The 57,671-nt window shown below is 61.9% G+C and carries 36 protein-coding genes and 1 tRNA gene (2 of these 37 running past the window's edge); 20 read left to right on the forward strand and 17 right to left on the reverse strand.

What is annotated here, in order from left to right:
- The 5 genes from EMO90_RS04995 to EMO90_RS05015 form a co-directional block, all read left to right on the forward strand.
- Positions 1-148, forward strand: partial view of a YhgE/Pip domain-containing protein gene (locus tag EMO90_RS04995; protein WP_150353784.1) — the end only. It extends 2,093 nt beyond the left edge of the window; 148 of the gene's 2,241 nt are visible here — the last part of the coding sequence; its start codon lies beyond the left edge, outside the window; the stop codon is at positions 146-148.
- A 461-nt stretch (positions 149-609) separates the two neighbouring features.
- Positions 610-1,851, forward strand: a complete 1,242-nt coding sequence (locus EMO90_RS05000) for an ATP-binding protein (protein WP_223849716.1) — start codon at positions 610-612, stop codon at positions 1,849-1,851.
- A 479-nt stretch (positions 1,852-2,330) separates the two neighbouring features.
- Positions 2,331-2,786: a hypothetical protein gene (locus EMO90_RS05005; RefSeq protein WP_150353782.1), complete on the forward strand. Its 456-nt coding sequence runs from the start codon at positions 2,331-2,333 to the stop codon at positions 2,784-2,786.
- Positions 2,787-2,788: 2 nt separating this feature from the next.
- The gene (locus EMO90_RS05010; protein ID WP_150353781.1) at positions 2,789-3,238 is read left to right on the forward strand and encodes a MarR family winged helix-turn-helix transcriptional regulator; all 450 of its coding nucleotides are present in this window, start codon (positions 2,789-2,791) and stop codon (positions 3,236-3,238) included.
- Between the two features lie 8 nt (positions 3,239-3,246).
- On the forward strand, positions 3,247-3,921 hold the full coding sequence (locus EMO90_RS05015; protein ID WP_150353780.1) for a hypothetical protein: 675 nt from the start codon (positions 3,247-3,249) through the stop codon (positions 3,919-3,921).
- Between the two features lie 46 nt (positions 3,922-3,967).
- Here the strand turns inward: EMO90_RS05015 and EMO90_RS05020 are convergent, their stop codons facing one another.
- Entirely contained in the window at positions 3,968-4,420 is a 453-nt protein-coding gene (locus tag EMO90_RS05020) for an RrF2 family transcriptional regulator (RefSeq protein ID WP_150353779.1), read from the reverse strand.
- Positions 4,421-4,586: 166 nt separating this feature from the next.
- On the opposite strand from EMO90_RS05020, the gene EMO90_RS05025 reads away from it, so the two are divergent.
- From EMO90_RS05025 to EMO90_RS05055, 8 genes are all read left to right on the forward strand, one after another.
- Positions 4,587-5,609: an NADP-dependent oxidoreductase gene (locus EMO90_RS05025; RefSeq protein WP_150353778.1), complete on the forward strand. Its 1,023-nt coding sequence runs from the start codon at positions 4,587-4,589 to the stop codon at positions 5,607-5,609.
- Positions 5,610-5,654: 45 nt separating this feature from the next.
- Entirely contained in the window at positions 5,655-6,434 is a 780-nt protein-coding gene (locus EMO90_RS05030) for an SDR family NAD(P)-dependent oxidoreductase (protein ID WP_190971975.1), read from the forward strand.
- Between the two features lie 154 nt (positions 6,435-6,588).
- Complete coding sequence (locus EMO90_RS12110) at positions 6,589-6,762, forward strand: hypothetical protein (protein ID WP_190971974.1); 174 nt, start codon at positions 6,589-6,591, stop codon at positions 6,760-6,762.
- 243 nt (positions 6,763-7,005) lie between these two features.
- Positions 7,006-8,235 carry an Abi family protein gene (locus tag EMO90_RS05035; RefSeq protein WP_190971973.1) on the forward strand — a complete coding sequence of 410 codons (1,230 nt, stop codon included), beginning with the start codon at positions 7,006-7,008 and terminating at the stop codon, positions 8,233-8,235.
- Between the two features lie 326 nt (positions 8,236-8,561).
- Positions 8,562-16,103: a Spy0128 family protein gene (locus tag EMO90_RS05040; RefSeq protein WP_150353775.1), complete on the forward strand. Its 7,542-nt coding sequence runs from the start codon at positions 8,562-8,564 to the stop codon at positions 16,101-16,103.
- A 62-nt stretch (positions 16,104-16,165) separates the two neighbouring features.
- A complete protein-coding gene (locus tag EMO90_RS05045) occupies positions 16,166-17,806 on the forward strand; it encodes a SpaH/EbpB family LPXTG-anchored major pilin (RefSeq protein WP_150353774.1) in 1,641 nt (546 codons plus the stop codon).
- Positions 17,807-17,944: 138 nt separating this feature from the next.
- Positions 17,945-19,096 carry a Cna B-type domain-containing protein gene (locus EMO90_RS05050; RefSeq protein ID WP_150353773.1) on the forward strand — a complete coding sequence of 384 codons (1,152 nt, stop codon included), beginning with the start codon at positions 17,945-17,947 and terminating at the stop codon, positions 19,094-19,096.
- A 133-nt stretch (positions 19,097-19,229) separates the two neighbouring features.
- The gene (locus tag EMO90_RS05055; RefSeq protein ID WP_223849715.1) at positions 19,230-20,123 is read left to right on the forward strand and encodes a class C sortase; all 894 of its coding nucleotides are present in this window, start codon (positions 19,230-19,232) and stop codon (positions 20,121-20,123) included.
- Positions 20,124-20,373: 250 nt separating this feature from the next.
- Here the strand turns inward: EMO90_RS05055 and EMO90_RS05060 are convergent, their stop codons facing one another.
- From EMO90_RS05060 to EMO90_RS05100, 9 genes are all read right to left on the reverse strand, one after another.
- A complete protein-coding gene (locus EMO90_RS05060) occupies positions 20,374-20,709 on the reverse strand; it encodes a hypothetical protein (protein WP_150353771.1) in 336 nt (111 codons plus the stop codon).
- On the reverse strand, positions 20,706-22,247 hold the full coding sequence (locus EMO90_RS05065) for a DUF3631 domain-containing protein (protein ID WP_150353770.1): 1,542 nt from the start codon (positions 22,245-22,247) through the stop codon (positions 20,706-20,708). Before EMO90_RS05065 ends, EMO90_RS05060 begins: the two co-directional genes overlap by 4 nt.
- The gene (locus EMO90_RS05070) at positions 22,244-22,876 is read right to left on the reverse strand and encodes a hypothetical protein (protein ID WP_150394986.1); all 633 of its coding nucleotides are present in this window, start codon (positions 22,874-22,876) and stop codon (positions 22,244-22,246) included. Before EMO90_RS05070 ends, EMO90_RS05065 begins: the two co-directional genes overlap by 4 nt.
- A gap of 2 nt (positions 22,877-22,878) precedes the next feature.
- Positions 22,879-23,058, reverse strand: coding sequence for a helix-turn-helix domain-containing protein (locus EMO90_RS05075; protein ID WP_094667866.1), 180 nt, complete (start codon positions 23,056-23,058; stop codon positions 22,879-22,881).
- A 323-nt stretch (positions 23,059-23,381) separates the two neighbouring features.
- Positions 23,382-24,209, reverse strand: a complete 828-nt coding sequence (locus tag EMO90_RS05080) for a hypothetical protein (RefSeq protein ID WP_150353768.1) — start codon at positions 24,207-24,209, stop codon at positions 23,382-23,384.
- Positions 24,209-25,816 (reverse strand): tyrosine-type recombinase/integrase, encoded by a 1,608-nt coding sequence (locus EMO90_RS05085; RefSeq protein ID WP_150353767.1) that lies wholly within the window; start codon positions 25,814-25,816, stop codon positions 24,209-24,211. Before EMO90_RS05085 ends, EMO90_RS05080 begins: the two co-directional genes overlap by 1 nt.
- Before the next feature lie 232 nt (positions 25,817-26,048).
- Positions 26,049-26,136, reverse strand: a tRNA-Ser gene (locus tag EMO90_RS05090).
- Positions 26,137-26,446: 310 nt separating this feature from the next.
- Complete coding sequence (locus EMO90_RS05095; RefSeq protein ID WP_150353766.1) at positions 26,447-28,573, reverse strand: DUF6020 family protein; 2,127 nt, start codon at positions 28,571-28,573, stop codon at positions 26,447-26,449.
- A 457-nt stretch (positions 28,574-29,030) separates the two neighbouring features.
- A complete protein-coding gene (locus EMO90_RS05100) occupies positions 29,031-30,440 on the reverse strand; it encodes an ABC transporter ATP-binding protein (protein ID WP_150353765.1) in 1,410 nt (469 codons plus the stop codon).
- A gap of 1,129 nt (positions 30,441-31,569) precedes the next feature.
- Here EMO90_RS05100 and EMO90_RS05105 point away from each other — a divergent pair.
- From EMO90_RS05105 to EMO90_RS05115, 3 genes are all read left to right on the forward strand, one after another.
- Entirely contained in the window at positions 31,570-33,636 is a 2,067-nt protein-coding gene (locus EMO90_RS05105) for a GH25 family lysozyme (RefSeq protein WP_150353764.1), read from the forward strand.
- A gap of 386 nt (positions 33,637-34,022) precedes the next feature.
- Positions 34,023-35,621: an NAD(P)/FAD-dependent oxidoreductase gene (locus EMO90_RS05110; protein WP_150353763.1), complete on the forward strand. Its 1,599-nt coding sequence runs from the start codon at positions 34,023-34,025 to the stop codon at positions 35,619-35,621.
- A 626-nt stretch (positions 35,622-36,247) separates the two neighbouring features.
- Positions 36,248-38,176, forward strand: coding sequence for a DUF6020 family protein (locus EMO90_RS05115; protein ID WP_150394987.1), 1,929 nt, complete (start codon positions 36,248-36,250; stop codon positions 38,174-38,176).
- A gap of 396 nt (positions 38,177-38,572) precedes the next feature.
- Here EMO90_RS05115 and EMO90_RS05120 read toward each other — a convergent pair whose 3' ends face one another.
- Both EMO90_RS05120 and EMO90_RS05125 read right to left on the reverse strand, forming a co-directional pair.
- Positions 38,573-39,544, reverse strand: a complete 972-nt coding sequence (locus EMO90_RS05120; RefSeq protein ID WP_150354963.1) for a glycosyltransferase family 2 protein — start codon at positions 39,542-39,544, stop codon at positions 38,573-38,575.
- Between the two features lie 8 nt (positions 39,545-39,552).
- Positions 39,553-41,592: a DUF6020 family protein gene (locus tag EMO90_RS05125; RefSeq protein ID WP_150354962.1), complete on the reverse strand. Its 2,040-nt coding sequence runs from the start codon at positions 41,590-41,592 to the stop codon at positions 39,553-39,555.
- A gap of 386 nt (positions 41,593-41,978) precedes the next feature.
- Between EMO90_RS05125 and EMO90_RS05130 the strand changes: the two genes are divergently transcribed.
- Positions 41,979-43,046 (forward strand): Fic family protein, encoded by a 1,068-nt coding sequence (locus EMO90_RS05130; RefSeq protein WP_150354961.1) that lies wholly within the window; start codon positions 41,979-41,981, stop codon positions 43,044-43,046.
- A gap of 516 nt (positions 43,047-43,562) precedes the next feature.
- Here the strand turns inward: EMO90_RS05130 and EMO90_RS05135 are convergent.
- The 3 genes from EMO90_RS05135 to EMO90_RS05145 form a co-directional block, all read right to left on the reverse strand.
- Positions 43,563-46,733, reverse strand: coding sequence for a DUF4422 domain-containing protein (locus EMO90_RS05135; RefSeq protein WP_150354960.1), 3,171 nt, complete (start codon positions 46,731-46,733; stop codon positions 43,563-43,565).
- 842 nt (positions 46,734-47,575) lie between these two features.
- Entirely contained in the window at positions 47,576-47,782 is a 207-nt protein-coding gene (locus EMO90_RS05140; RefSeq protein ID WP_223849851.1) for an antitoxin, read from the reverse strand.
- Positions 47,783-47,824: 42 nt separating this feature from the next.
- Positions 47,825-48,889, reverse strand: coding sequence for a KilA-N domain-containing protein (locus EMO90_RS05145; RefSeq protein WP_190972109.1), 1,065 nt, complete (start codon positions 48,887-48,889; stop codon positions 47,825-47,827).
- A 431-nt stretch (positions 48,890-49,320) separates the two neighbouring features.
- On the opposite strand from EMO90_RS05145, the gene EMO90_RS05150 reads away from it, so the two are divergent.
- Together EMO90_RS05150 and EMO90_RS12115 are read left to right on the forward strand one after the other, a co-directional pair.
- Positions 49,321-49,737, forward strand: a complete 417-nt coding sequence (locus tag EMO90_RS05150) for a helix-turn-helix domain-containing protein (RefSeq protein WP_150354958.1) — start codon at positions 49,321-49,323, stop codon at positions 49,735-49,737.
- 922 nt (positions 49,738-50,659) lie between these two features.
- Positions 50,660-53,281 carry an InlB B-repeat-containing protein gene (locus EMO90_RS12115; protein ID WP_190972108.1) on the forward strand — a complete coding sequence of 874 codons (2,622 nt, stop codon included), beginning with the start codon at positions 50,660-50,662 and terminating at the stop codon, positions 53,279-53,281.
- 130 nt (positions 53,282-53,411) lie between these two features.
- Here the strand turns inward: EMO90_RS12115 and EMO90_RS05160 are convergent, their stop codons facing one another.
- Positions 53,412-55,850, reverse strand: coding sequence for an InlB B-repeat-containing protein (locus EMO90_RS05160; protein WP_150354957.1), 2,439 nt, complete (start codon positions 55,848-55,850; stop codon positions 53,412-53,414).
- 365 nt (positions 55,851-56,215) lie between these two features.
- Positions 56,216-57,229 carry an Abi family protein gene (locus EMO90_RS05165; protein ID WP_150354956.1) on the reverse strand — a complete coding sequence of 338 codons (1,014 nt, stop codon included), beginning with the start codon at positions 57,227-57,229 and terminating at the stop codon, positions 56,216-56,218.
- Between the two features lie 198 nt (positions 57,230-57,427).
- Here EMO90_RS05165 and EMO90_RS12385 point away from each other — a divergent pair, with 198 nt between their 5' ends.
- On the forward strand, positions 57,428-57,671 hold the beginning of the coding sequence (locus EMO90_RS12385; protein ID WP_223849859.1) for an InlB B-repeat-containing protein. The gene runs 2,108 nt beyond the window's last position; 244 of the gene's 2,352 nt are visible here — the first part of the coding sequence; the start codon lies at positions 57,428-57,430; its stop codon lies off the right edge, out of view.

The raw sequence follows: 57,671 nt of genomic DNA on the forward strand, positions 1-57,671 counted from the left end.
CTACGGCAACGTCTACTGGGAGCAGATGGGTCGCATGGGCATCTATCTCGTGGTCGCCTTGCTCATCGGCTTCGTGCTCTACACGCCGGTGACCCGCGCCATGGCGAAGACCAACAAGCTGGTCTCCAGCACGATGGCGATGAATTGAGTCGGATTGAAAGAAGATCTGCTGAGCAGTCAGCTGATGTGTCGTTTGGGCAATGAAAAAAGCCCTTTTCCTTTGGGGAAAGGGCGATGGCGGAGGATGCGAGACCCTAACTTTCATCGGGGCTTAGCTTTACTGCCGCTTGGCGTTGGCGGTAATAGCATGTGTGACGACCGAGCCCGCGCCGATCACTGTGCCGTCGCCAATCGGGAGTTGGGTGTTCGCGATGCTGGACGGTGATTGCGTGGTGATTCGTGACGGAGCGCATTCCTCGTCTGGCATCCGGTGCCTTTGTTCGTGTGCATCCTCCATTGAAATCCGTGTCCGCCTTTCGTCGCTCTCTATTGCGTGAAACTGACATAAATGTCATAATCACTCAGTGAAAAGCGCGAGAGCACGAGTGGCGATTGGGGGATTTGATGCTCATATCACGGGACAAATACCTGAACGATCTCATTGTGCGCATGGGCAACGGCATGGTCAAGGTCGTCACCGGCGCGAGACGCTGTGGCAAGACCTTCCTGCTGTTCGAACTGTTCGAGAAACATCTGCGCGCACAGGGTGTGGATGATGACCACATCATCGAAATCGCGCTGGATGACCTGATGTATGCACGTTACCGCGACCCGCTCTCGCTATACGATTATGTGAAGTCCCGCATCGTGAATCGCAGCGAACCATACTATGTGCTGCTAGATGAGGTGCAGTACGCGATTTCGGACAAAGAACTACGGAGCGACGAGCCGCCACAGCTGTACGGGGTGCTCAACGGCCTGCTACGCATGCGTAATGTGGACGTGTATGTGACGGGCAGCAACTCGAAGATGCTGTCCACTGATGTGATGACCCAGTTTCGTGGTCGTGGCGACGAAATCCGCGTCCGCCCATTGTCATTCGCCGAATTCATGCAGGCGTATGAAGGCGATGTTCAGCATGGCTGGGCCGAATACGTGATGTTTGGTGGCATGCCGCTCACCCTGTCCATGAAGACCGACGAACAGAAGTCGCTGTACCTGAAGAACCTGTTCGCGGAGACCTATCTCAAGGACATCGTCGCCCGCAACGGGCTGCGCAGATCGCAGGAGCTTGACGACTTGGTGGACGTGCTGGCATCCTCCATCGGGGCCCTGACCAATCCTCCCAAAATCAAGGCCACATTCGACAGCATGTTGCACTCCCGCATCAGCGCAAACACCATCATGCAATATATCGAGTATCTTGAGGAGGCGTTCGTCATCGAGGAGGCGAGGCGCTTCGATGTCAAGGGCCGCAAGTACATCGGCAGTCCGAAGAAGTATTACTTCGAAGACATGGGATTGCGCAATGCGCGGCTGGGATTTCGCCAGATCGAGCAGACTCACATCATGGAGAACATCGTGTACAACGAACTGCGCATGCGCGGTTTCAATGTCGACGTGGGCGTGGTCGAGCAGCGTGGAACCAACGAGGGCAAGCCATACCGCAAGCAGCTGGAGGTCGATTTCGTGGCGAATCTCGGCAACTGGCGCTATTACATCCAATCCGCGTATCAGTTGCCGACGCCGGAGAAGGTCGCGCAGGAGAAAGCGTCGCTGCTCCGCATCGATGACAGCTTCCAGAAGATTATCCTCGTGCGAGACGTGGTCAAGCCGGTCCGTGATGAGCACGGCATCCTCACGATGAGCGTCTACGATTTCCTGCTCGACCCGGATGGTCTGGCGGCGTGAGCGATGAACGACATGATGATGGGCGCGGATGGGCTGGGGCGCCCAAACTAGCCAACGACACGCCAGCAGCGCACTTGGGTGAGACAGCAAGCGGACGGCATGCGGGTGGGGCGGATAGGGCCCACAGTTTGAACACGGTTTGGCCTTGAGCCCTTTAACCCCTTGTTGCGGAGCCTGTTTTGCGGCCTATTTTGCAGTTGTGTGTAGTCTGCCGTAGCGTACGGCGGGAATGCTGGTATCGGCATGGTGCGAAATGGCCATTTTTACCGGTTCTGGGGCCTGGGGTGTCTGCGGTGTGCCCGTGTTGCTACACACAACTGCGAGATAGGCCGCGAGAAGACGAAGAAGACGAAGACTCGCGGTCGAAACGCTTGTGGCCAACCACGCTAATCGGCGGTACGCCGATAAGGCCCGCAAACAAAACCCGCGAACAAGACCCACGGTTTGTCCCCTAGCCCTCCAATATCCCCGAACTGGACGTGCGCCAGAAGCCTTGCTACATCCGCAAGGACGGCAGGCCCAAGGGTTCGTATCTGCGCACCGGCGACGGCGACTACAAGATGACGATGTACGAGATCGATCGGTTCATGGAGAACCAGTACCGGATGGCCCGCAACGATGTCGCCATTGTCGACGAAGCCACAGTGGATGATTTGGACCAGACCCTGTTGAACGGATGGTTGAATATCCAGCGAGGGGGGTCGTTTGGCGGCACTGCATCCATGAGCGATGAGCAATTGATGGTCAATCGCCGTGTGCTGGCCTACGATGCGCAGGATGTGCTGCGTCCCACGGTCGGCGGGTTGCCTTCTCGCCCCCGTCGTGCAGTGCTCCTGTGCTGGCAATGGTCTTGGGACGTGAATATTGACATGGGTATGAAATCATACTACTCTACGAGTATGATTTCATACTCGAAATGTGGGCGGAAGGCGTGATCATGGAATTCAGGCAGAACGAGACCTTGCGGGAGTTCGATCGGCTGAACCGGCAGATCGATGGGCTCTACCATGAGATAGCCGTCGCGCGCGGGCTGTCCGACAGCGCGTACGGCATCCTGCAGGCGATGCTGGTCCTGGGGGAGGGATGCACCCAGACCGCCGTGTGCCGGTACGCGTGCCTGAACAAGCAGACGGTGAACTCGTCCGTCAGAAGGATGGTGCAGGACGGGCTGATCGAACTACGCCAAGGCGAAGGTCGGGAGATGCGCATGCATCTGACTGCGCAGGGGGAGCGCGTGATGCGCGAGCGGGTGCTGCCGGTCGAACGCGCCGAAAGTGAGGTGTTCGACGAGATGTCGGTCGAGGACCGGCAGGCGATATTGCGGCTGGTGAACCGATACCTTGACTCCTTCCGCCGCAAGATCGACGAGCTGGAGGCTGCGCGTTGATTCACCGGATGCTGAATACGGTCGGGCTGGGAGTGCTCGGCATCGATCCCATCACCGCGGTGTACATGATGTCGATGAGGCTGCGAGGGGAGAAGAAATCCCGAATCACATGGTTCTTCCTGTCGTTCGCAATCTTCACAATTCTTGTCGGCACGGTGCTCGCGGCGTCGATGGGGGCTGCTGCAGCCGATTTTCTGCAAAGCGTCCTGCCTGATGACAACAGTCAGTTCTGGGCGCTCGCAGAATTCGCCGTATCCATCGTCATCCTGATATGGGTGGCGAAACGGGTCTTCGCCGGTTCCGGTCGCGAGAAGAAAGAACCGCGTGAAAACGCCCGCGGCGGTGCGTTGGGGCATGTCGCCATGGGCTTCGTGTTCGCGGTCACCTCGTTCACCGATCCCACGTTCTATGCGGTGATGCTCATCGGAGGGGAATCGCGTAGCGTCGTCACGGCCGCGCTGTTGCTGGCCCTGTGGTTCGTGGTCAGTCAATGCCTGGCGATGGTCGTGTATGCCGCCATCCAATGCAATCGTCTTGACTCGCTCGCCGCCAGACTGGACGAGTGGGAGGAACGGAACCTGACGATGTTCAACCGCGTGCTGCATGGCGTGCTGATCGTTGTCGCCATCCTGCTGGCTGCAGACGCGACAGTCTATTTGCTCACTGGCGATTATCTCCTGTAGCTGACGCCGTTCGTCTCCCACATTTGGCCTGTAGTCCTCCGCCGTGTCATTGAAGCCGCGTTGGTTTGTCGCCCAGCCGGGCGTGGTAGTCGTCGATGATGTCCGCCAGCGTGATGGAGCGCATGGCCTCGGCTGTGGCGTGTTCGATCTTCTCGTAGGAGGGGCCGAGCGTGGCGTGGATGTTCCGCGCCACGGGGCATGACTGTCCCTTGTATTGGTGGACGCCGATCATGGTGGCCAGTCCATCGGGTTCGACGGCGTTCTGGATGTCGAGCAACGTCACATCCTTGGGGTCTTGGATCAGGTGTGCACCGACGTTGCCGCGTTGGACGTCGATGATGCCGGCTTTTTTGAGCGCGGCGAAGAGCGCCCGGATGCTTGCCGGGTTGCAACCAGTGCTTTCGGCCAGCAGCGTGCTGGTGACGCGGTCGTCGCTGCCGGCCTCGTTCATGAAGATGAGGCAGTGCACCGCCACTGAGCATTTCATGCTGATGTGCATGTGTTCTCCCGTCCTTCGTGCCGTCGTCCCATATGTTCACGCGTTGCGACGCTGCTGTGTTGACGATATCCCGGCGTCACGATATGGTTTAATGTAATTCTAAATATTACATTACTGGGTCGTCGGAAATCCAACACCTGCGGAATCGAAGAAAGGACGCGCCACCATGCGAGCAGCGCAGATCAACCGTTACGAGAAGGACGTCGCCAAGGCTATTGCGGGGGTTGAGGTCAACGAGATCCCCGAACCGTCCATCGGCGACCGCGACATACTGATTCGCGTCAAGGCGGCGGCCGTCAATCCGCTGGAATTGCTGGTCATCACCGGCGGAGTCAAGCTGATCCAGGATTATCCGATGCCGGTCACGCTCGGCAATGAGGTCGCCGGCGTCGTGGAACGCGTGGGCGATGCGGTGCGCGGATTCCAGCCGGGTGATCGCGTGTATGCCCGAACGCCGATCGACCACCCCGGCGCGCTCGCTGAATTCGTCGCATTGCCCGCCGACGCTGTGGCACCGATGCCCGGGGGCTATGATTTCGACGAGGCCGCGACCATCCCGCTCACCGGTCTGACCGCGTGGCAGGCGTTCACGGAGGTTCTGGACGCCAAGCCGGGGCAGAGCGTTCTCATTCCCGGAGGCTCGGGCAGCTTCGGACGCATGGCGGTGCCGATCGCCAAATCACTGGGGTTGGACGTCGTCGTCACCGGCAACAAGCGCTCGCGCGACGAGATTCTCGCCCTTGGCGCCGACAGGTATCTCGACTACCGCGCGGAGGATTACTGGCAGGCCGGCATCAGCGTCGACTACGTGATCGACGCGCTTGGACCGGCCGAGTTCGACCGTGAGCTGTCTGTGCTGAAACCCGGTGGTACGTTGCTCAGCTTGCGTGGCGTGCCCAACAAGGCGTTCGCCGAACGCATGCGGATGCCGTTCCTCAAGCGCACGCTGTTCTCGCTCGCCGGATCGAAGCTCGACAAGAAGGCCCGGGTGCAGGGCAAGCGGTACGAATTCATCTTCGTGCGGGAGGATGGCGAACAGCTGCGTCATGTCACCGACATCGTGAAGGAGCGTGATGTGCGCCCCTCCATCGACCCGCACATGTTCCGTCTTGACGACATTCAAGCGGCGCTCAAGCTTGTCGCCGGCATGGGAGGGCGTGCGTCGGGCAAGGTCGTGGTTCGGTTCTGATCGTCGGACAATTGACGAACGCGAATGAAAGGGAGGGGATCGGCAATGCCTATCGCCATTATCACCGGCGCAAGCTCCGGCCTTGGCCGGGCATATATCGATGCGATCATCCAGGAGTGCCCGGAGATTCAGGAGATCTGGGTAATCGCTCGCAGCAAAGGCAAACTCGAACGAATCGCCTCTGGATATCAGAGCGTTCGCATCGTGCCGGTTCCGCTCGATCTGACCGATTCGCGCAGCTTTGACGAACTGCGTGACAGGCTTGACGCCGCCAAGCCGTTTATCCGTATGCTTGTCAGCAACGCGGGCATGGGGGCGAGCCGGCCGTTCGCCGATGAGGATCCGCAGCGCCTACTGCAGTTGGTGCAGCTCAACGTCATGGCGACCACGATGGTCACGCGCCTATGCCTGCCGTACATGCAACGCGGATCCATGATCTTGGAGACCGGCTCCATTCTCGGCGTCTCACCGGTGGGCAATCTGGCGGCGTACAGTGCCAGCAAGTCCTATGTGCGCACCTTGTCCGTCGTGCTGCGGCAGGAACTCAAGCCGCGCGGCATTCATGTCACTGTGGTACAGCCAGGACTGATGGATACGCCGATGCTGTCGCATGGCTCGGAACCGTCCGCCGGCGCGGTCTCGGACGCGGGGCCGGGGAAGCGGACGCCGCTGCCGGTACTGGATCCGCGTGACGTGGCGGCCGGTTCGATCCGCGCGGCCAGGCGGAACAAGGCCGTCTACCTGCCGCATCCGTTCAACAAGTTGCTCGCGTTTCTGGCCAAGATCCTGCCGATCACGTTTGGCGTATCGGTCGCGAACATGTGACCATACGCTAATTGCCGCGGTTCGACGGCGTCGGTGAAAAGTGCTCTATGCGGCGTGGTGACGGTTTGGGTGAGATCTACTGAGCTGCCAGCTGATGCTTCCGGACCTTTTTGAGGTAATTCTTCCGGAAGAGCCAGTAATAACACTGTGCCCCGTGAAGAAGCCAATAAAAAAGCCGGAAGCCTTTGAAATCAAGGCTTCCGGCGATGGCGGAGGATACGAGATTCACAACTTCATGCCGAAGAACTGGTGGTATTCCAACGAAAAACGTCGTACCGACCAACTGTCTTACCGCTCAAATTGCCGCTCTCTTCGGCGTGTCGCATGAAAGATTGTGGGCTGGTACTGCCGGTTTCCGGCTCATGTACCCCACAACCCACAGTCGCATTGATACATGGGTGTGGGTTGTGCCTAGGGGTTATGCGGGAACGGGGGTGTCCGCTCTCTCCGTAATCCACCCTGGTTCCTGAAAGCACTCGGCCCGCCTCCAATGCAGGACGCGGGCCGGTGAAAGCAACCGATAGGTCAAGCCTATCGAACAGCTCACAGTATATCATTGATTGACATGGGTATGAAGTCGACCGAGGACGAACAGGATCGGCAAGAGGTGGCCGAACGCTTTCTGGGACAAGCTCGACTGGATCGCTACCGTCGTGAACTGCCGGACTTAGAGAAGGCTTTGGCGCTGCACTCTTGGAATCAGGAGTATGCAGGGGCCCTGCACGTTATTCTCAGTTACGCGGAAATTGCGTTACGCAACAGCATCGACCGTGCCCTGTCCCGGCTCAGTGCATCCGAGCTCGGTACGGAGCATTGGACGGGCGTGGATTCTTACCGTTACAACGGGGAGAAGAAGCCCTCCGAGCGCATGCAAATCCCCTCGGCGATAAGCCCGCTGATTCGCACCGACATCTTCAAAGCGCACCAGCATGCTCAAGAAGCCTCGCTGGAACGTGTCACCAGACGAAAAAGCCCAAGGACGGATCGTGGATACGGACATCAGGACGTTCTTGCCCAGTTGATGTTCGGCACTTGGTGCCGTCTGGTAGGCGAGCCATACACCTCGCATAAAACCGAAAGAACGCAACGCCTGTGGGCGAGTACCTTGCATGAGGCGTTCCCGCAGGTCTCCGCCGATGAAAACGGTCGGATTCAAATCGCAAAGAAACTCATGCGGCTGCGTGAAATCAGGAATCGTGAGGCGCATCATGAAAATCTGTTATATGTGGATCCGGAGAATGTCATTGATGCAGTGATGTCGTTACTTGCCTCCATCGACCCACGGTACACGCATGGTTGGGTGAATCCTGATGCCGTTCGTCAGGTCGCGTACCGGGATCCCCGTCGTAACGAGCCTATTCGCGCGGCAGCGTTCAAGTTGACGAGCTTGGACATTCATGGCGGGCGTCTTACCTCCCGTGAGGTATTGGAAGAACTGGTTCGGTATTCGGATGCACACAACGGGAAAGTACTGTTCTGCAATTCCGTGCGCGTGAGGAATCAGTATTTCGGCAAGCTTCGTGAAATCGTACTGTATGCCGACAATGAGCATATCGCAGTTGGCGTGATAGCCGCGCAGGGACTAATCAAAGAAAACGCCGATCCTGACAGTGAATTGCCCGGGTATTGCCGACCCACTGAATTCACACAATCCGGTTCATCAGCCGGTACAAGATGGTATGCCATTAATAACTTGAGCATGACCACTCGAACTGGTGAGGGCTTCCAAATGCTGGAACGCGATAAGACTCTTCGCGAAGCCTTCGAATCAACAAGAGCAAACTTCATCTACCTTAAATAAGGCGAGAGGTGTCGGGGGATTGCCCCGGCTTTCGGAATGTCACGTTGCGAATGTCACATTACTGCGGGCCCGTGTACGGCACAGGTCCGCAGAAGACGTCGTGGTTTTGCAAGCGACGGCCGGCAGGCTTATCACGGCGTGGCGCGTTCTCCGGATTGGGTATGAGACGCGTGTTGCATACCCTCGTGTAGCACCCCGTTTTGACAAATCGAGCGGGGGGGGGGTAGCTTTTACTGCCAGTGGATGTAGCGATGACAGGCATCGTGTCTGAGGTTGTCGAATCCGCCATGAGTGTAGTTTGTCGTGGAAGAAGAGACGGGATGCGCATGCTCCGCAAACCTATGTGCCGGTTGATAGTCGTATTCCTGACAGTGGTGGCGATGCTGGCCACCGGCGTCAATATCGTTCCCGAAGCGTTCGGCGAGACGACGGACGATGCCGCATCGTCCGAGACCGTCCAATCTCCCCGTTCCCCCGAGTCCACGGATGCCGGCATACCCTCCACGTCCAATTCCTCCAATTCGAACGACGTCAGTCAGGGTGGACAGGAGGTCACCGGCAATTCGAAGTCCGAGATTCGGGTGAACCTGTTCAAGGATGCGAACCATCAACAACCGTTGGAAAATACCGACAAGGTGCAGGTCGGCGACACAATATACGGCCATATCGTCTGGGATTGGGACGAGAGCGAGAAACCGACGATCGGCGACAACATCCGCTACTACACGTTCCCGAAGAACATCACCGTCAAGGACGTGGGATCGGCGAAGAACCCCAAGAACCTGTACGATGCTCGCGGTAACTTAGCCGGCGGCTGGTGGATCACGGATGGCGTCGTCTACGGCAAGTGGAACGAGGACTGGCTGAAGGCCAATCCCACGGATGTCGAGTCGTTCGTGAACTTCGACTTCACCCTGAACGATGATGGCAGCAACAGCGGTGACAAGGTGGTCATCGATTTCGGCACCAAGGACGAGGACATCACCGTCAACATCGACAAGTCCAAGATCGAGGGCTCCAAGACCTACACGATCAATGCCGACGGCACTGTGACGTTCACCGTCAACGTGAAACCCAAGTTCGATGTCAAGAACATGGTCGTCACCGACACGTTGGGCACGAATTTCAACTTCGTGAAGGGCAGCTTCAAGCTGGATGGCAAAAGCCTTGATGACGTCACCATCAATGGCCAGAACGCCACAGTCAATCTCGGCGATCTCAAGGCCAACGCCAAGAACGGCTATAAGCTCACCTACACCGCTACGCTTACTGACGAGGCAAAGAAACTCCTCGCCGAAGGCAAGCTCTCCCAGAACGACTCGAAGAACACCGCCGAATGGAGCTGGACCGGCTCCGAGACGCCCGGCAAAGCCGAGACCACGCCGTACCTGAACTACCAGATGATCGACAAGAGCAACGGCTCGCTCGACGGCGACAAGGGCATCAAGTGGATCGTGAACCTCAACAACGGTAACTACAAAGCCGACATGGGCGGTTACACGTTCACCGATACGCTCAAGGACGGCCACCACTACACCGGTACATATCAGGTATACAAGGGCAACGATTGGAACAATCCGGTCACCTCCGGCACTCTTGACGGCACCGCCAAGAGCTTCACCTACACGTTCCCCAATGACGCCGGTCATGAGCAGTATCACATCGTCTACTACACCGCGCTCGACGATCCGTCCTCGCAGGGGACGGTGAGCAATGGCGCCACCATCACACCTCCCGGCAACGATCCAACGAAGCCCGACGGCAGTGACGACGGCACATACACGCCTCAGGACACGAACACCTACATCACCAAGACGCTCGATTCCAACACCGCCGCGTCGAACGGCCTGGCGACATGGTCATCGGTCATCGCGACGTCGAAGATGAGCGGCTTCACCGATCCGAAGAAGATCACGTTCACCGATAAGCTCTCCGAGCCGAGCGGCACCAAGGCCACGTTCACGTTCTACGGCGAGCCGATACTTGCGCTCGCCGACGGGACCAAGCTCGTCAAGGACACCGACTACACGCTCAAGTTCAACAGCGCCAACGACACGATGACCATCACCTTCAAAGGTGACAAGGTCGGGAGTGCGATCGGCCAACAGGACATCAAGGTCACGTACACGACGGTCTGTGATAGGACGCCCGGCACGTACGACAACAAGGCGAGCGTGAAGTTCAACGGCGTGACCAAGTCCGCCGAGGCCGACTACACAATCGACGATGACAACCTCGTGTCCAAGACCGGCTCGATGAAGTGGGACAAGGACTTCGATTGGTCGAAGGTCGATTCGTCGGACAAGACCAAGGGCGCGTGGATCGCCACGTGGAAGGTCACGGTGAATGAGGACAACGACCCGTACAACGGTGCCGGCAAGGTGGATCTCAAAGGCCAGCCGATCGTCGTGACCGATACACTGCCCCAAGGCATGCGCTACATTCCTGCCGGTGCGGGCTACGACGGCAAGTACACGGTGCAGGCCGGCTGGTGGCCGGGAGCGTTGCAGAACCAGAGCCTTGACGCCGTGAAGTCGGAATCGGACGGCCGGATCACCTTCACCATTCCCACGGAGGCCGTCGTACAGAACGCAGACGGTTCCGACAAGGCATACGTCGTCCTCACCTATTCGACCGCCGCCAAAGGCACCGGTGAAGGCGTCAACTTCACCAACAGCGTCGACGCGCAATCCGGTTCCACACATCTTGGCACTGACTCGTCCACGGTCAAGGGCAAGAACACGGTGATCGACAAGGCGGCCCAGCAGATCAAGGATCTGAACCATGTGCGCTACACGATCTCGGTGAACCCGGAAAGCGCGGATCTGATCAAAGACTCGGACACCATCACCCTGTCCGATGTGATGGATGCCAAGGGCACGTTCATGCCAAGCTCGCTCAAGATCACGAACGTGGGCACCGGTGAGGTCGTCGTTGTGCCGGTCACTCTGGAGGATGTGACCGACAAGGATGGCAATCCCACGCAGAAACTGACCATCACGTTGCCGGATTCCACAGCACTCAAAGTGGTGTACGACGTCAAGCCGACCGGCAAACCCGGTGACAAGGTGACGCTCAGCAATACGGCGTCGCTCAAGGGCGTGGCCGGCGGCAGCTCCACCAACGAGAAGAAATGGACGATCACCAACGCGAGCGCCGGCACCGAAGGCGCGAGCGGCACGGTCACCGTCACCAAGGTGGATGCAGACGACTTGAACCGGTATTTGCAAGGCGCTGAGTTCGCGCTGTATCAGGTCGATATGGACAAGCTCAGCGGGACCAAGGTGACCTTCGAACAGGTAAAGAATGCCTCGAGCAAGGTCCAGGCAGAAACCACGAACGCCAATGGCATGCTGACCTTCGGCAGCGCGGATAATCCACTGGCCAATAACACGCTCTACTATTTCACGGAGACGAAGGCACCGAACGGCTACGAACTCGATTCGGCCCCGCACTATTTCATGATTCCGAGCGGCAATGCCAGCGACGCCGAAGCGGCGCTCGCACGCGCCAAAGGCTTCGGGCTCGCCGTCTCGTCCAACACATCCTTCACTGCGACCGACGTGCGCATTCCCAATCCGGCGACGGCCTCCGTTACGCTCGGCAAGCAGCTGTCGGGGCGTGCATGGGCCGACGACGATCAGTTCAATTTCCAGCTGTCTCCTGATGCGGCAGACAGCAAGGACGTGACCGAGGACGAGGTCAAGGCCGCGATGCCGAAGTCCACGACCGCCATCGTCAGGAAGACCGGAACCGGCGCGGACGGCAGCAGCACCGCGTTCTCGTTCGGCGATTTCACATTCTCCAAGACGGGCACCTACGCCTACACGGTCAAGGAGACTGGCAATGGCGGCAATGGTCTGACGCTCGACACCCGCACCGCGAAGGTCGTGTTCACGGTCACGAAGAACGCCGTCGGCGATCTTGTCGCCACGCCGAAGATCACAGGCCTGGACGATGTGCGCGGCACGCAGACGTTCAAAAACACGTATACGCCGACGTCGGCGAAGGTGAGCAACAACATCAAGGTGCAGAAGGATCTGTGGGGCACATGGAAGGACGGGTATTCCTTCGAATTCCGTCTGGAGCCCTCCTCGGATACCCCGGATGCGCCATTGGCCACCGAAGCCGACGAAAGGCAAGGGTATACGAGCCTTACTGTGACCGACGGCGAAGTGCATGCCTTCCCTGACATCACCTATACCAAGGCCGGCGTCTACCACTACAACATCTACGAGCACACGCCGCCGGACGCCGAGAGGATTCCCGGCATCGACTACTCCAACGCGCTCTACCATGTGGCGGTGACCGTCTCCGATGACGGTGCAGGCAAGTTGTCCATCGACCCGAACAAGGGCGTCGTGATGACCAAGGTATCCAACGACGACGGTTCTGACTACAAGAATCCTGACAAGCCCATCGCTTACAACAAGGCATGGTTCCAGAACGTCTTCGACGCGGAAAGCATCAACCTCAGCCTGCTCGCCATCAAGAAGTATGTGGATAAGACCGGCTCCAAGCCGTTGACCGACGGCATGTTCTCGTTCACTCTGACCGGCAACGACAAAGCGCCCATGCCCAACGGTGTGAGGCCCGGAGGGTCAGTCACCGCAACCGTCACCTCGGACGGCGCCGTGTCGTTCCCCTCGATCAAGTACACGACCTTCGATGACGGCGACAAAACCTACACGTACACCCTCAAGGAGAACGCGCCGGCCGGTGCCGTGACGAGTGACGACGGCAAAACCGCCACGCTCAACGGTATGACCTACGACTTGACCGTCTACACGATCAAGGTGGAACTGAGCAACGAGGTCATCGATGGGCAGGCGACACTCGTCTCTAAGACGACCACCCTCGACGCGCAAGGCAATCCGATTGATGCATCGAAGCTTGACCAAGGTCGCCCGGTATTCTCCAACACGTATGATCTGACGCCCGCCACTGCAAGCGTCGCCGGACAGAAGACCCTGACCGGGCGTGATATGGATGCGAACGAGCAGTTCACGTTCCAACTGGCCGCCGCGACCGACGACACCGCCGAGGCCAAGGCGGCACGCAACGGTCTCGCGGACGATTCCATCGTCTTCGGCGACGACAAGGCATCCGAAACGATGACGGCCACCGTGACCGGCGCGCAGGACGGCGTGGCATCAGGCTTCACGTTCGATGGCATCCACTTCACCAAGCCGGGAGTCTTCAAGTTCCGCATCTCCGAAACCGGTGACGTGAAGGCCGGCACGACCAAGGATACGCACGTGTCCTACGCGACCGTCACCGTCAAGGACAACGGTACCGGTGGGCTCGTGACCGATATCGCCTACGACAACACCGACGCGACAACCGAATCGGACCGGAACGTGAACGACAAGACCGCCTTCACCAACACGTACGGTGCGAGCGGCCGTGTGTTCTTCCAGCTGCACAAGAAGCTCACCGCCGCAAGCGGCGCCATCGCGCCGACACTCAAGGCGGGAATGTTCACCTTCGGCTTGTATCAGGGCGACGGTGCGGAGAACAAAACGCCGATCCAGACCAAGTCGAACATCGTGCCAGACGGAGGCGAGGCATCCGGCCACATCGTCTTCGACGGTATCATCTATACGCCGGAGGTTCTGAGCCGGGCAGTGGCCGACGGATACGCCACGTACGACGCCACGGCGAAGAACTGGACGCTCACCTACACGGTCGCTGAGCTCGACGGCAGCGGCCAGCCTGTCACGCAGGGCTACTCGAAGGACGGCATCGTCTACGACGCCACCACCCGCAAGGTCATCGTCACGGTCAGGGACATGGGTAACGGCACGCTTGGCGTCGGCTATCGTGTGAGCGACGGTGACGTGAGCACGGACGACGATCCCGATTCCGAAGAGGCCGCGTTCAACAACGTGTACACGCCTTCGCCCGCCACGGCACAGCTGTATGCGCAAAAGACGCTCTCCGGCCGTGACTGGCAGGACGGCGACTCGTTCACGTTCCGCATGCAGGCCATCTCCGGCACGCTGGTCGACGGTTCGGCCGTTGCGAAAGGTTCGATGCCGATGCCGGACGGAGCCTCGGATGGCGTTCTTACGCGCGAGGCCACCAATGGCAACGCGTTCTCCTTCGGCGAGATGACCTTCGCCAAACCCGGCACGTACCTATACAACATCGACGAGATGCAGCCGGAGAATCCGTTGCCGGGCGTGAGCTACTCCACCGACCTGTACCGGGCCACCGTCACCGTGACCGATGGCGGCAAGGGCACTCTGTCTTCTTCCGTGAACTTGGAACGGGTCGAGAAGGGCTCCGACGTCGAGACGCAGAAGACGTCGTCCGTGAAGCGGGTCGCGGTGACCACCATGCGCACGGTCAAGATCAAGGCGACGGACAATAACGAACCAGTCGCGCAGATCACCAACGTGTACGACGCGCTGTTGCATAACTGGTCCCCGAAGGTCAGGAAGCAATACGTCGACAACAGCGGCGGCAACCCGTTGACCGCCGGAAAGTTCACGTTCAAGCTCGTCCCAATCGACGGCGCTCCGCTGCACGTGATCGGCGACGATGGCAGCATCGCCGATGTGGACGAACTCACCACCAAGAACACGGCGAACGGTGAAGCGTCCTTCAAGGACATACGATTCACCGACAAGGACCTCGGTGCGAACGGTTCAGCCAAAACGTACGCCTATCGTGTTTCCGAGATCGCAGGCGACGAGCATGGCATGTCCTATGACAAGGCCGTGTACACGTTCGAAGTCACGGTCGGTCGTGATACGGGCGGACTGCTGGCCGTCACGCAGGTCGTCAAGGATGCGGACGGCAATGTGGTGACGGACGCCGATGGCACCGATGTGGCCATGCCGACATTCTCGAACACGTACACGCCTCAGCCGGTCAAAGTGCAGCTCAAGGCGCGTAAGACCCTGAAGGGAGGCACGCTCAAAGCCGGCCAGTTCTCGTTCAAGCTGTACCACGGATTCCAGTTCGGCGATCCCAAGGGCCAATCCTTCACAGCCGAGGCGTTCCAGACCAAGACGAACGACGCGGACGGCGACGTCTCCTTCGACGAGCTCACCTTCTACCAAGTCGGCTCGACCTACTACTCGCTGATCGAGGACGTGCCAGACGGGGCGGTGAACAATGTCAAGGACGGAGTCACCTACAAGGACACATGGAACTACGTGAAGGTGACGGTCACGCTCGACAAGCAGACCGGCGAACTCAAGGCGACGGTCACCGATATGGATACCGGCAGCGATACCACGCAGTTCACCAACACATACGACGCGGCCGGTTCGGTGACGTTCTACACGCGCAAGATCTTCGAGAATATCGACGGCACCGCCCACGAGATTCCCGAGGACGCGTTCGATTTCACGCTCTACGAGGGCAATGTGAATGCCGCTGACGGATCGGCGAAGCCGCTGCAGACCAAGACCGTGCCCGCGAGCACGACCGGCAACAGCTTCGTGACGTTCGACACCATCGTCTTCGGCATGGATGACCTCAGAAACGCCGACGGCACCTATGCCAAGTCGAAGACGTTCACCTACTCGGTGAAGGAGAACATACCGGCCGAGAACGATCCGAAACATCTGGCCGGCGTCACCTACGACGAACAATCTCACACGTATCAGGTGACGGTCACGGACAACGGTGCCGGCAAGCTGACCACCAGAGTGGAGGTCGACGGCGAATACGGCGGCGACAGCAAGATCATCCCCGTGATCACGAACCGGTACTCGGCCGTACTACTGCCAAACACCGGCAGTGACGTGACGATGTTCGACTGGCGACTGTCCGGCGGACTGCTTGTCGCCCTCGCGGCGGGAGCACTGGCGCTGGTCCACGCATCCCGCAAACGCGGCGGTCTCAGCATGTAGTCGGCTGCACCGACTCGGAACCATCAGGATTTCAACAACAAAGAACACTCGAAGGAGTAATCATGAAGAAGATAGGAAAAGCCGTGTTCGGCCTCATCGCCGCCGTGGCGATGCTGTTCACGGGGCTGATCGCGCCTGTCACGGCGATGGCGGCGGGAGAGTATTCGATCACCATCGGCACGCAGACCAAGCCGGTCACCAAGGACCACACGTTCGAGGCATATCAGGTGTTCGCCGGCGACCTGTCCGAGAAGGACAACGACGTCACGTTGTCCAACATCAGCTGGGGCAACGGCGTCAAGGGTAGCGAACTGCTCACCGCGTTGAAGAGCGACACTACCCTCGGCACCGCGTTTGCTAGCGTGAATAGCGCTGCCGATGTGGCCGCCGCCCTGACCGCGGAGAACGCGGCCGCGTTCGCCAAGGTCGCCGCCGCCCACCTGACCGAGACGACCTCCGGAACCGGCACGTATAGCAACGAGACCTACACGATCTCCGGTCTGGCTGCCGGCTACTACCTGGTCAAGGACAAGGACGACTCCCTCGGCGACAAGACCGAGGCCTACACCGAGTTCATCCTCCAGGTGGTCAAGAATGTGACCGTCGCGCCGAAGGCCGACGTGCCGACCGTCGAGAAGAAGGTGTGGGACACCAACGATTCCGCCACCGACGACAAGGACGCGAACGACGACAAGTGGTCCGACTCCGCCGACCACGACATCAACGACACCGTGAAGTTCCAGCTGACCGGTTCCCTGCCGAGCAACTACGACGCCTACACCACCTACGCCTACACGTTCACCGATACCCTGTCCAAGGGCCTGACGCTGGATCAGAACAACATCAAGGTGTACGCGGTGCAGGGCGCCGGCGACGCGCAGACCAGGACCGAGATCAAGAAGCTCGATGCAGCCTCCACAGACAAGGATGGCTACACGGTCGCCACCGCCAACTACACGGGCACCGGTGACAAGTACGAGGGCGGCAACGTGCTGACCATTAACTTCGCCGATCTCAAGCAGGCCGCCGCCGCGTCCGACGGTGAGACCCTGGCCATCGACAGGGACACCAAGATCGTGGTCGAGTACAACGCCACGCTGAACGCGAACGCGGTCATCGGCTCCGCCGGCAACCCGAACAAGGTGGACCTGACCTTCTCCAACAACCCGAACGGCGAGGGCGAAGGCAAGACCCCGGAGGACGTCGTCACCGTGTTCACGTTCAAGATCGTCGCCAACAAGGTCGACGAGAACAACCAGGCCCTCGAAGGCGCCGGCTTCACCCTGTACAAGTTCAACAAGAACGAGAACAAGTACGAGGCCGTCGGCGACGAGATCACGGGCGTGACCACCTTCAACTTCTCTGGTCTGGACGCGGGCCAGTACAAGCTCGAGGAGACCACCACCCCGGCCGGCTACAACACCTGGGAGGGCCTCGAGTTCAAGATTGTCGCCGAGCACGACGCCACCGCGGACGACCCGCAGCTCACGACGCTGAAGTTCACCGATCTGAACGGCAAGGAGATCACCGACTTCACCGTCGACACGAACAAGGACGCCAGCATCACCGTCGTCAACAAGAAGGGTTCCAACCTTCCTGAGACCGGTGGCATCGGCACCACGATCCTGTACGTGGCCGGCGCCGTGTGCGTGGCCGCCGCGGGCCTGTGGTTCGGCCTGCGCCGCCGCAACGCGTCCCGCTGATCGCGGCTGATATGCCGATGCGCTGATCGGCCGATCCGGTGATGCCGCCTCGCTTCTGCCAGGAGGCGGGGCGGCATCACCGCCGCTGCCGGCCGGATCGGGAATAGTAAGTCAACGAAGAGATTGAAGCAAAGAACGATGATGATTCACGCAGATCAAGATCGCACCCAAGGTCGTGCGCAAGGCCGCGGCCAGGACCGCGGCGCGTCGCAGGTGCGAGGCGCGCGGGCCCATGCCCCGCGTGCGGCGGGCGGTGTCTTTGCGGCGGTCTGCTCGCTGATGCTTGCCGTCGCGATGCTTCTGACGGGCTTCATGCCGGTTTCCGCGCTCGCGGACGAGACGTCCGGCACCGAGTCCCGAACCGGCTCCATCACCGTCGACTATGCGGACGAAGGCGCGCCGATCGCGGGCGCGACGGTCAACCTGTACCATGTGGCCGACTGGGCGCCAAACTCCGACCGGAATACGTTTACGGCGGTCAGTCCGTTTTCAGACAGCGGCAAGTACCCGCTTGACTGGTCGCTGCTGAACAGCGGCGGTTCCGTTGATTATCAGCGGTTCGCCACCACGTTGGTCGGTCTCATCGAAAAGAACAAGCCGTCGGCCGCCGCCACCGCGGCCACCGACGCCAACGGCGGTGCCCGATTCTCCGGCCTTCCCAAGGGCATCTATCTGGTCCTCATCGACGCTTATGACGATGGCTCCATCACCTGCGGCCCGTCGTACGTGCTGGTCGCATTGCCGTCCAAGTCGGTGGACGACGCCGACGCCACGACCATGGACGTCACCCTCGAGCCGAAGAACGACTGCGAGGCCACGCCTCCCACGCCGCCCACCGAAACGGTCAAGAAGAAGGTGGTCAAGGTCTGGAAGGGTGATTCCGCCGCGAACCGTCCGGGCAAGATCGTCGTGCAGCTGCTTAGGGACGGCAAGGTGATCGACGAGGTGGAGCTCAACGCCTCCAACAACTGGACCCATGAATGGACCGATCTGCCGGTCGGTCATGACTATCAGGTGGTTGAGAAGACCGTGCCGGACGGCTACACCGTGCTGGCGGATCGCGAGAACGACGTCGTCACCATCACCAACACGTATACGCCGCCGGAGACCCCGCCCACGCCTCCGGACAACCACACGCCGCCGGACACTCCGCCCACGACCCCGCCGAGCAATACCATCCCACTGCTTGGCAAGACCGGTGCCAGCGTGGGCATCGCCGCGATCTGCGCCGGCACGCTCGGCGGACTGGGTCTCATCCTCTTCATACGTCGCAGGCAAAAGGCGAAGTAGTGGCTCGCGGGAGCTCCGTGAACTCCCCTCAGTCGGCTTCGCTGTTAGCTCCCCTCAACCTGAGGGAAGGCAAAATCGATGCCCCCTCGGTTACGAGGGGGCGCTCTATATGGACCATATGGAAGGAATCAGCATGGCCACCCATCGCAAAAAGACAACGGATACAGTCTCGCGCATCATCTCCGTGTTCTTCGCGATGGTGCTCGTTGCGGGGCTGACGTTGCTGGCATACCCAACGGTGGCGGACTGGTGGAACCGCATGCATCAGTCGCGCGCGGTGGCGACGTACATCGAGGAGACCGAAGATCTGTCGAAAACCGAACGCAAACGTATGCTGGACGCCGCGCATGCGTACAACACGAAATTGCCAACAATCGCGGACCGATGGATGCTCACCAAGGAACAGAAGGCTGAGTACGAGTCATTGCTGGACGTGTCGGGCACGGGCGTCATGGGGTATGTGACGATTCCGAAGCTTAAGGTACGGTTCCCGGTGTATCACGGTACGGACGAGAGTGTTCTGCAGATCGCGATCGGTCATTTGGAGGGCAGCAGCTTGCCGGTGGGCGGAGCGGCCACGCACGCGGTCGTTTCCGGGCATACCGGATTGCCGAGCGCGAAGCTGCTCACCGGCCTCGACACCCTCGAAAAAGGCGACACGTTTGCGTTCCACGTGCTGGGTGAGACGTATACGTATCAGGTTGACAAGATCAGCGTCGTGCTGCCGAACCAGTTCGACAATCTCGCGATTGAGGACGGCAAGGATTACGCGACCGTGATCACCTGCACGCCGTACGGGGTGAACACGCATCGCCTGCTTGTGCGCGGTCACCGCATCCCCAACCCCGTCGAACCGGACGCCACCGACTACGACAGTCCAGTGCACATGCTCACGATCGGCATTGTCTCGGTCTCGGTCGTGATACTTGTCATCGGTATCCTGGTTGTGCGCTGGTTCGCCGTGCGCCGCCGTTGCCCCCGCGCCAGTCACTCCACCGGCCAGCTTGTGGAGCGAGACGGACAGTAGAGCGGCGATAAGTAGACGTCGATGACGGTGTACCATGCCGGGGGACTCCCCCGGCCCTTGGAAGTCTCACATTGCTGCGGACCTGTGTATGAACACAGTATCAGATGCCGCTCCGGATCGGATTGCAAAGCATCAGGTGGCTGTGGGAAAAACGGGGGAGAGAGCGGCGCTATGCCTCGGGGAGCGCCGGAGGCGTAGGGACGGGATCTCTCCCCCTACCGGTCATTCAGACCGGCTGTTCAGTCGACGATTACCGCGCGGCAGTCTCCGGCTGGCGATCGGCCAACGGCCGTCCCTGAGCGTTCTCGACCTGTTCGGCGATCTCGCCGAGCGAACGGTCGATGCCGTCCAGACTCATGCTGTGCGAGTGCAGGCAGGCGTACAGCATCTGACTCATGTCGCCGAGATAGTCGTTCATCTTTTCGAGCTGGTCGGCGATGCGGTTCTGCGCGTCGGCCTGTTCGTAGAGCGCCTGCACCAGCTGATCAGCGGAGACAGCGGATGCGTTAGTCTGCGTTTTCACAGCAGACACGGCGGCGGTGGGCATAGGCGCGGTCATGGGTTCGTTCAGGGTGATGTCCTTCATACGATGATTCCTCGTCTGTTGAGTTCGGTGGTGGTCTTGTTGAGCCATAGGCCGGTGTGCTTCACCTTGCGGATGGCTTGCAGCTGGCCGGCGGATAGTGCCGTCCAGTCCGGGATGTCGGCGGTGGTGCTGAGCGTCGCTGCCCAGTGTTCCAGTCGTTCCGGCTCCGAGTCGTTCTTAGAGGCGTTCGCTGAGATGCTTTCCAAGGTGCTCCCTGTGGAAGCGTCCGACGTGTCCGAGCCGTCCGAAGCGTCCGCGTCAGCACTCGCACCCATACCCGGCGTGGGCGGTTCGAGCTTCAACGCCTCCCAGATCTTCAGCGTCTCCCACGCCTGTGCGAACGCCGTGAACCGGTATCCGCGTTTGGTGCGCTCGCGGTTGCGGCTCGCTTCCACGCCGGCCTTCTTGAGCATCGACGCCAATCGTTTGGCGGTCAGCCGTCCGAAGCCTCCGGCCTGCTGGTCGCCCCACTGCGTCGGATTGCCGTAGGCGAGCGCGTCGCACATCTGCTGCGAGCCGACGAACGCGCACGTTTGCCACTGGGTTGCCCACAGTTCGGCGATGTCCTTGAGCAGCACGATGTGCGGCGAGTCGTTGGCGAGACCGAGATCGGCATCCGTCTTGGCCTGTTCGACGAACTCCGCGGACAGTCGGCGTACGGTGTCCAACCAGTCCCCGCTTTGCGTCTGGGCGATGCGGGCCAGCGGCAGCCATACCTCGCGGTAACGGCCTTTCACCGATTCCGGCAGCGTGGGACGCGGCTTGATGGCGCTCGCCGCCGTTTCCGCCCATATGGGCAGATCATGCCGTAGGTCCAGAAACTCGGCGTCGTCCTCCTCGATCATCTCCCAGTCGGATTCCTCCACCTCGTCGGACGGGTAGAGGAACACGGGGATGCAGCGCTGCCGGGTGTCGGCTGGCAGATCGGGGTTGTTGCCCGCGAACACGGCCGGCGCATGCGTGCTTTTGCGCACCACCTTCCAGCCGTGCTTTTTGTCTGGCTCCTGAATCGTGCGACTTCCGCCCTTCTTGTATCCGGTGTTCACCACGGCGATGAAGTCGGCGGCAAGGGGATTGTCCTTGCGCAGGCTCCGGTCGGCCTCGTCCACCAGTAGCGTGTACCCCTGATCGGCGAGATTGGCGAGCAGCGACGCCGAGCTGATGGCGCTCAGCATCTCCGACTTCGCGCCCAAGTGCCCGATCCACTCCAGCAGCGTGGTCTTGCCCGCTCCTGGAAGAATGGATGTCACCAGCAGACGCGGCGTCGTATACAGGCTGGCGAACACCCATGTGTGCATAATCCACAGGGTCAGCATCTTCAGATCGTCGTCCGTCGCGCCGATATAGCGCTTCAGCAGACGGAAAATGCGATTGGCCAGACCGCTGGGGTCGAAGCCGTAGTCGCCGGTTCCGAATGATTCAGGAGCATAAGGCACGTCGGGCAGGCCGGGCATGCCGACCGGTTCGTCGGAGATGAACGGGTCATCCGCAATCAGGTTCATGCTACCCAGATCAGCCGGATTCATGGTCTCGATCATGCTGCCGCCTTCCACTCGCCGGCGAGCGCCGCAGCGGTTTCGCGCCACGGTTCGCCGGCGTCATTGGCGATGAGCGCCAGCATGTTCTCGTTCCTATTGCCGCCTTTAATGCCGGAGCCGTGGTTCCGGTGGAATCGCGCGGCGCTCGCCGATATGCGCTGCTTCATCGCATACAGGTCTCCGCGTGCGCGGGTTGGCAGTAGTCCTCGCTCCAGCAGATCGCCGATCGCGGTGTCCACCGTGCCGGTGCGGATGAATGCGTGACCGACCGAGGGGAACGGTCCGGTGATCAGTGTCATCCGCGCATCGGCGCACAGCAGCAGCGCGGCCTGCATCATTCGCAGTGCCGGCAAGTCGCCGTTGGCTGCGCTGAATGCGATGGAAGCCGGGCGAATGTGCGTCGCGTAGACGCACAAGGCCAGACACCGGGCCGTTCCGATGGCATCGCGGGTGACGGTCAGCCGATGGAGACCGTAGGCGATTTCGATCAGATAATCGGTCACTGCTCGGAGCACATAGCCGGTCTCATTCGGGTCGAAGCATTCGCCCAATACGGTGATCGATTCATTGTCGAGGTCGCGGATGGAGTTCGCTGCGTCCGCGATGGGTGTGTTCGACGTGAGGTGCATGCTTACTCCTCTCCCGCGAACTTGCGCACGCTGGTGAGGTTCACCAGATAGGTGTTGCCCACCTTGCGCGCCCGAATCTTGCCGGAGCGGATGAGCCCGTACACGGTCTTCGTGTCCGAGTAGCCGAGCATTTCCGCCACTTGGGCGGGCTTGGCGGTCAGTTGTACGTAGTCGTTTCGCATTGGATTTAACCCCTCTCGGGTCGCACCGAGGGCGGAAGCACAGCTGGCGCAGATGCACTGTACCCATGGTGGTAGTTCTTCTTTGGACTTACCGGCATCCGCCGCGCGTGGCGCTCAGGTTTTTACCGACGCTGAGGGGTCGTGCGCCGCGGGATTCTTCGGATTTCCACTTCCGTAGAAAACTGCAACGATATCATTTTTACAGCGTTGAGCGTTTTCCTGCAATGCGGGTCATTGTGACTAGATATGTGCCGAAACGGCACCTTGAAAACGTTGCAATAGAGCCGGTTCCGGTAGTTTCATCGAGGCTCATGGACGGTGATTCAGTGTATGGGCGTGTCGAAATCTCCAGAAATTTCCGTCGGAATCAGACCGGGCCTGACTTTCATGCCGGTCTGGTAAGCGTCAAGCACCGACCATGCCGCTTCCGGGCGCGGAGTTCCGGCAGGCAATTCGGGTAGTGTGCTGTCTTTGCCGGTCAACGCCAGTGCATTGCGATAGGCTACATGCTCGTCCTTGTACGCGGCGTCGTTGCGCGCTGCATACTTGCCTTTCGCCATCAGATGCTTGATCTTCTCCGCGTACCCGAACGCGAAGGCGTAACGGCGCAGCATCGACATGAACTCCGCCACATCACAATCGTTATGTCGATTCCAGAACTTGACGAGGAACGAATCGACGGTCTGCTTTGCCGCGTTCTGATACGACACGGTATAGCTCAGCAGCACGTCACGTATGACGGCATCCGGCACTGTGTGATCGGACAGATACCGGTTGAGCGTCGCCGACAACAAGGCGAAGGCATCTGCTGCATGCTGTTGCGCTACGCTATCCTCCGGTTCAGGCGTGGCCCCCACCGTCTTGGCGAATACGTCGTCAAGCTCGCGTCCGGCGTTGACCGTGGCCTTCAGGCACGGTATGAACTCCCCGCACCAGCCCGACATCCACGCATCGGCGGCGATCAGCAGATCGGCCACGGCGTCATTGTCCACCGTCATACGCTCCAGCAGCTTGGCGAACTTGCGCGCCTTCTCCGCATCGAACCGTTCGCCCCACATGCCGGAATCAGCCATCGTCTTGTACGGGTCGGGCCTGCCGGACCCGTTGGACTTGCCGGGCCTGTTCGCGGAATTGCCGTTTTTCCCTGCCATCACGCCACCGCCTTGATCAATTCCTGAATCGTATCCACCTGAACCGAGGCCGGCAGCAACGCGAGTATCCGTCCGCGCTTGCCCTCGTCCAGCCCTTTCAGCACCGCAAGACGCGGCTGAAGATCCAGCACGGCCAGCGCGCCGGCGAGCGCCTTCAGCTCGGCGTCCGCACTGGTCGCGGCGTCGGCCGGTTCCGTGGCGGAGTGGTCGGCGTGGACTGCGCTCGCGGACGGTTCGGACGTTTGGGCCGTTTCGGACGGATTATCGGGTGAATCCTGCCGTTGACCGCCGTTCCTGGCTGTCGCGGCGTTATCCGCGGAGTTCTTTCCGCCGTCAGTGTTCGTTTCGGAGGTTCCGGCGCTCGCCGGCGTGGTGCTCATGCTCGCCTCCACCTTCGCCAGCAGCCGCTTATCCGCATCCTTGCTGGACTTCTGGTAGGTCGCCACGGTCTTGATGTTCGTGTGGCCGCCCAAACGCATGAGCTGGCCGACGGTCGCGCCCTGCTCGGCGTAATGCGTCAGACCGGTGTGACGCAGATCGTGGAAGTCCATGCCCTTCAGCGTCGGGTCGTTCACCGTCTCGATGGCCTTCGCGAAGGCGTTGCGCATGGACTGTGCGCGGACGATGCCCCGCGTGCGCACGCCGGTGAACAACAGCGCAGTCGGCTTATCCTCCACGTACGTATCAAGATGGCGCGTGATCTCCTCGACTAGGGGAGCGGGTACCTCGATGTCACGTTTGCTGCTCGGCGTCTTCGTCTCGCCCAGCACGGCCACCTTATGCCCGTTCTCGCTGATCTCCTTGGCGCTGCGACGCACATGCAGCAGCACCGGCGACGCCTCCAGCTCGATATCACGGCGTTGCAGTCCCAACACCTCGCCTTGGCGCAATCCCAGCGTGCCAGACAGCAGCACGCCACGGGCGAGATTCGGTGGCATGGCGTCGGCGAGCGCGCGCACCTGCTCGCGCGTGGCGATCACGTACACATGCTTCGTGGCCGGGCGAGGCACCTTGAACTGGACCGGGTTCACCTTGATGAGCGTCGTGCCCTGATCATCCATCGAGGCGTTCGCCGCTTCGGCCATGATGGCGCTCAGCAGCTCGAACACGTGCCGACGTATGCTCTCGCCCCGACCGTCCTTCGTGACTTTCATGCTGTCGTACCAGTCGCGGATATGCGCCGGCTTGATCGACGCCATCGGCAGATTACCGAGCACCGGGTTCAGATAGTCGCGCACATACTGGCGGTACTTGTCCTTCGTGGTCTCACGAATCGGCTGGTTATCGCCCTTGCGGCGGTTCTCCACGAACTGTTCGGCGTACTCGCGGAACAGCACCGTGTTGCCGGCGTTCCGGCTCTCCGCCACTTCCGGAGGTTCCCACGCGCCCAGATCGATGAGACGCTTCGCCTCGCTCAGCCATGCGTCGGCCTGAAGCTCATAGCCGTCGTCGAAATTACGATGGATGCGCGCGGGAAGGTACGGGTAGCGCTCGCGGGCCTCCACGGGCGGGATGTACGAGGCATCGTAGTAGACCTGCCCGTGCCTGTTCGTCTTCGTCTCCACCTTGCCGAACTTGCGGCGGCGGTTTCGTGTCGTCCTTGCCATGCAGCGCGCCTTCCTGATTGTCGATGGCCGTATCGTCGTTGATTCCCCTGATGAGCGGTGAGCGGTAAGCCTTAAGCGGTACCGCTTAATTTACCGACTATGGTACCCCAGAAAACGGGTCGAGACGGGTCAAAACGGAGAGCGGGTAGATTGGCGGAATGGCTTGAAACCGTTGAAATACCGCCGTTTTGGCAATGAAAAAGCCCTTTTCCTTTGGGTGGGAAAAGGGCGATGGCGGAGGATACGAGATTCGAACTCGTGAGGCTGTTACACCAACACGCTTTCCAAGCGTGCGCCATAGACCACTAGGCGAATCCTCCATTGCTTTCTGAACCGTAGTTCAGGCAACCCGTTTAGAGTACCGCTCTTTTTGGTTCTTGCCAAGCGGTCCGGTTCTTCGGCGTGTCGCGTTTGTGCTCCGGTCGTTGGCGCTGCCCGGATGGCGGGCGGTGTGGAAGGGCAGCAGGGCGGCGGCGCGGCAGGGAGGAAGAGGTATCGATCAAAACGGCTGGTGACAATGTGCCCATCTTGTGCCCACAATGTGCCCACATTGTCACCAGCATGTTGAACGCATATATGGGCCGGCGCCCGTCAGGCATCCAGGCATCACGCACGCCCGATCGGCCCCGGTCAGTCCTGGTCGTCCTCGTGCAGGAACGGCACGGCGGCGATCAGCGCCACGCCGAACGCTAGGGTCCAGGTGTAGCGGGTCTGGTGGCCGGGCAGGAGGAACAGGGACAGGATCGTCAGGACCCAGGGGGCCAGATACACCAGGTTCCGCCAGCGCGAGCCAATCCGCTCGGTTTGTTCAGTTACCTCAATCCGCCCGGTTCGCCGCTCGGGCAGCACGCAGCAGCAGGCCGCCACGAACAGCGGCACCCACACCGCATACAGATTCTCGCGCAACAGCAGCGAGACGCCGGGCGCGTTCTCCGCGAACCCGTACACCGCGGAGCCGATCTTCTGCGGGGCGGACATATCGGCCCACGTCCAGGTGCTTTCGTATTCGGGCAGGATCATGTTGCTGCCCATTTCCTCCCAGCCCCAGCGCACGTACCAGCCCTCGTCGTACACCGGGCCCATCACGAACGGATCGCGCAGCCATGGGACCGCGGCGACGGCGGTGCGAGGGTTGAGCACGGCGAGCTTGGCCCAGACGACCAGGAATCGCAGCGCATCGCCGCCGGTCGCCTCGCGGTTGAAGCATCGGTCCTTGATCGCGTCCGCGCTGCCGATCTCCTTCTCGTCGTTGGGATCCCAGGTCAGATAATCGTCCAGCTGCTCGGGGGAGCAGGTGATGACGGCGTCGATCGCCGCACGATCGGACGGGTTGATCGTATCCCCGTGCGCCACCACGATCGCCGCGGTCTGCTGCAGCGGGATCGCGATCATCTCCTGCTTGCCGCCGGGCGCCACGTGCAGGGCCGGCAGGGCGATGGCGGAGATGATCATGCCGATCGCCACGGGCACCACGGCCAGCGCGAGGGAGGTGAGCCGCCGGCGGACCAGCACGATCGCCAGCACGATGAACGTGACCGCCACGATCTCCAGCGAGATCTTGCGCATCTGCGCGTTCAGCACGCTCAGCGCCACAATGCCCACGATGAGCCACGGCCCCAGTTTCGCGCCCGTCCGCACGCGGCGGATGTACTCCATGACCAGCACCATGAGCACCAGGAAGAACGGCATGACGGTGGAATCCTTGACCACCGACATCATGAGCCGGCCGTACGCGGGCACGAGCGCCATGAACGCCGTCGCGGCCGCGCAGAACCGCCAATCCATGCGCATCACGCCGCCCAGATAGTTGATGACCAGTCCCAGCGCGAGGGCGCACAACGTAGTCTGCAGGAACGCGAGCAGCCATAGGCCCCACGCCTCGGAGCCGATCGCGAGGCCGAGCCGATCGAATGCGCCGTAGATCAGCGAGTCGAGCCACGGGTGCTGGTCGCTCAGCGCGTAGCCGGGCAGGTATTCGTGCGTCGACGGGTCCCATGCGCGGCCGGTGCGCATCCACACCAGTTGCGCGACCGTGTCGGCCGCGATGTTGGCCGGCCAGAGCAGCACGGTCCACGGCAGCCAGCAGAGCCAGATGATCGCGCCGATGATCGCCGTGCGGCCGGCGGTCAAGGAGCCGAACAGGTTACGTAGCCGGGCGGCGATGGGATGCACGGGGGTGGGGGAGGGCTGTGGGGTGCTGGCGGATCGATCGGCCCGGATCACCGCATGCAGGGCGATCGCCGCCGCGGCCGTGATCAGCGCCGCAAAACCTACGTAGCGTGCGATGTAGTACAGCCAGTACCACACGGTCCTATACTCGGCGGCCACCGCCGGCGGCGTGCCGGTCGCGGCCAGCTGGCCTTCCAGATGCGAGACGTTGTGCGGCGGAATGGTGAGCGTGAGCGAGAGGATGAGCCCCAGCGCGATCGCCCAGCCGCGCGCGCGGAGGGCCGTTTGGGCTGCGTTGGAGACATCTTCGGATCGTTCGTCGCAGATCCGCGCCCGGCCCAGCATGGCGAATCCCGCATACTCCACCGCCAGCACGGCCAGAAAGACCAGCATGCCGGTCGTCGGCCCCGACGCATTCAGGTACGGCCAGATCCCGGCCTTCACATGCGCAAGATCGGTGAACGCGGTTTCATCGCCATACGCGGCGGTCAGCGCGAAGCAGGAGAATGGGGCAAGCGGCAGGGCGGCCGCCAGCGCGCGCCCGTGGATTCCCGGCCGCCGCGACTGCGCATTGATCGCCTTATCCATCTGAATCCTCACATGCCCGTAGCCAGTTACTTCCTCGCAGTGTACAAGCACGCAGAGTCCGACGGCGGCCATCTTCCGTCATTCTGAGCGGAGCGTGGCCTTCCCGTGTCGTCCTGAGCGGAGCGCAGCGTGGTCTCTCCGTCATCCTGAGCGGAGCGCAGCGGAGTCGAAGGATCCTTAACTTTCTGCACTAATCAAAACCGTGATTATGTGCGTAATGGCCAAGGATCCTTCGACTCCGCCCTATCGGGCTCCGCTCAGGATGACGGGGGCTATTCTGTCATCCTGAGCACTGAGCCGTTAAGCGGGCAGCCCGGTGGGCTGCCCGTAGGCGAAGGGAGCCGCCGCCAAGGCGGCGACGGTCCGGCGAAGCCGGACACCGAAGCCGGAGCCGAAGGATCCTTAACCTTCCTGCGCTAGGACTTTGATGCGAAATGACAAAGAACCCCCTCGCCGACTACTCGTTCTCCACCGGCGGCTGACGGGTGGCCATCTGCGGATCATACGTGCTGTAGGCCATGGTCTTCTTGTTGATGAGCGCGAAGTTGTCTTCGCCCTCCTTGTCTCGGATCGAGAAGTCGCAGGAGTTCTCCTGATTGGTGAACGCGACCATCACGTTGTGGGAGGGGTTGTCGTCCACCTTCTCGTGCATGGAGGCGACGATGCGGAAGTTGCCGTTATTGAACAGATCGGTGGGCACATGGAATCGCACCTTGTGATGCCCGCGCTCGCTCAGATCGTAGGCGTCGCCATAGGGCACGCCGCCGCGCGTGGTGTCGTGCACGGCCATGGCTACGTAGAACGGACGCTTGCCGGTGTAGTCGTATTCCACGGTGAAGTCGAAGCCCTGCTTGATCTTGCACACCGGCTCGTTGGTGGGGCGGACCTGCAGAGTGGGCACCAGATCGCTTAGGCCCAGCGGGTGCTCCGGCTTCTTCTCCTCGGCCTTCTTATCGTTCTTCCCGCCATCCTTGGAGCCCTTGGAATCCTTGCCGTTCTTGCCGTCGCCGCCCGACTTGTCCTTGCTGTCGTCCACGGTGTCCGGGTTGATGCCCTCGGCCTTCAGGTTCTCCAGCGTATAGCGATCGGCCACATCGTTCTTGTCGCCGGATGCGATGATCTCGCCGTCCTTGATGAGGATGGCGTTGGTGCAGTACTTCTTGACCGCGTCCATGGAGTGGGTCACCAGAATGACCGTCTTGGTGGGGTCGGACTTGATGCGCGTGAAGAAGTCGTCGCACTTGCGCTGGAACGCCTCGTCGCCCACGGCCAGCACCTCGTCGAGTACCAGAATGTCGCCCTGCGCCTTGATCGCCACCGAAAACGCCAGACGCACCTGCATGCCGGAAGAGTAGTTCTTGAGCTTCTGGTCCATGAAGTCCTCAAGCTCGGCGAAGCGCACGATGTCGTCGTACATCGCGTCGATCTCCTCGCGCGTGAAGCCCAGCAGGGCGCCGTTGAGGTAGACGTTCTGGCGGCCGGTGAGCTCCGGGTTGAAGCCCACGCCCAGCTCGATGAACGGCACGAGCTTGCCCTTGACGGTCACCTTGCCCTTCTCCGGCTTGTAGATCTGCGAGATGATCTTGAGCAGCGTGGACTTGCCGGATCCGTTGCGGCCCACGATGCCGAAGAAGTCGCCCTGCTTCACCTCGAAGTTGATGTCGCGCAGCACGCGCTGTTCGGTGTAGCCCTTGATGCCGCGCGTCCAGTTGATGAACGCCATCTTGAGACCGTTCGCCTGCTCGGTGGGCAGACGGAAGTACTTGGCCACATGCTCCACCTTCAGGACGACCGGTCGATCGTCGCGCTTGGCCGGCGCTGCGGCCTTTCCGGCGGTCTTGGCAGTGGTCGCTACGGCTTCGGGCATCGGGACACCTCCGTAAAGTTCGGTAACAGCGCCATACTACTCGCCCGTGCTGATGGGCGGGGGCAATGGGGTCCGCCGCTTAGGATGATTCGCCCCAAACTGGGCAGATCCGGTCGCTGCATTCGCAAACTGGGCAGATCTTGTCCGCTACGCGTCAAAATTGGCCTCCAGATGACCAGATCTGCCCAGTTTGCGGCGCGAGGGTCCGGATCTGCCCAGTTTGCGGGCCACGGGGCGTGGGGTTGGGGTGGCGCGCGTCACGGGGCGCGAAAGGTGCGTCACGGGGCGCGAAGGGTGCGTCACAGGGCGCGAATGACGTCACGTGGTGCGATCGCGCCCGGTGACGGGGTTTGGGAGGGCTTGCGGCAGTAGGGCTCCGGGATGGCGTCACGGGGAGCGGTCGCACCCGGTGACGCGCCTCGCGCCGGGTGACGGTGGGTTCGCGCCCGGTGACGGGGAAGGACGATTGGTTATATCCCGTTCTGGGCCGCCCCGGTCGTTCTGGGCAGTCCCCGGTCGTCCCCGCCATCCCGAGTCGCCCTCGTTGTCATCCTGAGCGGAGCCCGCCAGGGCGGAGTCGAAGGATCCTTAATACTGCGCGCACAGCCAACAGCAAGGACTTGGTGCGGAAGGTTAAGGATCCTTCGACTCCGCTACGGTGTCCGGCTGCGCCGGACCGTCGCCGCCTTGGCGGCGGCTCCCTTCGCCTACGGACAGCCCACCGGGCTGTCCGCTTCACGGCTCAGTGCTCAGGATGGGGCAGGCTACGCTCCGCTCAGGATGACGGAAAGGGGCTGCGCCTTGTCGCCACGTTGTCATCCTGAGCGTAGCGAAGGATCCTTGGCCGTATCACAGTAATGGACTTGCGCGTAATGACGAAGGATCCTTCGACTCCGGCTTCGCCTTCGCTCAGGATGACGCGGGAAGTTTCCGCTTGCTCAGGATGACGGGAGGTTTCCGCACGCTCAGGACGGCGCTCCGCCCAGGATCAGAACGTCGCCGCGCACGAATCCCACACATTATTGGAGAGATTGTTCCCGTTGGCTGAAAATCCGGCGTTTTTGGCGGGGTCATGGGATAAGTTCGGATGCTGGAAACGAATCTATCAAACGATGGATGGGGAAGAGATATGAAGCGTGGTCTTTGTGCGGTCGCGATGCTGGTCGCGACCTCGATGGCCCTGAGCCTGGGCGTCGCCGGCGCCAGCGCAGTGGGCGATGTGGTGGTGACGAGCTCGTCCACGGCGGACGCGCCCACCATCCAGATGAACTCGGACGATCTGGACGCGATCGCGGCGGCCAATGCGGCGGCGGGCAATGGCAAGGGCATCAGCGCCCAGCCGCAGACCCAGCAGCTGCCGGACACCGTGGCCGAGTCGATCCCCGAGGACGCCACGATCGTCGCCCCCGAGCTCGCGGTCACCACCAGCGGCGAGGTCAAGCATGTTCAGACCGGCGAGACCGTGACCGATCCGGCCATCGTGGGTACCATCGAAACTCCGCCGGACCCGCTGACCAAGACCGACGGCAAGTCGTACATCCCCGTGAAGATCGAGGATGCCAAGGCCGAGGGCAAGGCCCGCACGGTGCCGGACGCTGACGCCGCCAATGCCGCCGTCCAGTCCTCCGCAACCGCCGCCCCCATCGTCTCCGCGGCCACCTTCGTGGAGGGCCAGTCCACGGTCCGCTCCATCGCCGCCGGCAATGAGCAGGGCGCCTACTGGGGCACCTACAACGGCACCCCCGCATTCTTCCAGAAGAACGGCACCCCCTTCGTGCAGAACGCCAAGTGGGTCATCGACGTCTCCAAGTGGAACGGCACGATCGACTGGGACAAGGCCAAGGCGGCCGGCGTCCAGGGCGCGATCATCCGCATCGGCTTCGGCTCCGGCAACCCCATCGACGCCCAGGCCAAGCGCAACATCGCCGAATGCAAGCGCCTCGGCATCCCCTTCGGCATCTACCTCTATTCCTACGCCTACGACGCGGCCTTCGCGGCCGGCGAGGGCGACAGCACCGTGAACCTGATGCGCGAGGCCGGCGTCAACCCCGGCGATCTCTCCTACCCGGTCTACTACGACCTTGAGCAGTGGAGCTGGGCTGGCCACACCCCGCCCACCGACCCGGCCGTGTACGAGCAGATCGCGCGCGCCTGGAACGAGAAGCTGTGGGCGGCCGGCTACCGCAACACCGCCTTCTACTCCTACACGCAGTACCTGCGCGGCCCGCTCAACACCCCGTACATCCACGGCGGCGTGAACTGGGTGGCGCAGTACTCCGGATACATCACGTACACCGCTTGGCCGGCCGGTCAGCGCGGCTGGCAGTACACCTCCACCGGCTACATCGACGGCGTGGGCAGCAACGTGGACCTCAACGCGTTCGGCGATGTGCCGGTCGCCGGCGGCACCGAGGGTCCGCGCTTCGAGGTCAAGGGCGCGATGGGCGAGGAATGGCAGCGCATCGGCGGGTCAAGCAGCAAGATCGGCAACCCGGTGGCCGATGAGGTGTGCAACTGGGATCCCGCGCGGACCAATTGCTACCAGAACTTCCAGTACGGCGCGATCTCATGGACCCCGTCTACCGGCGCGCGCTACACGGTGGGCCAGCTGCGCACCGAATGGGCCAACCGCGGTTTTGAGAACGGCGTGATGGGCTTCCCCGTGGCCGATGAGGTCGATCTGGGCAACGGCTGGTGGCGCCAGGAGTTCCAGGCCGGCTACATCTTCGCCAAGGGTTCCACGAGCTATGTGATGCTGTTCCAGCTGCGCGAATCGTACGATCAGCACAAGGGCTACGCCTGGCTGGGTGCGCCCGTGGCGAACGAGGAGGACATGGGCAATGGCTGGTGGCGTCAGCGCTGTGAGCATGGCGATGTGTGGACCCGCGGGACGACGGTCAAGACCGTGATCCAGCTCGAATTGCGCGACTCCTACAACGAGCACGGCGGCGCCGGCTGGCTGGGCGCGCCGGTGTCCGACGAGGAGGACATGGGCAATGGCTGGTGGCGTCAGCGCTGTGAGCACGGCGATGTGTGGACCCGCTGGGGCGCCAAGCGCGTGGTGATGCTCGCGCTGCGCGACAACTACTACGCGCGCGGCGGTTTCGCCAAGCTCGGCGGCCCCACGTCGGACGAACGCTTCACCGGCACGGTCTGGCAGCAGGACTGCGAAAAGGGCACCCTCGAGGTGAAGTGACCTCGGCGCCATCCTTAATCGCGTGCGCAAAGTTAAGGATCCTTCGACTCCGCTGCGCTTCGCTCAGGATGACGTTCTATGCCGTCACCCTGAGCGAGGCGTAAGTTTCGCTCCGTCATCCTGAGCGGAGGCGTAGCTGGAGTCGAAGGATCCTTAATTTCTTGCACTGACTTTGTGTGCAGTATTAAGGATCCTTCGCTTCGCTCAGGATGACCGCGGGGATCGAGCTTCGACTCCGCTCAGGATGACGAGGCATCTTCGTATGGTGAAGAATCCGTTACGACGTCGAATCGGTATGACGGTGGTTCCGCGGGATGTATTACACTGGACGTGTTTGTTTTGAACGCTATTAGCAGAACTCAGATCCAAGTAAGGATTCCCAACACATGGCTAAGCAATCGATCGTGATCATCGGCGGCGGCCCTGCCGGTCTGACCGCGGCCTACGAACTGCTCAAGAACAACGGTTCCGAAAAGTACGACGTCACCGTCCTCGAGGCCTCCGGCGAATTCGGCGGCATCTCCCGCACCGTGAAGCACAACGGCAACCGCATGGACATCGGCGGCCACCGCTTCTTCTCCAAGGACGACCGCGTCATGGACTGGTGGAAGAACATCCTGCCGCTGCAGGGCGCCCCGTCCTACGACGACAAGAAGCTCAACCGCCCGCACGACATGGAGCCCGGCGGGCCGGACCCGGAGAAGACCGACGAGGTCATGCTCAAGCGCCACCGCGTCTCCCGCATCTACTGGCACGGCAAGTTCTTCGACTACCCGGTGAGCCTCAAGCCCGCCACCCTGAAGAACATGGGCTTCGTGACCACCATGAAGGTGGGCTTCTCCTACCTCGCGTCTCTGGTGCACAAGCTGCCCGAGGAGAACCTCGAGAACTTCTACATCAACCGTTTCGGCCGTCAGCTCTACTCCATGTTCTTCGAGGGCTACACCGAGAAGCTGTGGGGCCGTCATCCGTCCGTGATCTCCGCCGACTGGGGCTCCCAGCGCGTCAAGGGCATCTCGATCATGGCCGTCCTCAAGGACGCCTTCGGCAAGCTGTTCGGCAAGCAGAAGAAGGCCGGCGAGGGCGAGACCTCGCTGATCGAGGAGTTCTGGTACCCCAAGTACGGCCCGGGCCAGCTGTGGGAGACCGTCGCCAAGCATGACGTGGAGTTCGGCGCGAACATCATCAAGCACGCCAACGTGGTGAAGATCAACGAGACCGCGGACGGCCGCATCGCCTCCGTGGTGTACGTGGACGCCGAGGGCGCCGAGCACACCCTCGCGGCCGACGAGTTCATCTCCTCCATGCCCATCAAGGACCTCGTGGACGCCGTCGCCGCCGGCGATCAGGCCGCCGAGGTGGTTCCCAAGGACATGAAGCGCATCGCCGACGGCCTGCCGTACCGCGACTTCGTGACGGTCGGCTTCCTCGTCGACCACCTGAACCTCAAGAACGAGACCACCATCCCCACCCTCGGCCACCCGCCGATCGTGCCGGACTGCTGGATCTACGTGCAGGACACCTCCGTGAAGGTGGGCCGCATCCAGGTCTTCAACAACTGGAGCCCGTACCTGGTCGAGGATGTGGACAACAAGGTCTGGATCGGCCTTGAGTACTTCTGCGACGAGGGCGACGACTTCTGGAACCTGACCGACGAGCAGGCCATCGACTTCGCGGCCAAGGAGCTCGTCAAGATGGGCGTCATCAAGTCCGTCAGCGACATCCAGGACTCCCACCGCGAGCGCGTCAAGAAGGCCTACCCGGCCTACTTCGACACCTGGTACGAGATCGACGACCTCGTCAAGTGGCTCGACTCCTTCGGCAACCTGTACTGCGTGGGCCGCAACGGCCAGCACCGCTACAACAACATGGACCACTCCATGGCCTCCGCGTTCGAGGCGGTCAAGAACATCGAGTCCGGCCGTGCGGACAAGAAGAACATCTGGTCCGTCAACACGGACAAGGAGTACCACGAGGAGAAGTAGTAAGCCTCCTCTGGTGAGTTGATTCGAAAGGGGTGGTGACCGGTCTTGGACCGGTCACCACCCCTCTTTTGTGCGCGGCATACGAGAAATGGGTCGTTGTTGGCCGTCGCCTCGCTGGTATTCCGCTGGTATTCCGCGAAGTGGGGGCGGATTTTGGGGTTTGCAGAGTGATAAACATGAAAGTGGGGGCGTCCTTTGAGTGTCACTCTCCAAACCGGCCATTGCAATTCCGCGGTTTTCCCGAAGAAGATTCGGCGTTGAACGGCTCATACGGGCTTCGAGACGCCCCCACTTTCATGTTTGCCGCTCTGCAAAGGGCCAAATCCGCCCCCACTATGATGAATACCCCGCCTGAGAGCCGGTTGCGGCCGGTTGCGGCCGGTTGAAGCCGGTCGGAACCGGTCCGCGGCTGCTCGTCAGTTCGCTTTCCGTCCGCCACTCAGTTGTGCATATTCTCCGCGAATATTCAGGTTCCATATACGTTGGCGTTCCCCGCGTCCCTTATGATCGGCTACGTGTTTATTCCGGTGATTTTGGGTGTTTTTCTGTCGTTGTGCAATATCGCGGCTGCCGATGGGACGTTGCAGCAGCTGGGCACGGTGCATTTTTGGATTGAAACCGCGATTTTGTGCGCGGTACTGGTCGGCATGTTCCGCGTGGGGGAGCGGGTGCTGGGAAGTCGCGCGGGCGGCCGCGCATCCGGTGCCGCCGCCGGAACCGCCGCCGGTGCTGCCGCACTCGGAGGTGGGTTCGCCGCAACACCCGCGCCGGGAATCGCGCCCGCGCCCGTCGCCCAGCAGCCCGCGCTCGCTACCGTGCGGCAGGACACCAAGTCCTGGGGCCCCGCCGAGCCCCTCCGTCCCTTCCTGACCTTCTCTCACACCCTCACCGCCAGCGGCATCGCGGCGGACACCCTGCGCATCCTCCTGTGCTGGAGCCCCTACGTCGTCCTGCTCTACCCCGGCATCGTCGCATGGGACACCGGCGACCAGCTGGGCCAATACTTCGGCGTCCCCGCATTCAGCATGCCCGCCGGCCAGATCTGGGACCACCAGCCCTGGTTCGACACCTACCTCTGGGGCTTCTTCGCATCCGCTGGCCACAGCCTCACCGGTTCGTACTTCCTGGGCCTGTTCGTCTTCTGCCTGATCCAGCTCGTGCTCGGCGCGGTCGGCATCGCCTTCGCCCTCGCCTATGCGGCCCGGTGGTCGTACGACGCCGTGGACGCTCCGCGATCGCGCGCGCTGCACTGGGCCACGGTGTTCTTCGCCGTCTTCCCGCTGTTTCCGATCGGCTACATGACCATCCTCAAGGACTACACCCACATGGTGTTCTTCCTGCCGTGGTGTGTGATGTTCGCGGAACTCGTGCGCACGCGACTGGCCGCCCTCCGCTCCCCGCTGTTCTTCACGGGCTTCCTCGCGCTGGGCGTGCTGATGTCCCTCACCAAAAAAACAGGCATGTACGTGGCCGTCGCATGCCTGATCCTGCTGCTGTTCGTGCGCGTGGGAGAGCGCGTTCGCGAGCGGGCGGGCAATGCGCCGAGCGCCCGCGGCCTCTGTGGCCGCCGACTGGGCGCGCACGCATCCGGTGGCGCTGAGCCAATCCCCGTCGCCGCAACGCCTGCCCGCCCCATCATCGCCGTGATCTCCCGCACCCTCGTCGTGGCGCAGATCGTGCTTATCTGGCTCCTGTCGTCCTTCCTGCCGGCCGCCGTGCTGTTCGACCCGTTCCACGTGGTTCCCAGTCAGTCCACGTTCGCCATGGTCGTGCCGATGAACCAGGTGGCCCGCGTCGCCAAGGACTATCCCGACGACGTCTCCGAGCAGGACAAGGCGGCGATCGAATCGTTCATCGGCTACTCGTGGGCCGATCTGGGCAAGCTCTACAACGCCAACTCGTCCGACTCGATCACCGTCCTCGCCCCGCGGCTCGACCCCCAGCCCAGCACGTCCGACTTCCTCAAGGCGTGGGTGCATTTGGGACTCAAACATCCGGGCACCTACGTGTCGTCGTGGCTGTCGCAGATTTCCGGCTGGGGTGCATTCACCGCGAACGACTTCCAGACGCGCGACGCCGGAATCCTGCCGAATACGATCATCATCCGCCCGTACAGCGAGCTCAACGGCTCGACCGGCGGCACGCTGGTGACCACCGAGCCGCACAACACCAACGCGTCCAATGGAGCGGTCACGTTCGACAATGCGCGCAACGGGTTGGTGTTCAAGGTGTGGTCGTGGCTGTCCGGCGTGCCGGTGATGAACGCGCTGTGCTATCTGGCCACGTGGACGCTGATCGTGCCGGCTTTTGTGCTGTATGCGGCGTGGCGTCGCCGGCGAGAGGGCGATGCGCTGGTGGGGGAGGATGATGGGGGCCTTGGCCCGCAACATCCCGTGCGCGGCCTGTGGTACCGACTGGTGCTCGCGAGCCCGCTGGTGCTGAGCGCCGCCTCGCTGTTCATCTACGCGGTGTCCGGGCCCTATTACCCGCACTACATGTTCCACACGATCGTGCTCGGGCCGATCTTCCTGCTGCTGGCTTTCGCCCGGCGGTGAGGTAGCCCTTTCCGTCATCCTTCGCGGAGCGCATAGCCACCTTCCGTCATCCTGAGCGGAGGCGTAGCCGTAGTCGAAGGATCCTTGACTTCTTGTGCTGAGTCGCGGACGTCTGATTTGTGCGTAATGGCGAAGGATCCTTCGGCTTCGCCCTATCGGGCTTCGCTCAGGATGACAGGGTGTTGGCTTTCGCCCGGCGGTGAGGTAGCCCTTTCCGTCATCCTGAGCGGAGGCGTAGCCGTAGTCGAAGGATCCTTGACTTCTTGTGCTGAGTCGCGGACGTCTGATTTGTGCGGGAGATTAAGGATCCTTCGACTACGCGCTTCGCGCTTCGCTCAGGATGACGGAAGGTGGAATGCGCTCCGGGATGACGGGGAAAGGCCCTGACGGAACCGCCTACCGCCCGGAATGCCGCCGCAGGTACTCGAACGCGTTGCGCTGCACCACGAACTGCTTGCGGTCCTTCTTCGCCAGCACGTCGAGGATGATCCCCGCGACCACCAGCAGCAGTCCCACAACCACGAGCAGCAGTCCGCCCACCAGCGTGGGCAGCCTCGGCACGAATCCGGTCTCCCAGAACTCGATGCACACCGAGAGTGCGAACCCGAAGCCCACGAGCCCCACGATCAGCCCCAGAATGCCGAAGAACGGCAGCGGCTTGTACTCGCGGATGAGCCGGAAGATCGTCGACAGCACGCGCACGCCGTCGCCCACCGTGTCCAGCTTCGACGTGGACCCCTCCGGGCGGTCGCGGTACTGGACGGGCAGCTCGCACCATCTCACGTTCTTGTCCAGCGTGTGGATCGTCATCTCGGTCTCCACCTCGAATCCGGTGGACAGGATCGGGTACGTCTTGACGAAATTGAACGAGAACGCGCGGTATCCGGTCATGATGTCGTGCACCTTGGCACCGAACAGCCCGTTGATCGAATCGCGCACCAGCCGGTTGCCGAAGTTGTGGAACGGCCGCTTGTTCTCCTCGAAGTACGTGGAGCTCAGCCGGTCGCCGATCACCATGTCGTACCCCTCGACCACCTTGGCCACGAGCGCGGGCGCCGCATCGGCCGGGTACGTGTCGTCTCCGTCGGCCATCACGTATACGTCGGCGTCGATCTGAGCGAACATCGCCTGGATCACGTTGCCCTTGCCCTGCCTGGGTTCGCGCCGCACCACGGCCCCGGCATCGCGCGCGATCTGCGCCGTGCGATCAGTGGAATTGTTGTCGTACACGTACACGATCGCATCCGGCAGCGCCTCGCGGAAGTCGCGCACGACCTTGCCGATCGTGACCTCTTCGTTGTAGCAGGGCAGCAGCACCGCGACCGTGGGGCGCGCCGACTGCGCAGTCGATTGGGTCTCTTCACTCATGCGTTCCACTATAGCCTTTCACTGCGGGGCGATCCGCCGAACCGGTCATCGGCCCGCTTGCCGCCGGTCTCGGTTCCCGAACGCCCGGAATCCCCGCACATCAGTCCCACCAGCACCGGTAGCGCGGCGGCCAGCGCGTACGAATAGCGGAACAGGATCGTGGGCGCGAGCAGCAGCGTGCCCCAATACAGCGTCATCAGCGCCAGCGGCAGCAGCATCACGTACCGCCTGCGCCGCACCATCACGGCGGCTGCGATCAGGATCAGCCAGATGTATGCGCCCGGATTGCACAGCAGCACCGCGCCCGGCACGGTCTGCCAGTCACCGCGCGCGAATCCGCTCAACTGCTCAGACACCCACTGCGACTTGGGCTGCATCGGCACGAAGATCCACGAATCGCCGTCCGCGTCGTCCTTGTGCGCGTTGTAGGCGTCCTCGTTGCCCGGAAAACCGTACTCCAGGTAGGGGTGATACCCATCCGGCACCGGGTAGCCCATGTCCGGGTACCAGTTGCCGGCGTTGAGCAGCAGGAACGCGTCCAGATACGTGCCCGGCGCGGCCTTGCCCACACGCGCCCAGAGCCGGTAGAACGCGCCCTTGTCCTCGGCGTACTTCGCGTTGTTGAACGGGAAGACCACGTGGTCGGAGATGCGCGCCTGATACGTCTCGACGGTGGGCATGTACTCCTTGATCTGCCTCATGTCCTCCGCGCCGATCTCGTCCGCGTTCAGCAGGGCCGCGCGCGCCAGCTGCTGGGCCGGCACGGAGAGCATCGCCGCCGCTCCCTCCTTCTGCACGCTGAGCACGCGATACACCGGCCCGGTGAACAGGCCCCACGCCACCACGATCGCCAGCAACGTAGCCAGGAATCCCTTCCACTGGGAGCGCAGCAGGATCGCCGCGAACACGAGCAGCACCACGATCGCGTACAGCGCATTGTTGCGCAGCAGGCAGCCCGCGAACAGCACGCACCCGTAACCCACCCATGTGGCGACGGGGATGCGGGCATGGCGATCGGCCTGGATCCGCCGCGCGATCGCATACGTCTGGAACACGCCAAGCGCGAAGAACGCGGCGAACAGGGAGTCCTTGGTCGCGCTGAACGCGAGGATCATGTGGTACGGCACAAACGCGAAGAACGCCGCGGAAATGAGCGAAGCCACCGGCCCGGAGAGCCTGTTGAGCCGCGCGCTGATGTAGGCGTAGATCAGTGACATGGCCAGCATCTGCAGCACGCAATACACCGCGAGCCCGGCCGCCGCCGACCCGAGCAGGCGCTCGCCGATGGTCGCCACGCACCAGCCGAGCAGGTACGTGTGCACGATCGGATGATGGTTGTTCACATTGCCGCCGCCGAGGTAGTACATGCGGACCTGGTAGATCGCGTCGTAGCCGTAGATGCCGGGGAATGCGCCCAGGAAGCCGATGAGCCAGACCGCGAGGATGACGATCCACAGGGCGATGAGGAGTTTGCCGGTGCCGATTGTGCGGTATGCGGCGAGCCGGCGGGCGGTGGTCGTTCTGGCGGCGGCGGTCTGATTGGTAATAGCCTGTTTGGTGGTGACCTGATTGGCGGCGGTTGCGGCTGTGCCCGCTTCCGCGCTCGCGATCCGGCTTGCCGCCCCGGTCAGCCAGTCGATCGCCACCGCGACGATCGCCCACAGTCCCGGAATCGCAAGGATCATGCCCATCCATGTGCCGGCCGATGTCCATCCGCCCATGTCCGTGAGGTACAGATTGCGGCCGATCATCAGGCACCCGGAGAGCAATGCGGCGATCGGTCCCGCGAACCAATGCGTCCTGCGGTCGATCGTGCCGGCGAGACTGCCGCGCACTACGCGGATCATGCAGTACAGGACCACGGCGAAGATCAGCAGCCCGGTCAGTCCGCCGGCCACACCGCCGAGCGGGCCTCCGCCCACCGTGCCGATGCCCCCGATCTTCCCGGCTGTCTCGGCGGCTATTCTGGCGGCTTCCTTGGCGGCCGCCACCGCATTCGCCGCGCCCTGGGTGCCCGTCGGTTCGCCGACCCGGATCATGCTCGCCATTGCCGTGGAGGACACCGACGCTGCTGCGAAACATAGGGCATAGGCCAATGGGGACAACGGTTTGGCGGTGGATCGGCCTTGATGCATGGAACTTCTCAAATCTCTCTTCGGCGTTGGGCTACGTTGCCAGCTTACCCCAGCGGCCAATCGATGAGGCCCGGCCCGGGTGGCAGCGTAGTGGCCGCGTAGCGCGGTGGTAGTCGGGCGCGCATTAATTCATCCAGTGAACTGGATGAATTTGCGATTTGCAGGCATTTCATCCAGTTCACTGGATGTTTTCTGCACCATTTACTGCATCATCGTCCTTTTTCTGCATCATTTTTGTATAATATGATGCAGAAAACCGATTGATGAGGCAGAAACAGGGAGAAACAGGGAGCTTTGCCATGAAGGAGTTCGACTACGTCACCGCCGGTTCCGTCCTGCTGACCCCGCGCACGGTCGGACTACTCACCGCCATTGGGGAGGCGAAGGGACGACTGTCGGTCCAAGCGGAGGTTCGGCCCGATGCGCTGCGCACGCTGGTCGAGGTGGCGCGCATCCAGAGCACGAGCGCATCCAACCGCATCGAGGGCATTGCCACCAGCGACAAGCGGCTCAACGCGCTGGTGGCGGAGAAGGTTGCGCCGCGCAATCGGGATGAGGAGGGGATCGCCGGCTATCGCGATGTACTGACCGCCATCCACGACAATCACGACTACATTCCATTGACTTCGAACGTGATCCTGCAGCTGCATCGCGACCTGTTCCGTCACACGCCGCTGGCGTTCGGCGGGCGCTTCAAGGACGGCGACAACGTGATCGTGGAGCGTGACGCGCAGGGAAACAAGCGCGTCCGGTTTGCCCCGCCCTCGGCCCTCATCACGCCGGAACTGGTCGACAGGGCCTGCAAAGCCTGCAATGAAGCCATTCGTGGTGGTGCGATCAACCCGTTGTTGGCCACGTTCATGTTCATTTTCGACTTCACATGCATCCATCCGTTCAACGACGGCAACGGGCGCATGAGCCGGTTGCTGACGCTGCTGCTTCTGTACCGCAACGGGTACGATGTGGGCAAGTACATCAGCATCGAGCATCTGATCGAGCAAAGCAAGGAGTCCTACTATGAGGCGCTGGCCGCCAGCACGCGGGGTTGGCTGGACAACGCCAATGATTATGGGCCGTTCGTCGACTACATGCTGGGCATTGTGCTGGCGGCCTACAGGGAGCTCGATGATCGATTCGCCGGATTGATGGGTGGGCCGGTGCGGGTGCTTGGACGGCTCACCAAAGAGCAGCGCATCGCGGCCCTGCTGGAGCGCACACTGCGGCCCGTGTCCAAGGCCGATGTCCTGAACGAGCAGCCCGACGTTAGCGTCTCGACGGTCGAGCGCACGCTGAAAGGCCTGCTGGATGACGGAAAGATCGAAAAACTGGGTGCGGGTCGTGGTACTCGGTATGTCTGGAAGCGGTGAAGTATCCGCTGCAGAGGGGGAAGACCATGCTGTCCATCTGAAACGTCACCGGTGCGCGTCACATGGTGCGGACTGACCGTCACGGGGCGCGGCTGACCGTCACGGGGTGCGACTCATCCTGAGCGGAGTGCGACGGCCGTCCCTCGTCATCCTGAGCGCAGCGAAGGATCCTTGGCATTACGCACACAGTCGCGGTTCTGGTTAGTGCGGAAAATTAAGGATCCTTCGACTTCGCGCTTCGCGCTGCGCTCAGGATGACAAAGAGAAGGCTTCGCTCCGCTCAGGATGACAAAGCAGCAATCCCGTCATCCTGAGTGCAGCGCGATGGCCGACTGCTCTGTCATCCTGAGCGGAGCGCGCAGCGCGGAGTCGAAGGATCCTTAACTCTTTGCACTGTTCGGAACCGCGGCTTTATGCGCAGTGGCCAAGGATCCTTCGCTGCGCTCAGGATGACGGGGGACGTCTGCGCTTCGCTCCCGGTGACAGGGCCCGTCAGACCGCGCCCCTCCCCGGCCCTTACTTCCGTCCCCGCAGCGCGCGGCCCACGGCCTTCATGGCCTCGCGGCGGCGCGAACCGAGCGGCGCGATCGGGTCGATCACCTTGCGCAGCGGGTTGTTGTCGCCCATTGCGGGCTGATGCTTCGGCTTGGCCACGGCAGCGGCCACCTCGGCGGCCATGCGTCGCGCCTCCTCGACGGCCCGCGCGGCGGCGGCATCGGCGGCGGCCTGCGCCACCCGCTGCTGCAGCATCTCGTAGAACGGCGTCTCGCGCGCATAGCTCCAGTACACGTCCGCGAAGTCGCATCCCGGGTTGGTCCACGGCTTCTCGAAGCCCGCGTAGTGGATGATCTGCGGGTTCTGGCGCGAGGCCAGGTAGGCGTCGAACGCATCGTTCGGCGCGAAGGAGAACACGTTGCCCACGCGCCCGCCGCAGTCGTGCATCACGTTCCAGTTCCACGGCAGGTACTTCACGCGGCCCTCGCAGTGCACGTTGAGCACGTCCTGGTCGTTGTAGATGTAGCTCGGCTCGGAGGCGTACTCCAGCCACTGCGCGATGGTGTACGCGCGGCGCATCGCGGCGGTGTTGAGCACCAGCACGCCGGCCTGGAAGTATCCGTAGGGGTTCTTCATGCCCAGCGTCTCGCGCGTGTACTTCATGCGGATGCCGTCGTTGATGTTGAGGTTGCCCAGGTAGTCCACATCGTGCACGGCCGCGAGCAGATTGCTGCCCAGCTCGGTGGCGTACAGTTTCGCGATGTCGCCCAGGATCACGATGTCCGAATCGAGGTACAGCACCTTCCCGTAGAACGGCAGCGCCTTCTGGATCAGGAAGCGGTAGTAGGTCTCGATGCTGATGTGCGCGTTGCTGGTGGTCAGGTCGTACCCGGCGATGTCCCGCTTCACGTCCGCAAACCGCAGGTTCATGTTGCCGAACCGCTCGGCGAAGAACCTGCGCATGACCTCCTGACGGTCGCCCGCGATGTCCTTCTCCATCACGGTCACGTCGTAGAAGTGGTCGGGCGATGAGTTCTTCATGGCCGAGTAGATCGTGGTGGTGAGCTGGCCCACGTAGTTGTTGTCCGCCGCGAACACCACGGGCACGATCGGCCGGCCCTTCACCACGGCCGGGTCGAGCGGCCGCTGGGCGACGGCCGGCTCCGGATCGGTGAAGTGGACGCACTGCGTCTCCTTGGTCTTCAGCTCCGGGTTGGTGCGCTTGAGGTGCATGAACCAGATGTTGAACAGCCGCTCGGACAGGTGGCCCGGCGTGCGCAGCGCCTCCTTGCTGTACGTGGACATGTCCGTGGTGCGCTCGAACTCCTCGAGGATCGGGAACATCCACTCGCAGTAGGCGAAGAAGTACTTCTTGCGCATGATGTACATGTTGCAGAAGCAGGAGAAGTTGCCGTCCAGGAAGGCGTCGGCATCCTCCTTGTAGTCGGGATGGCGGGCGCACACGATGTCGTACACGTGCCGCAGGTCCTTGAGGTGCAGCTTGGGCGCGGCCTGGTACAGCTTCTTGGGCGTGCCGTGCTTGTCGATCACCTCGCGCAGGTCCTTGATGCCCGTGGTGATGATGTCCCATCCCTCGATCGCCTTGGTCATGGTCGCGTCGTCCAGGCCGTACTCCTTGGCGGCCGCGTCGTCGATGTAGTCGTCCATGATCTCGCCGTACGGATTCTCCTCGTGCTCGATGGGGGAGAAGTCGAAGTAGCGGCGGTAGTGGCAGAATCCGTAGTATTCCGCGTCGATGTTCTTCCACGCCCAGTACTGGGTGGTCAGCTCGCAGTACATGGGGTTCTTCGCGGAGATGTTCTCGCCGTCGTCGTCGTGGAAGGCCGTGCGGAATCGCGTGTTCGGGTCCTTGAGCCCGTCGCCCACCTGCACGGGCTGCAGGATGGTGCTCTTGGGCATGTCCACGGGCTTGTGCGTGGTGACGAAGATGCGGATGGGCTGGGCGTTCCAGATGGCCAGGGTCTCGTCGGACAGCCGATTCCTGAGCTCGTTGACGTAGTAGACGGCGTCCTTGCGCGTCTCCTGCATACGTTCGAGGTTGGATTCGGAGTCGGCGGCGATGTTGAGATCGTCCGCGATACGTTGCCAATCGAACAGGGGGTCCTGTTCGGAAACGATCGACTCCTTATTAATAATGTATGGATACGCACGATCGCGCACGAAGCGGTAGATCTCGCGCGCGGTAACGGCCGGGCCGAGCGCTGCGGCCATGCGATCGGCCGCCTCCCGCTTGCCGTCCTCCGGCACGCGATTGAGCCAGTCGTTGCTCAGCAGTTCCAAGGCCTTGTGCTTCATGCCGATCAGACAGTCGGTGAGATCGGCCGGCCGCCCGGTGGCCTCGGCGTCGTTGGCCGATTCCTTGTTTGATTCCTTGTCCGATTCCGCGGACTGGGCATATTCGGCCACGAACGATTCCGTCGCGTCCAGGCACGCCTTGAACTGCTCACAGAACTGGCCATACCGCTCGGCCGTGATCGGAGTCGCGCCCGTCACGCCGGTGCCGTAGTGATACAGCAGCCCCTTGCAATCCTTCGCAGCCGCGGCCGACTCGGCGAACGCGCTCAACACGAACGTCTCATACCCGTCCTCCGCGCGCTCCAGACGCCGGTCCGTCATCGCCGCGAACGCCTTCCTGACCAGCGCGGTGCGGTACAGGCGCTGCGTGGTGCGCCAGTCGACCTTCTGGCCCTCGGCCTCGCTGTAGATCGCGCGCAGGGTGGCGAGCCCGGTGGTGGCCGGCTCGTCCGGGTTGTTGATGTACGATTCGAAGTCCCCGCGCTCGCTGTCCGGCAGCCCGTTCTCGCCGATCACCGTGATGCCGAAGTGCAGGATGTCCACGGGGTTTTCGCTCACGCGCCTGTACAGGTTTTCGCACATGTCCGGCGCGAGCTCGTCGTCGCCGTCCAGGAACAGCGTCCACTCGCCCGTCGCGGCCTCGACGCCGGACCTGCGGGCCAGATGCAGCCCCTGGTTGGTCTTGTGCGTGATCACCGTGATGCGATCGTCCTTGGCGGCCGCCGCGGCGATGATCGCCGGGGTGCCGTCCGTGCTGGCGTCGTCCACGACGATGATCTGGATGTCCTTGAGCGTCTGCCGCGCGACGCTGTCCAGACAGGCGGGCAGGTATCGCTCCACGTTGTAGGCCGGAATGACAATGGAAATGGCAGACATGAATCCTCACTTGGCAGTCGCTGCGAACATGATTAACCAACTGCCCAGTCTACTCGCCGCCCGCGCCCCCGCGAACCCGTTCGATGGCTGGCCGGGGCGCAGTGGCCCTTTCGTCCTCCTGCGCGTAGCGCAGTGGCCCTTTCGTCATCCTGAGCGCTGAGTCGTTAAGCGGACAGCCCCCTCCGTCATCCTGAGCGTAGCGCGTAGCGCGGTTCCCTTTCGTCATCCTGAGCGTAGCGCGTAGCGCGCAGTCGAAGGATCCTTAACTCCTCGCACCAGCTGGACCCACGGCCCAGTGCGCACTGTCCAAGGATCCTTCGCTTCGCTCAGGATGACGAAGTGGTCGGTTTCATCCTGAGCGCGCCGCAGTGGCCTCCCCTCGTCATCCTGAGCGGAGCGCGTAGCGCGAAGTCGAAGGATCCTTAACTCCCCGCACCGACTGGGCCCGCAACTCAGTGCGCATTGTCCAAGGATCCTTCGCTTCGCTCAGGATGACAACAACCGACTTTCGTCCTCCTGAGCGAGCACTAGCCTTTCCATCCTGAGCTCCGTAGTGGTCTCTTCCGTCATCCTGAGCACTGAGCCGTTAAGCGGACGGCCCCCTCCGTCATCCTGAGCGGAGCGTAGCGGAGTCGAAGGATCCTTAACTCCCCGCACCGACTGGACCCGCGGCCCAGTGCGCACTGTCCAAGGATCATTCGCTCCGCTCAGGATGACGAATTGGTCGGTTTCGGACACCGCAGGGCGGAGTCGAATATATAGAACTCAAGCATTCGCGGTTTTGTGACGTTGGCTGGCTCGAATGCGATCGGCGAGCCAGGTGTTCACCACAGCGTTGCGGCTTATCGCCAATTCGCCGCCTCTCGGTCCAGCTCAGTGACCATCCAAGCGGGCATAGTTAAGGTGATGCGTTTTTCCAGCGGCGGATGATGTTCAACAACAGGATGTTCAAGATCGACGTAGTCGAGAATGTACTCGCCTTCGTCGAAAAGCTCATCCAGCTGGTCACCGGTGATGGTTTTCGGATCCGGCTTATTCATGCTGGTCATGGCCGCTCCTTCTACTGGCTCTGCAGGACGACGTCAGCGCTGCTAATCGAATAGCGTCCCGGACTGATTGTCCTGCTGTTCTGGATCGTCCGATTCGTTTGACTGGTCGGTGGTTTGCCCTTCTGCGGTATCTGTGGATTCGATGATGTGTTGTAGCCGCTCCACGGAGGGGATATCTTCGCTAAGGATCCTTCGTTGCCTTTCGACTTCCTGCTGGAGTGTTGTGAAGCGCGATACTTTATCTAAGCCGTGCTGGATAAGCACGCTGCTTAGCGCCTCGATGTTTTGCAGGATGATGAGATCCCGTACTGTGGCATAGTCGCGCATGTTGCCTTTCCAGCCTTCATGCTCTTTCCTCCACGCTGCAGCTGTCTGCCCGAATACAGCAAGGTTGATCACGTCGGCCTCGGAGGCGTATTCGATCTGTTCTCGCCACTTCGGAAGGGACCGCTGTTGCAGGGTGCTTTTGATGGCATCGGTGTGCATACGATAGTTGGTTTTGACCAGTTCCCTGCGCGCTTGCCACTCAATGCCGATTCGTTGGGCTTCTGCAGATTTGAGCCGCTGATAGTCCTTGATGACGAATAGGTGGAATTCCGGACTGATCCATGAGGCGAAGGCGAAGGCAATGTCTTTATGGGCGTAGGTTCCGCCAGACCGCCCTCGTTCCGCGCGAATGCCGATGGCTTGGGTTCTTTCGACCCACTCTTTGCTGGAAAGGCTGAAGACGTTGCGTCCAGATTTGGCCAGTAGCTGAGCTGCTGCTGTTTCGTCGAATCGAGGATTTGCCATGCGCTCCCAAGCTGTAAGAAAGGCGATAGTATCAGAGAGGCGGAGCCATCTGCGAATGACTTCGCCCGGCCTGTCTCCACTGTGCCGAGCAAGGTCTGTGAGTGAGATGAAGTCCTCTCCGTTGATCGCCCGTATGGTGATGTCAACATCTTTCGCGTGAATTCGAGCAGTGTGATCCACCGTTTTCCCCTTCTGCCACAACGGTTTTCTGTCTCTGCCCCGTAAAAGTAGTCGAATTCGACCATTTTTACGATTCGGAAAACCCTGTATACTAGATATTTTACCCGAAAGAAGCTGCTTGGCGTGCTCCGTCATCCTGAACGCGCCGTAGTGGCCCTTTCTGTCATCCTGAGCGGAGCCTGAAAGGCGGAGTCGAAGGATCCTTAACCTTCCCCCTTCCGTCTGCGCCTCATCCAGCCCCGCCGCCATGCGGCTGTACGCGGCGTGCTCGCGCAGGTACTGCCGGAGGAACGGGATGGCGAAATCCCTCTGCCGTATCCGTATCCGCAGTCCTGGATCACCTGCGTCATGGTGGGCGGGTGCATTTTGTCGACGGGGGATAGGCCGTCCAACTCGGAATCGTGGACGGTGGCGCCGATCCGGTTGAGCGCGTTCCGGACGAGGTCCCCAAAGTCTAAAACATTCTAAAACAATCTAAAAAGTCTAAAGCTTGGCATGACTGTCAGATCCGATTATTGTCAGTTTTGGCAGAAATTGGTAGAATGATGTTGATTTAAGGAGGCGCCATGACTGCCGTACTTGAACAGCCCTTGGCCAAGGGCACCACGGTTGCGCGTGGCGATCGTGCGCTTGTAAGTTCGGATGGAGATGTGATCGAGCTGAGCGTCGAAGCGTACGAAGCCGCCCTGAACGCGGCTTTGGGCGTGATGGGTCGTCGACGCATGATCACGACTGGCGATGCGGCGAAGCTGCTGAACTGCTCGGCGCGTACGGTGGCCCGAATATTGGATTCTGGGCGCTTGCCCTTTACTCGCAATGGCTCCACGGGCCGGCGCATGGTGGATGTGGCGGACGTGATGGACTATCAGAAGCAGGAGCGCGAACGGATGCGGCAGTCCCTGGCGTCGATGCGCAAAGCGGCAACGGAGATGGGCCTGTACGATGCGGATGACGCAGACGATGCAAATTCTTCCCTATCCTGAACTGCTCATCAACGTCATCCTGAGCCGGCGCATAGTCCCTTTCGTCATCCTGAGCGGAGCGCGTAGCGCGCAGTCGAAGGATCCTTAACCTCTCGCACTAGTTGGACCCGCAACTCAGTGCGCAATGTCCAAGGATCCTTCGCTTCGCTCAGGATGACGAATTGGTCGGTTTCTGCCATCCTGAGCGCGCCGCAGTGGCCTCCCTCCGTCATCCTGAGCGAAGTGGCCTCCCTCCGTCATCCTGAGCGGAGCGCGCAGTGCGGTCCACTCCGTCATCCTGAGCGGAGCGCGTAGCGCGAAGTCGAAGGATCCTTAACCTCCCACCCAAAGTCCCCAATCACCCCACCCCATCTCACGAGCCGGACATTCCCATGAGACTCCTGAAACCCGTTCGACATCCCTCCAGAACTGAAGAAGCCCGGTCGAGGAAATACCTCGACCGGGCTTCTTCAGCACCGATGTCCCGATTTGTGAAAAAGAGTATGTGGCTGCCGCCATCCATGCTCACAGCACACAATACCCTAACTTGAGTACAAAGGAAACCTAGGAGAGTCGTGTCATGAGTCGCGCGATAGCCTTTTTCTATGGTCGGCTATCACCCGTAACCTCCCCGAAACACCCTTAATCGCCCCCGTATCGGCGTGTCGTACAACGTAGTCGACTACGCCCAAGGGAAACGAAACGGCGGAGTGCCGCCGAAAATCAGGAATCGCCCGAATGCTGGAATGACGCCCGTTTCCTAGTCAGAAGGCCGAAAAGCTAACGCCGAAACCTGAGAGCCAGCTTGATGGAAGCCGTAAAGGCGTGTCGGAAAAACGTGTGTAAGTTGACAAACCTCCATGGGTAGGGGTAGAAAAGTGCGTAGTCGGGATGGGGAGAGTCCCCATATAGACCCGATGTCCCTAGAAGAAAGGTTCCTGACATGACAGGAAACAACAAGTTCTGGCGCGCGTCGCTGGCCGGTCTCGCATCGGTCGCCATGCTCGCCACCATGGGCGTCACGGCGGCCAACGCCGATACCGTGAACGCGAGCAACCCCGTCGACGAGAACGATAAGTTCAGCGTCGGCGTGTACACCACGGACGCCCCGTACAAGCTCGCGACCGACGCCACCGGCAAGCGCGCCCTGTACGGCAACGACGTCGATCCCCTCCTCGTCGATCCCGCCCACAGTGGCAAGTACGAGTACGGCGACACGTTCACCACGGATGACCTGCGCATCGCCAACCCGTACACCTCCAAGGCGGACGGCAAGCTGCTGACCGGCTACTCCTACGATCTGGCCGGCAAGAACGCCGCCTCCAACGAGGGCGTCGCCGTCAAGGGCGACACCAAGCTGTACGCCCAGTACACCAAGGCCTTCACCGTCACGTTCGACACGAACAAGAACGGCAAGGCCGACGCGGGCGACGAGCAGATCGAGGTGGCCGCCGGCCAGCCGATCACTGCCGCCGACTACTTCGGCAAGAGCTACGGCTCCGTGTGGGATTCCTCCCTGGTCAACTACCGCGGCGTGACCGAGCCGGCCCTGTCCGACCCGAACTTCGTGTTCGTCGGCTGGACCCTGTCCGACAACAAGGACAGCGAGGACCTGTACACCAACCAGGCCATCAACGGCGACACCACGCTGTACCCGAAGTTCGAGAAGTTCACGGACGCCGGCACCGCGCCGGGCACCGCCGCGAACCAGAACGTCGCCCAGGTCGAGCTGCGCAACGCGCAGGACGGTCTGTTCGACACGAAGTACACGCTGGCCGATCAGCCGTTCCCGGCGTTCCGCGCGGACCCGGACAAGAAGGGCTCCGAGTGGCAGGCCGGCACTGACACCACCCCGTCCGGCAAGGCGTACGACTTCACCCAGCCGGTGGAGAACGCGATCCGCGACTACGGCGCGAACGACCTCAACCTGTGGGGCGTGACCACCGCGTCCGACAAGGCCTGGACCATCGTCTACCACTTCAACGGCACGGAGAACAGCGCCAAGAATCACGCCAATGTCAACCCGACCAACGACAACGAGAAGGGCTTCACCTCCTCCGATGTCAAGAAGGTCACGACCGCCGACGGCAAGGCCGCTCAGCCGGGCGATCCGGCCGTCAAGGGCGCCCAGTTCACCGGTTGGTACCAGTCGAACAACAACACTCCGTTCGACTTCTCCAAGACCGTGGCCTCCCAGGCTGACGCCCAGGCTGGTTCCCGTACGGTTGACCTGTACGCCGGCTGGGATACCGAGAACATCGTCCCGGTCGCCTACTACTACAACTACCAGACCAACGCCGGCACCACCTCCTTCTGGAACCTCTCCTCGACCGATCTGTACGACGGCAAGGGCCAGAAGGTCGTCGACTCCCACTCCGGCAAGGCTCTGAACTACCAGACCAAGGGCACCGCGATCCAGCAGCCGACCGGTGTGGAGGACTACTTCCAGACCGCGGAGAACCGTGACCACGGCAAATACACCTCTCGCAAGGTCACTTCCTGGAACGGCGTGCTCTCCAACGCGGTGATCTCCTCCGTGACCGCCTCCGTGTCCGTGTACGCCAACTGGGCCGGCGAAAACTCCATCTTCCTGAATGCGAACGGCGGCAACTGGGGCGACGTGAACCACACCCAGTGGGTCTCCAAGACCGACAGCCAGAAGTGGTCCGACGTCGTCAAGACCCCGACCCGCGACGGCTACACCTTCCTCTACTGGGAGAAGGCCGAGGCTCCGCTCAAGGGCGCCTACGCCAACCTGGTCGACGGCTACTACTACACCTTCGACCCGTCCAGCAAGACCGGCCTGAAGAAGACCAAGAACGTGATCTCCGACGGCGACACCCTGCGCGCGATCTGGGCCCCGACCGACAACCAGAAGGTCTACGCCCTGCACGACCGCTTCGGTCTGGTTGGCCTCAACATCCAGGACGACATCAAGACCCTGGTCGACGCCGGCTACACCGAGGCCTCCGCCACCGAGTACGCCAACACCTGGTACTCGCTGCAGCCCGAGTTCATCGCTCTGAACGCCCTTGACGGTCAGGCGAAGATCGATGCGGCCAACGCTCTTGCCAAGAAGTACGAGGATGCCCAGGCCAAGCTGACCAAGTCCGATGTGACTGTCAAGCCGACCCCGGCTCAGAAGATCCCGGTGTATCGTCTGTACAACAAGTACATCACGACGGGCACGAACCACCTGTTCACCACGGACAAGGGCGAGTACGATTCCCTGGTGGCCAAGGGCTGGCTGGGCGAGGGCGAGGTCTTCCAGGCCACGTCCGACAAGAACGCGACGCCGGTGTACCGCCTGTACAACAAGTACGACGGCTCGCACCACTACACCAAGGACGCCGCGGAGCGCGACAACCTGGTGAAGCTGGGCTGGACGTACGAGTTCGTGGGCTTCTACGCGCCGGCTGACGGCGACGCGACGCTGTACCGCCTGTACAACCAGTACAACGGCGAGCACCTGTTCACGACCGACAAGGCCGAGAACGACAAGCTGGTCTCCCTGGGCTGGACGGCCGAGGAGTCGGGCCTGAAGGTGTACTCCGCCGCCAAGTGAGCCACGATGCCCCCCCCTCAGGGGGTGTGACTGACTGAACGCAGCAAGGGGTCCCGCCTCCCATGATCGGGAGGCGGGGCCCCTTTTTTCGCGTTTGCTTGGAACCGTTAGGCGGTCAGCCTACCGGGTTTCAGCGGGTGGAGAAGATGACCGCGGGGTTGTCCTTGACCCAGCCGAGCTTGACGTTCATGTCAATCTCCTTCTGGTCCGTGGAGTACAGGTGGGTGCCCACCGTCGCGTACGGGTTGAACAGACGGGTCACGTCCACGTTGCCGCCCTGCGGGGCGTAGAACGCGGGCTGGCCGTCGAAGTCCTCGAGCCAGCCGGCCTTGACGAGGTTCGCGACCTCAGCGGTGTCGGTGGTCAGCAGGTGCTCGTCCGTGTACGGGTTGTACACGCGGTACACCGCGGTGGACAGGCCGTACTTGTCGGCGGACAGGACCTTGAACTGCTCGGACTCGCCCTTCCAGCCGATCTTCTGCAGGTCGGAGTACTCCTTGGTGTCCGTGGTGTACAGGTGGTCACCGGTGTACGGGTTGTACAGACGATAGACCGGGGTGCTGGTCGTCTCCTGCAGGAGCGCCTTGGCGGCGTCCAGCTTGGCGGACAGCTCGGAGACCTGCTCGTCGGTCGGGGTCTTGCCGTACTGCGCCTTGAGGGCGTTGTACTCCTTCATCGCGGCGGCGTATGCGGCGTAGCTGTCGGCGGTGAAGTCGGCGGACTCGGCCGGGAAGTTGCCGTCCTCGTCCTGGGACGGGACCTGCTGCTCGGAGTTGTCCAGATCAGCCGCGTTGATCTTGCCCCAAGCCGCGTAAAGGGTGTTCGGGATGGTGACCCAAGTGGACTCGGTGTGAGTACCATCGGCGTTGGTCGTGGTCTTCACGTTCAGGTACTGAAGCTCACCACCGGAAGTGATCTGCAGCTTCGCGTTGGCCGGGACCTCAATGGCAGTCTTGTCAGCGTAGTAATCAGTGATGTACTTGTTGTACTTCTTGAGCCACTTAGCGTTGGAGGTCGCGGTCGTGTCCTTGTCACTATTACGCTGGCTGACCCAGCCAACTTCCTTAGTAACGGAGTGCTTGCCGGGCAGGTAAGCCTTCACAAAGTAGTAGTAGTTGCCATCAGCGTGGTCCAACTCGTAGCCAAACGGATTGCCATTTGCATACGCGCTACCGTTAGAGCCTGCAGCATAGTACCAGCCGAGGAACTCGTAGCCGGCGCGGGTCGGGGTCGGAGCGGTGAAGGTCTGACCGGCAGCGTAGGACTGGCCGTCGTACTTACCGGCGTAGTTGTAGTCGAACTTCACGTTGGCCTTGTTGGTGTTCCACTGCGCGTACAGGGTGGTGTCCTTGCTGATCTTCAGAGAGGACAGAGCAACGGTCGTCTGGTTCACACCCGGAGTGGTGGACCAGCCCGCGAAGGTGTAGTCATTGTTGCGAGTCGGAGCGGTCGGGCCCTTCGGGGCCTCGCCCTTGGCCACGTACTCGGTGGACACGACCACGTCTTTACCGGAAACCTCGGTCACAAAGGTGACCTTGAAGGTCTCAGCGGCAGCGGCGGCGTACAAGTTCAGGCCGGCGGTGAAGGCCTCACTGGCAGTGAAGCCGTCCTTGACCTCAACAAGCTTGCCCGTGATCGGATCCACGTAGGCCCACTTGCTGATGTTGAAGTATCCGGAAACGACCGGGGAGGTCGGCACCGTGGCGCCGTACGGGACGTCAACGGCGTCCGCAATCTCACGCGGGTTGCTGGTGTTCTCGTAGTAGCGAACCGTCACGGCGTTGGCAGAAGTGGGAACGACGGGGGCCAAGGTAATGGCCTTATCGTACACGCCCTGCAGCTTGCCGGTAAAGTCCTTGGTCAGCTCGTTCAGAGTCAGGGACTCGGAATCGTTCTTCCAAGTGGTGACGACCTTCTGGTCGCCAGCCTTGTCGGCGGGCAGCTCCCAAGAAGCGATCTTCTTGTCGGTCTTGGCAACCGTCAGCTGGTAGCCGCTACCGGTGAACGAAGCGAAAGCAGCCTTGCTGGCGCCGGAGTACACGGTCTTGCTGTTATCGAACACGCCAGAGGGATCCGTGAAATCGAGTGTGATGGCCTGATCCGGCTCCGCCCAGTGGGCGTACAGGTCGATGTCCTTGGTGACCGTAGCGGAGTTGAAGTCGAACTTCTCGGCACCGGCATCCGGGCTGGTGTACCAGCCGGTGAACTTCCAAGCCAAATCGTTGCCATTCGGGTTGAATACATTCCAGCCAGCGGCGGAATCGTACAGGCCCTCGAGCTTGCTGTCGGCCGCGTTACCGTCGGCGACATCAAGGGTGTAGCCGTCGAGGGTAACGGCGTCACCGCTCTGAGCCTTGCCGTCAGAGGTCACGGAAGCCTGAGCGCTCACGCTGGCAGCGGACACACCGGCCGGAGAATTCGCGTGCAGGGTGACGGTGTAATCGTAATCGCCGACCTTTGCCGCGTCATCGGCGTTGGCGGTGCTTGCCGCCACGCCCATGGTGGCGAGCATGGCGACCGATGCGAGACCGGCCAGCGACGCGCGCCAGAACTTGTTGTTTCCTGTCATGTCAGGAACCTTTCTTCTAGGGACTGGAGACCAAGGGATAAACACGGCAGACGGAAGAGAAGGAAGAGGGACAATATGGCCGAGCCGGTACAAGGCGCCAGGATATGCGAAGGGGCCGGCGATCCGACGCCGGCCCCTCCTGTTCAGCAAGCGGGTCAACAGCAGGGACCCGGCCCACGCGCGACCCAACGGGCCAAGGCTTCAAGCGACCGCCCGGAGAACGCCCGGAGTCGGAACGGTCGCCCGCCGTCCCCGCTCTCTTGTGTTTCCCCATTCCACGGGCATGCCCGCCGCCATGGTCTTCTATCCCCGGGGGACGAGTCCGCGCGACGTCTTTTGCCGTTCGGGCGGAAAGCGCGAGGCACTCACGCAGCAGGGTCGTCCGACAGGCGCGCGGCGAACGCCCCGAGGATGGCCGCGAGGTTGGACAGCGTGGCGCGCAGCTTCGGGTTGGCCGCATAATAGTCGTCCACGTGCAGCCCGGCCCGCCGCGCGGTCCCCAAAGCGGCTCGCGACATCACATCCCGCTCCTGCGGGGTGCCGCCGAGCTCCAGCGCGACCATGAGCATGGCGGCCATGTCCTGCACGGCGCTCACGTTCAAGGCCCTCTTCATGCTCGTGGTCAGGCCCAGCCCGAGCAGCGACGGGAACAGGGAGCGCAGGGTCCTGCCTTTGGCCGCGGGATCGGTCTTGCCGTACACGTCGTCGAGCAGGCAGTTGCCGTGCGCAGCGGCGTTGCGGATGCGCCCCGCGGCGAACAGCAGCCTCTCGGTGCGCATGCGGGCGCCGAGCCGGTCGAGGCAGAACGCGTGGAAGTTCCTCAGATCCCCGAAGGTGAGCACCTCCATGAAGCTCCAGTAGGCCGGGTCCTCGAGGTACTTGCCCAGCATGCGGCCCACGTACCTGTCCCTCGGGGCCGCGGGATCCGGCCCGATATGGCGCGCCTTGAGCTCCTCCACCAGCCTGGGATGCCGGTTGTACGGGCTGGAGAGGAAATCCGAGACCACGCCGTACCCGTCCTCGCCCCCGGCCTCGCACAGGCGCCGGTTGAGATCGACCTTGAGACGGCGTTCCAGCACGGGGAACACGCGCAGCACGAACGAGCGCAGCGCCTCGTCCAGCCCGTCGAGGTCCATCAGGTACGCGAAGTCGAGATGCAGGTAGCGGCCCGCCGCGTCGCGCTGGAAATCGTTCTCGTAGGCCTTGACCCGGAAGAAGTACGCGTCGTCGCGCAGATACCGCCCCGCCTCGGCCTCGGTGACGAGCCCGAAGCGCACCCCGCGCCCGCGCAGGTGGGACACCTGCCCGCGGATGGTGAGTTTCGGGCGGCGGAACGAGGCTGCCGTGTTCCCGTCCGGCGATCCGTCGATTTCCGCCATGAGCCCCCCCTGATGGAAAAAACGGGGCCGACCTTGCGGTCGGCCCCTGTAAACGGTATCCCGTTTTGTACGTCATATTCGACTATACCACCCGGCCGGGATCCGCCGTCTTTTCCTCGCAGCGGAATGACCGGCGGGGCGTTTTCATGGCCGATGCGACGTCTCGTGTCTCCTGTCCCTAGAAGAAAGGTTCCTGACATGACAGGAAACAACAAGTTCTGGCGCGCGTCGCTGGCCGGTCTCGCATCGGTCGCCATGCTCGCCACCATGGGCGTAGCGGCTAGCACCGCCAACGCCGCCGGCGCGGATCGCGCCGATTTCACGGATAACGGCGCGTTCGCTGTGAAGGTCGCCGCTTCTGATACTCCGTATGACCTGCACTCCGCCAGCTCGACCGCTTCCGGACTGCACTATGGCCAGCTGGTGTACGCGTCCGATGTGA

The organism is Bifidobacterium vespertilionis (assembly GCF_008698145.1).
GTDB classification, from domain to species: domain Bacteria; phylum Actinomycetota; class Actinomycetes; order Actinomycetales; family Bifidobacteriaceae; genus Bifidobacterium; species Bifidobacterium vespertilionis.

What these genes read in the sequence shown, in the direction of transcription:
- EMO90_RS05085 (WP_150353767.1), bottom strand. Translation starts at nt 25,816, where the DNA reads ATGGCAAGGACGACACGAAACCGCCGCCGCAAGTTCGGCAAGGTGGAG.
- EMO90_RS05050 (WP_150353773.1), top strand. Translation starts at nt 17,945, where the DNA reads ATGATGATTCACGCAGATCAAGATCGCACCCAAGGTCGTGCGCAAGGC.
- EMO90_RS05010 (WP_150353781.1), top strand. Translation starts at nt 2,789, where the DNA reads ATGGAATTCAGGCAGAACGAGACCTTGCGGGAGTTCGATCGGCTGAAC.
- EMO90_RS05065 (WP_150353770.1), bottom strand. Translation starts at nt 22,247, where the DNA reads ATGATCGAGACCATGAATCCGGCTGATCTGGGTAGCATGAACCTGATT.
- EMO90_RS05150 (WP_150354958.1), top strand. Translation starts at nt 49,321, where the DNA reads ATGACTGCCGTACTTGAACAGCCCTTGGCCAAGGGCACCACGGTTGCG.
- EMO90_RS05055 (WP_223849715.1), top strand. Translation starts at nt 19,230, where the DNA reads ATGGCCACCCATCGCAAAAAGACAACGGATACAGTCTCGCGCATCATC.
- EMO90_RS05070 (WP_150394986.1), bottom strand. Translation starts at nt 22,876, where the DNA reads ATGCACCTCACGTCGAACACACCCATCGCGGACGCAGCGAACTCCATC.
- EMO90_RS05000 (WP_223849716.1), top strand. Translation starts at nt 610, where the DNA reads ATGGGCAACGGCATGGTCAAGGTCGTCACCGGCGCGAGACGCTGTGGC.
- EMO90_RS05105 (WP_150353764.1), top strand. Translation starts at nt 31,570, where the DNA reads ATGAAGCGTGGTCTTTGTGCGGTCGCGATGCTGGTCGCGACCTCGATG.
- EMO90_RS05125 (WP_150354962.1), bottom strand. Translation starts at nt 41,592, where the DNA reads ATGGCGAGCATGATCCGGGTCGGCGAACCGACGGGCACCCAGGGCGCG.
- EMO90_RS05110 (WP_150353763.1), top strand. Translation starts at nt 34,023, where the DNA reads ATGGCTAAGCAATCGATCGTGATCATCGGCGGCGGCCCTGCCGGTCTG.
- EMO90_RS05160 (WP_150354957.1), bottom strand. Translation starts at nt 55,850, where the DNA reads ATGACAGGAAACAACAAGTTCTGGCGCGCGTCGCTGGCCGGTCTCGCA.
- EMO90_RS05135 (WP_150354960.1), bottom strand. Translation starts at nt 46,733, where the DNA reads ATGTCTGCCATTTCCATTGTCATTCCGGCCTACAACGTGGAGCGATAC.
- EMO90_RS05095 (WP_150353766.1), bottom strand. Translation starts at nt 28,573, where the DNA reads ATGGATAAGGCGATCAATGCGCAGTCGCGGCGGCCGGGAATCCACGGG.
- EMO90_RS05035 (WP_190971973.1), top strand. Translation starts at nt 7,006, where the DNA reads ATGAAGTCGACCGAGGACGAACAGGATCGGCAAGAGGTGGCCGAACGC.
- EMO90_RS05045 (WP_150353774.1), top strand. Translation starts at nt 16,166, where the DNA reads ATGAAGAAGATAGGAAAAGCCGTGTTCGGCCTCATCGCCGCCGTGGCG.
- EMO90_RS05040 (WP_150353775.1), top strand. Translation starts at nt 8,562, where the DNA reads ATGCTCCGCAAACCTATGTGCCGGTTGATAGTCGTATTCCTGACAGTG.
- EMO90_RS05080 (WP_150353768.1), bottom strand. Translation starts at nt 24,209, where the DNA reads ATGGCAGGGAAAAACGGCAATTCCGCGAACAGGCCCGGCAAGTCCAAC.
- EMO90_RS05025 (WP_150353778.1), top strand. Translation starts at nt 4,587, where the DNA reads ATGCGAGCAGCGCAGATCAACCGTTACGAGAAGGACGTCGCCAAGGCT.
- EMO90_RS05100 (WP_150353765.1), bottom strand. Translation starts at nt 30,440, where the DNA reads ATGCCCGAAGCCGTAGCGACCACTGCCAAGACCGCCGGAAAGGCCGCA.
- EMO90_RS05020 (WP_150353779.1), bottom strand. Translation starts at nt 4,420, where the DNA reads ATGCACATCAGCATGAAATGCTCAGTGGCGGTGCACTGCCTCATCTTC.
- EMO90_RS05075 (WP_094667866.1), bottom strand. Translation starts at nt 23,058, where the DNA reads ATGCGAAACGACTACGTACAACTGACCGCCAAGCCCGCCCAAGTGGCG.
- EMO90_RS05015 (WP_150353780.1), top strand. Translation starts at nt 3,247, where the DNA reads ATGCTGAATACGGTCGGGCTGGGAGTGCTCGGCATCGATCCCATCACC.
- EMO90_RS12115 (WP_190972108.1), top strand. Translation starts at nt 50,660, where the DNA reads ATGACAGGAAACAACAAGTTCTGGCGCGCGTCGCTGGCCGGTCTCGCA.
- EMO90_RS05030 (WP_190971975.1), top strand. Translation starts at nt 5,655, where the DNA reads ATGCCTATCGCCATTATCACCGGCGCAAGCTCCGGCCTTGGCCGGGCA.
- EMO90_RS05130 (WP_150354961.1), top strand. Translation starts at nt 41,979, where the DNA reads ATGAAGGAGTTCGACTACGTCACCGCCGGTTCCGTCCTGCTGACCCCG.
- EMO90_RS05140 (WP_223849851.1), bottom strand. Translation starts at nt 47,782, where the DNA reads ATGACCAGCATGAATAAGCCGGATCCGAAAACCATCACCGGTGACCAG.
- EMO90_RS05145 (WP_190972109.1), bottom strand. Translation starts at nt 48,889, where the DNA reads ATGACGGAGCACGCCAAGCAGCTTCTTTCGGGTAAAATATCTAGTATA.
- EMO90_RS05165 (WP_150354956.1), bottom strand. Translation starts at nt 57,229, where the DNA reads ATGGCGGAAATCGACGGATCGCCGGACGGGAACACGGCAGCCTCGTTC.
- EMO90_RS05120 (WP_150354963.1), bottom strand. Translation starts at nt 39,544, where the DNA reads ATGAGTGAAGAGACCCAATCGACTGCGCAGTCGGCGCGCCCCACGGTC.
- EMO90_RS05060 (WP_150353771.1), bottom strand. Translation starts at nt 20,709, where the DNA reads ATGAAGGACATCACCCTGAACGAACCCATGACCGCGCCTATGCCCACC.